Source organism: Microbacterium sp. UBA1097 (assembly GCF_002313585.1).
Lineage (GTDB): Bacteria > Actinomycetota > Actinomycetes > Actinomycetales > Microbacteriaceae > Microbacterium.
Genome location: NZ_DCBW01000016.1, coordinates 60,156 through 115,907, shown reverse-complemented (window position 1 = coordinate 115,907; position 55,752 = coordinate 60,156). Strand labels below are relative to the sequence as shown.

Annotated in this window: 46 protein-coding genes and 1 pseudogene; 27 read left to right on the top strand and 20 right to left on the bottom strand. The window is 67.0% G+C overall.

The genetic code is table 11. The annotated features are described in order from the left end of the window. Window positions 1-308, bottom strand: a 308-nt coding sequence (locus B4F19_RS04660) for an SAF domain-containing protein (RefSeq protein ID WP_292733058.1), incomplete at its 3' end; no start/stop codon positions are given. Window positions 309-406: 98 nt separating this feature from the next. Here B4F19_RS04660 and B4F19_RS04655 point away from each other — a divergent pair. After that, the gene (locus B4F19_RS04655; RefSeq protein WP_228177597.1) at window positions 407-688 is read left to right on the top strand and encodes a helix-turn-helix domain-containing protein; all 282 of its coding nucleotides are present in this window, start codon (window positions 407-409) and stop codon (window positions 686-688) included. 19 nt (window positions 689-707) lie between these two features. On the opposite strand, the gene B4F19_RS04650 is transcribed toward B4F19_RS04655, so the two are convergent. Continuing rightward, window positions 708-1,295 carry a hypothetical protein gene (locus B4F19_RS04650; RefSeq protein WP_228177596.1) on the bottom strand — a complete coding sequence of 196 codons (588 nt, stop codon included), beginning with the start codon at window positions 1,293-1,295 and terminating at the stop codon, window positions 708-710. A gap of 128 nt (window positions 1,296-1,423) precedes the next feature. On the opposite strand from B4F19_RS04650, the gene B4F19_RS04645 reads away from it, so the two are divergent. Next, a complete protein-coding gene (locus B4F19_RS04645; protein WP_228177595.1) occupies window positions 1,424-1,864 on the top strand; it encodes an Rv3235 family protein in 441 nt (146 codons plus the stop codon). A gap of 24 nt (window positions 1,865-1,888) precedes the next feature. On the opposite strand, the gene B4F19_RS04640 is transcribed toward B4F19_RS04645, so the two are convergent. Further along, window positions 1,889-3,115: a pyridoxal phosphate-dependent aminotransferase gene (locus B4F19_RS04640; protein WP_228177594.1), complete on the bottom strand. Its 1,227-nt coding sequence runs from the start codon at window positions 3,113-3,115 to the stop codon at window positions 1,889-1,891. Window positions 3,116-3,185: 70 nt separating this feature from the next. Further along, window positions 3,186-6,002 carry a preprotein translocase subunit SecA gene (gene secA, locus B4F19_RS04635; protein ID WP_292730195.1) on the bottom strand — a complete coding sequence of 939 codons (2,817 nt, stop codon included), beginning with the start codon at window positions 6,000-6,002 and terminating at the stop codon, window positions 3,186-3,188. A 305-nt stretch (window positions 6,003-6,307) separates the two neighbouring features. Between secA and B4F19_RS04630 the strand changes: the two genes are divergently transcribed. The 4 genes from B4F19_RS04630 to B4F19_RS04615 are packed head-to-tail and all read left to right on the top strand — an operon-like array spanning window position 6,308 to window position 10,568. Next, a complete protein-coding gene (locus B4F19_RS04630) occupies window positions 6,308-7,237 on the top strand; it encodes an efflux RND transporter periplasmic adaptor subunit (protein ID WP_292730198.1) in 930 nt (309 codons plus the stop codon). After that, complete coding sequence (locus B4F19_RS04625; RefSeq protein ID WP_292733056.1) at window positions 7,234-7,962, top strand: ABC transporter ATP-binding protein; 729 nt, start codon at window positions 7,234-7,236, stop codon at window positions 7,960-7,962. Before B4F19_RS04630 ends, B4F19_RS04625 begins: the two co-directional genes overlap by 4 nt. Beyond that, window positions 7,959-9,170: an ABC transporter permease gene (locus B4F19_RS04620; RefSeq protein ID WP_292730204.1), complete on the top strand. Its 1,212-nt coding sequence runs from the start codon at window positions 7,959-7,961 to the stop codon at window positions 9,168-9,170. Before B4F19_RS04625 ends, B4F19_RS04620 begins: the two co-directional genes overlap by 4 nt. A 42-nt stretch (window positions 9,171-9,212) precedes the next feature. After that, window positions 9,213-10,568: a hypothetical protein gene (locus B4F19_RS04615; protein WP_228177589.1), complete on the top strand. Its 1,356-nt coding sequence runs from the start codon at window positions 9,213-9,215 to the stop codon at window positions 10,566-10,568. A 68-nt stretch (window positions 10,569-10,636) separates the two neighbouring features. On the opposite strand, the gene hpf is transcribed toward B4F19_RS04615, so the two are convergent. From hpf to mtrA, 5 genes are all read right to left on the bottom strand, one after another. Next, on the bottom strand, window positions 10,637-11,293 hold the full coding sequence (gene hpf, locus B4F19_RS04610; protein WP_292733054.1) for a ribosome hibernation-promoting factor, HPF/YfiA family: 657 nt from the start codon (window positions 11,291-11,293) through the stop codon (window positions 10,637-10,639). Between the two features lie 186 nt (window positions 11,294-11,479). Continuing rightward, complete coding sequence (locus tag B4F19_RS04605) at window positions 11,480-12,199, bottom strand: ComF family protein (RefSeq protein ID WP_292733052.1); 720 nt, start codon at window positions 12,197-12,199, stop codon at window positions 11,480-11,482. 96 nt (window positions 12,200-12,295) lie between these two features. Beyond that, window positions 12,296-13,984 carry an LpqB family beta-propeller domain-containing protein gene (locus B4F19_RS04600; RefSeq protein WP_292733050.1) on the bottom strand — a complete coding sequence of 563 codons (1,689 nt, stop codon included), beginning with the start codon at window positions 13,982-13,984 and terminating at the stop codon, window positions 12,296-12,298. Then, a complete protein-coding gene (gene mtrB / locus B4F19_RS04595; protein WP_292733048.1) occupies window positions 13,981-15,672 on the bottom strand; it encodes an MtrAB system histidine kinase MtrB in 1,692 nt (563 codons plus the stop codon). The genes B4F19_RS04600 and mtrB overlap by 4 nt, the downstream gene beginning before the upstream one ends. Before the next feature lie 48 nt (window positions 15,673-15,720). After that, window positions 15,721-16,401, bottom strand: a complete 681-nt coding sequence (mtrA, locus tag B4F19_RS04590; protein WP_292729878.1) for an MtrAB system response regulator MtrA — start codon at window positions 16,399-16,401, stop codon at window positions 15,721-15,723. A gap of 230 nt (window positions 16,402-16,631) precedes the next feature. On the opposite strand from mtrA, the gene B4F19_RS04585 reads away from it, so the two are divergent. From B4F19_RS04585 to aqpZ, 6 genes are all read left to right on the top strand, one after another. After that, complete coding sequence (locus B4F19_RS04585; protein ID WP_292733046.1) at window positions 16,632-17,867, top strand: hypothetical protein; 1,236 nt, start codon at window positions 16,632-16,634, stop codon at window positions 17,865-17,867. Further along, window positions 17,849-18,517, top strand: a complete 669-nt coding sequence (locus tag B4F19_RS04580; protein ID WP_292733044.1) for a DUF4129 domain-containing protein — start codon at window positions 17,849-17,851, stop codon at window positions 18,515-18,517. Before B4F19_RS04585 ends, B4F19_RS04580 begins: the two co-directional genes overlap by 19 nt. Then, window positions 18,514-19,728, top strand: coding sequence for a DUF4350 domain-containing protein (locus B4F19_RS04575; protein ID WP_292733042.1), 1,215 nt, complete (start codon window positions 18,514-18,516; stop codon window positions 19,726-19,728). The genes B4F19_RS04580 and B4F19_RS04575 overlap by 4 nt, the downstream gene beginning before the upstream one ends. Beyond that, entirely contained in the window at window positions 19,725-20,723 is a 999-nt protein-coding gene (locus tag B4F19_RS04570; protein ID WP_228177580.1) for an AAA family ATPase, read from the top strand. Before B4F19_RS04575 ends, B4F19_RS04570 begins: the two co-directional genes overlap by 4 nt. Before the next feature lie 7 nt (window positions 20,724-20,730). Continuing rightward, a complete protein-coding gene (locus B4F19_RS04565; protein ID WP_292733040.1) occupies window positions 20,731-22,020 on the top strand; it encodes a DUF58 domain-containing protein in 1,290 nt (429 codons plus the stop codon). A 128-nt stretch (window positions 22,021-22,148) separates the two neighbouring features. Continuing rightward, window positions 22,149-22,934: an aquaporin Z gene (aqpZ, locus tag B4F19_RS04560; protein ID WP_292733038.1), complete on the top strand. Its 786-nt coding sequence runs from the start codon at window positions 22,149-22,151 to the stop codon at window positions 22,932-22,934. 211 nt (window positions 22,935-23,145) lie between these two features. On the opposite strand, the gene katG is transcribed toward aqpZ, so the two are convergent. Genes katG through B4F19_RS04545 form a run of 3 tightly spaced genes read right to left on the bottom strand, consistent with a single transcriptional unit; the run spans window position 23,146 to window position 26,992 of the window. Beyond that, the gene (gene katG / locus B4F19_RS04555) at window positions 23,146-25,446 is read right to left on the bottom strand and encodes a catalase/peroxidase HPI (protein ID WP_292733036.1); all 2,301 of its coding nucleotides are present in this window, start codon (window positions 25,444-25,446) and stop codon (window positions 23,146-23,148) included. Continuing rightward, on the bottom strand, window positions 25,443-25,934 hold the full coding sequence (locus tag B4F19_RS04550; protein WP_292733138.1) for a Fur family transcriptional regulator: 492 nt from the start codon (window positions 25,932-25,934) through the stop codon (window positions 25,443-25,445). The genes katG and B4F19_RS04550 overlap by 4 nt, the downstream gene beginning before the upstream one ends. Before the next feature lie 59 nt (window positions 25,935-25,993). Next, window positions 25,994-26,992, bottom strand: a complete 999-nt coding sequence (locus tag B4F19_RS04545) for a stage II sporulation protein M (RefSeq protein WP_228177576.1) — start codon at window positions 26,990-26,992, stop codon at window positions 25,994-25,996. A 16-nt stretch (window positions 26,993-27,008) separates the two neighbouring features. On the opposite strand from B4F19_RS04545, the gene B4F19_RS04540 reads away from it, so the two are divergent. Next, window positions 27,009-27,857, top strand: coding sequence for an RDD family protein (locus B4F19_RS04540; RefSeq protein ID WP_292733034.1), 849 nt, complete (start codon window positions 27,009-27,011; stop codon window positions 27,855-27,857). On the opposite strand, the gene ahcY is transcribed toward B4F19_RS04540, so the two are convergent. Both ahcY and B4F19_RS04530 read right to left on the bottom strand, forming a co-directional pair. Further along, a complete protein-coding gene (gene ahcY, locus B4F19_RS04535; protein ID WP_292733032.1) occupies window positions 27,851-29,311 on the bottom strand; it encodes an adenosylhomocysteinase in 1,461 nt (486 codons plus the stop codon). The genes B4F19_RS04540 and ahcY overlap by 7 nt on opposite strands. Window positions 29,312-29,355: 44 nt before the next feature. Beyond that, window positions 29,356-29,562 (bottom strand): DUF3499 family protein, encoded by a 207-nt coding sequence (locus tag B4F19_RS04530; protein WP_292711755.1) that lies wholly within the window; start codon window positions 29,560-29,562, stop codon window positions 29,356-29,358. 117 nt (window positions 29,563-29,679) lie between these two features. On the opposite strand from B4F19_RS04530, the gene B4F19_RS04525 reads away from it, so the two are divergent. Then, window positions 29,680-30,120, top strand: coding sequence for a metallopeptidase family protein (locus B4F19_RS04525; RefSeq protein ID WP_228177573.1), 441 nt, complete (start codon window positions 29,680-29,682; stop codon window positions 30,118-30,120). Between the two features lie 7 nt (window positions 30,121-30,127). Here the strand turns inward: B4F19_RS04525 and B4F19_RS04520 are convergent, their stop codons facing one another. The 4 genes from B4F19_RS04520 to manA form a co-directional block, all read right to left on the bottom strand. Beyond that, window positions 30,128-31,501, bottom strand: coding sequence for a DUF5719 family protein (locus B4F19_RS04520; RefSeq protein ID WP_228177572.1), 1,374 nt, complete (start codon window positions 31,499-31,501; stop codon window positions 30,128-30,130). Then, entirely contained in the window at window positions 31,498-34,494 is a 2,997-nt protein-coding gene (locus B4F19_RS04515; protein WP_292733030.1) for a glycosyl transferase, read from the bottom strand. The genes B4F19_RS04520 and B4F19_RS04515 overlap by 4 nt, the downstream gene beginning before the upstream one ends. Before the next feature lie 98 nt (window positions 34,495-34,592). Beyond that, window positions 34,593-34,916 (bottom strand): WhiB family transcriptional regulator, encoded by a 324-nt coding sequence (locus B4F19_RS04510; RefSeq protein ID WP_228177570.1) that lies wholly within the window; start codon window positions 34,914-34,916, stop codon window positions 34,593-34,595. A gap of 151 nt (window positions 34,917-35,067) precedes the next feature. Beyond that, window positions 35,068-36,225, bottom strand: coding sequence for a mannose-6-phosphate isomerase, class I (manA, locus tag B4F19_RS04505; RefSeq protein ID WP_292726537.1), 1,158 nt, complete (start codon window positions 36,223-36,225; stop codon window positions 35,068-35,070). Between the two features lie 85 nt (window positions 36,226-36,310). On the opposite strand from manA, the gene B4F19_RS04500 reads away from it, so the two are divergent. The 4 genes from B4F19_RS04500 to B4F19_RS04485 all read left to right on the top strand — a co-directional run bounded on the left by B4F19_RS04500 (window position 36,311) and on the right by B4F19_RS04485 (window position 42,099). Then, window positions 36,311-37,702, top strand: a complete 1,392-nt coding sequence (locus B4F19_RS04500) for an O-antigen ligase family protein (protein ID WP_292726539.1) — start codon at window positions 36,311-36,313, stop codon at window positions 37,700-37,702. A gap of 87 nt (window positions 37,703-37,789) precedes the next feature. Continuing rightward, window positions 37,790-39,199 (top strand): O-antigen ligase family protein, encoded by a 1,410-nt coding sequence (locus B4F19_RS04495; protein ID WP_292733028.1) that lies wholly within the window; start codon window positions 37,790-37,792, stop codon window positions 39,197-39,199. Window positions 39,200-39,214: 15 nt separating this feature from the next. Next, window positions 39,215-41,125, top strand: a complete 1,911-nt coding sequence (locus B4F19_RS04490; protein ID WP_292733026.1) for a glycosyltransferase — start codon at window positions 39,215-39,217, stop codon at window positions 41,123-41,125. Further along, window positions 41,122-42,099, top strand: coding sequence for a glycosyltransferase (locus B4F19_RS04485; RefSeq protein ID WP_292733025.1), 978 nt, complete (start codon window positions 41,122-41,124; stop codon window positions 42,097-42,099). Before B4F19_RS04490 ends, B4F19_RS04485 begins: the two co-directional genes overlap by 4 nt. 6 nt (window positions 42,100-42,105) lie before the next feature. Here B4F19_RS04485 and glf read toward each other — a convergent pair whose 3' ends face one another. Then, a complete protein-coding gene (gene glf / locus B4F19_RS04480; protein WP_292733023.1) occupies window positions 42,106-43,242 on the bottom strand; it encodes a UDP-galactopyranose mutase in 1,137 nt (378 codons plus the stop codon). A gap of 168 nt (window positions 43,243-43,410) precedes the next feature. Between glf and B4F19_RS04475 the strand changes: the two genes are divergently transcribed. The 8 genes from B4F19_RS04475 to B4F19_RS04440 are packed head-to-tail and all read left to right on the top strand — an operon-like array spanning window position 43,411 to window position 52,895. Then, window positions 43,411-45,333, top strand: a complete 1,923-nt coding sequence (locus B4F19_RS04475) for a DUF6541 family protein (RefSeq protein ID WP_292733021.1) — start codon at window positions 43,411-43,413, stop codon at window positions 45,331-45,333. A gap of 2 nt (window positions 45,334-45,335) precedes the next feature. Beyond that, window positions 45,336-46,526, top strand: a complete 1,191-nt coding sequence (locus B4F19_RS04470) for a glycosyltransferase family 4 protein (protein ID WP_292733019.1) — start codon at window positions 45,336-45,338, stop codon at window positions 46,524-46,526. Then, complete coding sequence (locus B4F19_RS04465) at window positions 46,523-47,728, top strand: glycosyltransferase family 2 protein (protein ID WP_292733018.1); 1,206 nt, start codon at window positions 46,523-46,525, stop codon at window positions 47,726-47,728. The genes B4F19_RS04470 and B4F19_RS04465 overlap by 4 nt, the downstream gene beginning before the upstream one ends. 5 nt (window positions 47,729-47,733) lie before the next feature. After that, window positions 47,734-48,864 carry a glycosyltransferase family 4 protein gene (locus B4F19_RS04460; RefSeq protein ID WP_292733016.1) on the top strand — a complete coding sequence of 377 codons (1,131 nt, stop codon included), beginning with the start codon at window positions 47,734-47,736 and terminating at the stop codon, window positions 48,862-48,864. Window positions 48,865-48,875: 11 nt separating this feature from the next. Further along, window positions 48,876-50,102 carry a lipopolysaccharide biosynthesis protein gene (locus tag B4F19_RS04455; protein ID WP_292733014.1) on the top strand — a complete coding sequence of 409 codons (1,227 nt, stop codon included), beginning with the start codon at window positions 48,876-48,878 and terminating at the stop codon, window positions 50,100-50,102. A 10-nt stretch (window positions 50,103-50,112) separates the two neighbouring features. Next, a complete protein-coding gene (locus B4F19_RS04450; RefSeq protein ID WP_292733012.1) occupies window positions 50,113-51,006 on the top strand; it encodes a glycosyltransferase in 894 nt (297 codons plus the stop codon). Between the two features lie 38 nt (window positions 51,007-51,044). Beyond that, complete coding sequence (locus B4F19_RS04445; RefSeq protein WP_292733010.1) at window positions 51,045-51,926, top strand: glycosyltransferase family 2 protein; 882 nt, start codon at window positions 51,045-51,047, stop codon at window positions 51,924-51,926. Between the two features lie 30 nt (window positions 51,927-51,956). Continuing rightward, on the top strand, window positions 51,957-52,895 hold the full coding sequence (locus tag B4F19_RS04440; RefSeq protein WP_292733008.1) for a UDP-glucuronic acid decarboxylase family protein: 939 nt from the start codon (window positions 51,957-51,959) through the stop codon (window positions 52,893-52,895). 37 nt (window positions 52,896-52,932) lie between these two features. On the opposite strand, the gene B4F19_RS04435 is transcribed toward B4F19_RS04440, so the two are convergent. Beyond that, window positions 52,933-53,871, bottom strand: a complete 939-nt coding sequence (locus tag B4F19_RS04435; protein ID WP_292733006.1) for a glycosyltransferase — start codon at window positions 53,869-53,871, stop codon at window positions 52,933-52,935. A gap of 394 nt (window positions 53,872-54,265) precedes the next feature. Between B4F19_RS04435 and B4F19_RS04430 the strand changes: the two are divergent. Next, a pseudogene (locus B4F19_RS04430) lies at window positions 54,266-55,752 on the top strand (LGFP repeat-containing protein); the annotation flags it as partial.

Here is a 55,752-nt window from a genome sequence, read left to right as displayed (position 1 = left end):
GCGTCGGCGGGCACGAGTTCGCCAGCCGAGACTGTGCGCGCTGCAACGAGCCCTTCCCCGAGGTCGTCAGCCCTGAGGTAAGCGTTCGACGCGACTCCCAGAGCGACATCCACGACGGCAAGGTCCGCTGCAGCTACCGGCTCGCCGGGAACTATCGCTCGGACGGCTACGTAGACGGGTTCGGTCTGGCGCGCCGACGACACGATGAACCACACACCACCGACGGAAGCCAGAACCAGAACGACGCCGACCAGGAACCGCAGGTCTGCCCACGCGGGGCGCCGGGAGGTATGAGAGCGGGAGGACATGCGAACCATGGTCGCCGAGACTCGTGAATCGCTGCCGCGCTTATCCACAGCGGGCGCCGCTGCGCCGCCCTGTCAGAACCCGGCGTCATAATGGGGACATGCCCCAGCCTCCCGCCGCCGACGCGCGCCTGTTGACGCCATCGCAGGTCGCCGAAGTGCTCGCGATCGAGGTCGAGGACGTGATGGCCCTGGTCCTGGCCGGGCAGCTCCGCGGGATGCGTGTCGGCGAAAGCGGGCAGTGGCGCATCGACGAGATGAGTGTCGAGTCCTACCTCGACGACCAGGTCGAACAGACCCGACGCATGGCGCTGTGGCACCAGTCGCAGACCGCGAGCTTCCCGGAACTGTGGGGCACCGGGGCCATTCGCAACCCAGACTGATCCGGGAGGCTTCCGCGGGTCAGAGCCCCGCGTCTCCGGCCGCCACGACCAGCTGCGCGAGGGCGCCGAACGGAACCATCCGAAATCCGGTCACCGCCGACGGATGCCGCGGAACGTCGAGGTCGTGAATGGCAAGGTCGAAGTGATCCGCGCCGGCTCGATCGACGGTTCCGGTCAGCGCGTCGTCCGCGACCAGTTCGACAAGAACGGGAACCCGCCGGCGTGCGAGGTCGCGCAGCACGAAACCGAGATCCATCCGCTCGCGGAGGGCTTGCCCCACACGTCCCGAAGCGCTGTGCAGAAGGTCGGCGTGCGCCATCCGTAGCCCCGTGAGCCCACCGAGCGGAACGATGCTGACGGAGGACGGTCCTCGGTCGACCGCCAACCAATCAGCACCCACGGCAACGATTCGCCCTTCGACGCCGGCGCCGCCGCTCAACTGCACCCGCACCTGGGCCTGAGCGTCTCGCAGCACGAGCAGCCGGTCCCTCAGCGACACGCGCGACAGGCGCACCCGCTCGGACTCGGAGGCGAGGGCCGCACGCTCGGCTTCCCACTCGGCTGACGCCTGAGCTTCGAGGTCATCGAACAGCCGGTCCCATCGCACGGGGCGAGCGTACGTCGTAGATGAGGAGTCGATGAGAAACTGTCCACAGCGGGATCCCGGCCCCCACCGAGCCCCCTGCCGTGTGCTCTACTTCTCGACATCCTGTTACCGGTCGAGAGTGAGATCTCATGGCGACGACGCAATCGAGCTTCGCACGCGCTTACCGCGCGGCAGACGAAGCGGCCGAGCTGAACCAGTACTTCGCGCCACAGCGCACGAGCACCGCCGACCTCCCCGATCCCGAGACCTTCCTGCGCAACATCTCTCGTGGGGTCCTGGAGATCTTCGCGGGTGTCCGCGAGGTTGACCAACTCGCCAGGTGGCTGACCGAGGATGCGTATCGGAAGCTCGTCACCCGGGCCAACCTCGCCGCCCGCGCACGAAGCGCCCGCGGCATCCCAGCGAAGCGTCCCGTGCATCAGATCGTTTCCGTACGCCACTCCTCCCCCGCCGACGGCATCGTCGAGGGCGTGGTCATCGTCCGCGGTCCGGCGCGCACCCGTGCTGTGGCCCTGCGGTTGGAGGGCATGGACGGTCGGTGGCGCACCACCTCTCTCGCCCTGCTCTGACAACGCCGCGGACGGCGCGCCGCCTTACTGCCGGTACGACGACAGGAAGTTGCCGAGCCGCTCGATAGCCTCAGTCAGCACTCGGGATTCAGGAAGCGTCACGATCCTCACGTGGTCCGGGGTCGGCCAGTTGAATCCCGTCCCCTGCACGAGCAGCACCTTCTCGGCGACAAGGAAGTCGTACACGAGCTTCGCATCATCCCGGATGTCGTACACGTTCGGATCGAAGCGCGGGAAGGCGTACAGCGCGCCCTCCGGCTTGACGCAGCTCACCCCGGGGATCGACTCCAGCGCCTCCCAGGCGGCATCCCGCTGCTCATGCAACCGCCCCGTGGGAGCGATCAGCGCGTCGATCGACTGGACTCCCGACAGCGCAGCCTGCACGGCGTACTGCGCCGGAACATTGGGACACAGCCGCGTCGAGGCCAGCAGGGTGATTCCCTCCAGGAAGCCGGCTGCGTGATCCTTCGGCCCCGTGATCGCGAGCCACCCCGAGCGATAGCCGGCGACTCGATAGGTCTTCGAGAGCCCGTTGAAGGTCAGCACCAGCAGATCCGGCGCAACGGCGGCCATCGGGATGTGTCTCGCATCGTCGAAGAGGATGCGGTCGTAGATCTCGTCAGCAAGGACCAGAAGCGAGTGTTCGCGGGCGATGTCGGCGATCTGATCGAGGACTTCGCGGGTGTAGACGGCACCGGTCGGGTTGTTGGGGTTGATGACGACGATCGCTTTGGTGCGCTCGGTGATCTTCGAGCGGATGTCTTCGATGTCGGGCTGCCAACCGTTCTGCTCGTCGCACAGGTAGTGAACGGGCGTCCCACCCCCCAGGCTCGTCATCGCCGTCCACAGCGGGTAGTCGGGTGCGGGGATCAACACCTCGTCGCCCTCGTCCAGGAGGGCCTGCATCGTCATCGTGATGAGCTCGGAGACCCCGTTACCGAGGTACACGTCATCGGGGTCGAGCGCCGGGAATCCGGGAACCTGCTCGTATCGGTAGACGACGGCGAGCCGAGCAGACTTGATGCCGCGGCTGTCGCTGTACCCGTGGGCTTCGGGTACCGCCTCGATCATGTCCCGCACGATCTGGAACGGAGCCTCGAAGCCGAAAGCTGCCGGGTTCCCCGTGTTCAGCTTGAGGATCCGGTGTCCCTCGGCCTCCAGACGATCGGCCTCGACGAGGGCCTGCCCCCGGATCTCGTAGAGGACGTGCTTGAGTTTGCTCGACTGGTCGAGCGGCCGGGGGTGGGTCATCCGTTCAGGATAATGCCGCACCCACCGGGCCACCTGACCGCGCGTGGATCGCGGGTCTCGCGTTCTGCGCTTACTTCTTCTTGTCGGCAGCGCGCCGCTGGGCGCGGTTCAGCGGCTGCTGGGCAGCCGGCGCCGGCGCTTCACCGTCGGTGCGCTGGCCGAACGCGCCGCGCACAGCGGGGGGCGTCGGCGCGACGGGCGCTGCGGGCGCGGATGCCGCGGCCTGGCGGGCCCGGCTGGTGGCCGCCTGCTGCACCTGGCCGCGTTCGTTTCGCACCTCGACTTCACCGGCGTCATTGGCCGCGGAGTACTGCAGACGCTGTCCCTCCACGGGCGCGATCGACAGACCCTTGGCCTCGACCTCGGCGGCGTTCTCTCCGTCCGCGCGGCGGACCTCGACCTCGAGGTTGTAGAGGTACCCGACTGACTCTTCCTTGATCTGGCCCATCATCTGCTGGAACATCTGATAGCCCTCGCGCTGGTACTCGATGAGCGGATCACGCTGCGCCATCGCGCGCAGGCCGATGCCGTCCTTCAGGTAATCCATCTCGTAGAGGTGGTCTCGCCAGCGGCGGTCGACGACCTGAAGCACGACCCGCCGCTCAAGCTCGCGCATGGCAGCTTCGCCGAGGCTTTCTTCGCGCTTCTGGTAGGCGATGCGTGCATCCGAAATGATCTCGCGCTTCAGTACCTCGGGGGTGACCTTGCCCTTGCTTCCGGACTCGGCGACGACCTCGTCGATTGTGAGAGAGACCGGATATAGCGTCTTGAGTTCGGTCCACAGCGCGTCGAAGTCCCAGCTCTCGGTGTGACCGGTACCCGTGTGATCGTCGATCAGCGTGCTGATGGCGTCCTCGATGAAGTGCTGGACGCGGTCGGCGATGTCATCCCCCTCGAGGATGTGGCGGCGATCCGAGTAGATCGCTTCGCGCTGCCGGTTCAGGACATCGTCGTACTTCAGCACGTTCTTGCGCAGCTCGGCGTTACGCGCCTCCACCTGCGATTGCGCGCTCTTGATCGCCCGCGAAACCATGCCCGATTCGATGGCGACGTCGTCGGGGAAGTTGGTGCGCGAGAGGATTGCCTCGGCAGCCCCTGACTGGAACAGGCGCATGAGGTCATCGGTCAGCGACAGGTAGAACCGGCTCTCTCCCGGGTCGCCCTGACGTCCCGACCGACCCCGCAGCTGGTTGTCGATGCGGCGCGACTCGTGCCGCTCCGTACCGAGCACGTATAGACCGCCGGCTGCCACAACCTTCTCGGCCTCTTCGGAAACGTGGTCGCGGGTGGACTGGTAGACGGCATCCCACTCGGCCTCGTACTCGTCCGGTGTCTCCACCGGGTCGAGCCCCTTGGCCTTCATCTCCTGAACCGCGAGGAACTCGGCGTTCCCGCCCAGCATGATGTCGGTTCCGCGCCCGGCCATGTTCGTCGCAACCGTGACTGCGCCCAGTCGCCCGGCGCGCGCCACGATCTCGGCCTCGCGAGCGTGGTTCTTCGCGTTGAGAACCTCGTGTTTGATGCCCTTCTTCGCGAGCAGACGCGACAGGTATTCGCTCTTTTCCACCGAGACGGTGCCGACGAGCACCGGCTGCCCCGACTCGTGGCGCTTCGCGATGTCTTCGACGACCTGAGCGAACTTCGCAGGCTCGTTCTTGTAGACGAGGTCGGACTGATCCTTGCGGATCATCGGCTTGTTCGTCGGGATCGCGACGACTCCCAGCTGGTAGGTCGACATGAACTCGGCAGCCTCGGTCTCGGCGGTGCCGGTCATGCCCGAGAGCTTGTCGTAGAGGCGGAAGTAGTTCTGCAACGTCACTGTCGCGAGAGTCTGGTTCTCGGCCTTGACCGGGACACCTTCCTTCGCCTCGATCGCTTGGTGGATGCCTTCGTTGTAGCGGCGGCCCACCAGGATTCGGCCCGTGTGCTCGTCGACGATCATCACCTCGTCGTTCATGACGACGTAGTCGGTGTCGCGCTTGAACAGGGCGAGCGCCTTGATCGAGTTGTTCAGGAACGAGATCAGCGGAGTGTTGACTGACTCGTAGAGGTTGTCGATCCCGAGATAGTCTTCGACCTTCTCGATACCCGGCTCGAGCACGCCGATCGTGCGCTTCTTCTCGTCGACCTCGTAGTCGATTCCCGGCTCGAGAGTGCGAGCGATCTTCGCGAACTCGGCGAACCACCGGTTCGCTTCTCCCGCGGAGGGGCCCGAGATGATCAGGGGTGTGCGGGCCTCATCGATGAGGATCGAGTCAACCTCGTCGACGATCGCGAAGAAGTGTCCGCGCTGGACGAGGTCCTCCCGGCGCCACGCCATGTTGTCGCGAAGGTAGTCGAAACCGAACTCGTTGTTCGTGCCGTAGGTGATGTCTGCGAGGTACTGCTCCCGGCGCACCTCGGGGGTCTGTCCCGACACGATCGTGCCGGTCGTCATCCCCAGCGCCCGGTACACACGCCCCATGAGGTCGGCCTGATAGCTCGCGAGGAAGTCGTTGACGGTAATCACGTGCACGCCCTTGCCCGCGATCGCGTTCAAGTACGCCGGAAGTGTCGCCACCAGCGTCTTGCCCTCACCGGTCTTCATCTCCGCGATGTTGCCGAGGTGCAGGGCAGCGCCGCCCATCAGCTGCACGTCGTAGTGCCGCTGACCGATCGTCCGCTTGGCGGCCTCCCGCACGGCGGCGAAGGCCTCGGGCATCAGCTTGTCGAGCGTCTCGCCAGCCTCGTAGCGGGTGCGAAACTCCGCGGTCTCGTCCCGCAGCTCGTCGTCAGTCAGCTGCGAGTACTCGTCCTCGAGGGCGTTGACCGCCTTCGCAACCTGCTGCAAGCGCCGCAGGAGCCGACCTTCACCGGCACGCAGGAGTTTCTCGAGAGGATTGGCCACGGAAAGCTCTCCATCTGTCAACGGCGGCACCCGGGGTGCCGACCCGGCGCGAACCGCGCGCGGACATACCGACTCATGTTACCGGGCCGTGACCTTGGCGTGCGCTGGGTCCGCTCCCAGCGGAAGCGTCCCCGCTTTCCCGCCCCAGCAAACGCGCACCCTGAGTCTCTCGGGGAAGACCCTGAAATGTCATCGACAGTGTTGGCCGTGCCCGCAGGCGCGGGATAGGTTGCACGCGGGGGATCACACGAAGCCATCCGCGCTCATCGGGGGAACGCTTCGTCGCGAATGGAAGGAGTATGTCTATGGCTGTGTGGCGTCGGTGGGTATTTCCCATCCTTTTCGTTATCGTGTTCGGGGCTCTCGCCGCCGCACTCGTGAAGATGGCGTTCTTCCCCGATACGGCGACGGCCTCGGCAGATCCGGGTGGGCAGATCACCGAGCCGGTTGTGCCCGTCGTCCGCCAGAGCGTGATCGACGAACTGACCCTCGAAGGAACGATCGCGCGCGACGACGCCGTGACGGTGCGTTCCGAGGTCGACGGAGCCGTCAGCGAGGTCAAGGTTGCACCGGGACAGTCGGTCGCAGCCGGTCAGGTCTTGATGACGATCAAGCAGTCCTATCCCGCCAAGACGATCGATGTGCTGGCCCCGGAGGCCGGCGAGGTGACCGCCGTGGCCGTGGTGAAAGGACAGCCGACGAGCATCGGAGGCGAAATCGCGACGCTCAGCCCCACCCGGTATCACGTGCAGAGCACCATCGAGCCGGTGCAGCTGTATCGACTGCTGAATGCCCCGACCGAGGGCGAAGTCACAATCCAGGGCGGCCCCGCGCCCTTCTCATGCACGGGCCTATCGGTGCAGGTGTCCGAAGACGGCACGACCAGCATCACGTGCGCCGTCCCGACCGACCAGACAGTGTTCGCAGGCCTTCGGACCGAGCTGTCCATCCGGGTAGCGACTGTCGATGATGCCCTGGTGGTTCCGGTCACTGCAGTGCGCGGTGGAGCAGGCACCGGGCTGGTGTGGGTGGATGCCGGCACCGGCGCCCCCCTCGAAGAGCGGGAAGTCGGACTCGGAGTCAGCGACGGCACCGTCGTGGAGGTCGTCTCCGGACTGACCGACGGCGAGCAGGTGCGGCAGTTCGTCCCCGGCCTCGCGGCCCCGAACGAACCGGTCTGCTACGACGACGGGATGGGTGGTCAGTTCTGCGAGGACCCGGGGTGGAGCTGGTGAGCCTTGTCAGGCTCGAGGGTGTGACCAAGCAGGTCACACTCCCCGACGAGTCGACGCTCGACATCCTGCGCGGTGTCGACCTTGCGGTGTCGGCAGGAGACCACGTCGCGATCGTCGGCCGCAGCGGCTCGGGCAAGTCCACGCTGCTGAACATCCTGGGCCTCCTCGATCTGCCGACCTCGGGAACCGCAGAGTTTCGAGGCACGCCGGTCGCCGGCATCCGGCGTGGGCGCCTCGACCGGATGCGGGGGCGCGACGTCGGCTTCGTCTTTCAGCAGTTCCACCTGCTTGCCGGGCGCACGGCGCTCGAGAACGTCGAGATGCCCCTCGGGTACGCGAGTGGCAAGCAGTTCTGGCGCCGCCGGGAGCTTGCCCGCGCGATGCTCGACCGTGTGGGCTTGGCCCACCGGTTGGACACGCCGCCCGAGAGACTGTCGGGCGGCGAGCAACAGCGCGTCGCCATCGCGCGAGCCCTCGTGCGCCGCCCGGCGCTTATCCTCGCCGACGAACCGACGGGGGCTCTGGATGTCGAAACCGGCGCCGCAGTGATGGCGTTACTCGACAACATTGCCACCGAGAGCGCCGCTGCCCTGGTGACGATCACTCACGATCTTCATGTGGCGGCTCGTGCGCGGCGGCATCTGCGACTGGCCGATGGTGTGCTCTCCCCCGTGGACCTTGACCGGGCGTTCGCTGACACCGCGCTCGGGGCGGTCTCGGCATGAGCGGGTTCATCGGCGCGCTCCTGGAGGCGTGGGCGGAACTTCGCCATCACAAGCTGCGGGTCCTGCTGAGCTTGATCGGTATCGCCGTCTCGGTTGCCGCCCTCACCGCGGTCGTCGCACTCGGCGAGTATCAGCGTCAGGCGGCAGCCGAGCAATCCGACCGCTACGGCGGGCGCGTCGCCACGATATCGGTGTCGGCATCGGCCACCGACGGAGCGCCCATGGACTGGGACAGCTTCGACGAGGACGTCTCGGGCGCCGCCGCCCGCTTCGAGCTGTCCTACGTCTCGCGACTTGCGGCATCCGTGACCCTGCAGGTACAGACGCCGGAGTGGGTCAGGCCCGTCACAACGATGCTGGTGGATCCCGCGTACCCCGTCATCCATCGATCGACAGTTGCCGAAGGCCGCTGGTTCGTGCCCGGTGACGAGGGGCTGCTGGCGCCGCCGGTCGTCATCAGCTACCCCCTGTGGACGGCTTTGGGAGCACCGCCGTTGGCAACGCATCCGACGATGGAGGTGATCGGCGGCGCGGGAGGCACCTTCCCCATCATTGGCGTCACGCCCCGTGAGGGCGACTGGGACTCGAATAAGCAGATCTGGATGCTGTACGACGGATACCGGGATCGTGTGGACTCGCTGCCCGCCGAGACCGGGGTCACGTGGGAGCTCTGGGTTCCCGAAGAGATCGTGCCGACGGTCGGTGCGTTGCTGGCATCGGATGTCCGCGCCGCGGCCGGGGAGGCGGTGCAGGTATCGGTCTCGCGCACCGACTGGGGATCGCGTCCCGATGCGCAGGCGTCCGCGGCGATGTTCGAGCTCGTGACCGGTTCGATAGCCGTGCTGATCCTGGTGCTCGGCGGGTTGGGGCTGGTCAACATACAGCTGGTGGCCATGCGCCAGCGCATCCGCGAGATCGGCGTGCGCCGCAGCTTCGGGGCAACCGCGGGCCGGATCTTCACGGCGGTCCTCCTCGAGAGCGTCGTTGCAACCGCCGTTGCCGGTGTCGTCGGAATCGTGCTGGCCGTCGCCGTCATGCGCACGCCGATGGTGCTGACCATGTTCGGCGCCCTGCAGGATGTGCCGCCCTTCCCCGTGCGGGCGGCGATAACAGGGCTGATCGCATCTGTCGTCATCGGCGCGCTGGCGGGATTCCTTCCCGCACTGGTGGCGGTGCGCTCACGCGTCATAGACACCCTGCGCGTCTGACCACTCAGCCCGAACACGGCTGCGCGATTCTAGGATCGAGGCATGGCCGGCTTTTGGGGACGACGCAAGCGTGAACAGGCCGAGACGGCGCAACAGGATGCCGACCTCGCTCGCCGCGCGCAGAGCTCGCTCGTTGCGGCAGACGAACACATCCGACTCGCCGTCGACGAGGTCTCGTTCGCCGAAGCCGAACTCGGACCGAACGCGGTCGGCGACCTGCGCGCCGCGCTCGACTCGGTGCGAACCCACATGCAGGAGGCCTTCCACCTGCACCAGCTCAACCACGACGAGATACCCGATACCGCCGACGAACTCCGCACTCGAAACACCCGCATCGTCCAGCTGTGCGAGTGGGCAGAAGATCTCCTCGAAGATCGGATGGCGGCTCTTGCCGAACCGATCGAGCGGGCACGTCGGGCGCCCGAGATCATCGCCCGGGTCCGCGCTGACGCTGCCCGCGTCCGGGAACGCATTCCGCACGCACGTGAGACCGTGGCACGGCTTGCCACGAGGTACGCGCCGAGCGCGCTGGAGGGTGTCGCCGCGAACCCCGCCGAAGCCGAACAGCTCCTGAGCTTCGCTGAGCACAGCGCGGGAGTCGCCGAGCGTCGACGGGAAGCCGGACAACGGGAGCAGGCGAACCTCGCGATGGAAGCTGCCACCGAGGCTGCCCGACGCGCCGAAACCCTGGTGGACGCAGTCGAGACCTTCGAAGTCGAAGCCCTCCGAGCCGAGGCGACACTCGGCGCTATCGTCGAGGACTCGCGCGGGGATCTGATCGCTGCGCGCACCGCGCCGCAGGTCCCCGCGGTCATCGAGGCGATGTCGGCCCTGCAGGCGGCGCTCGCCGCCCTCCCTGCCGCGGGCGTGAACACCGACCCCTTCGAGCACCTGACTCGGATGCGGGAAGCCAACGCAGCGCTGGACGCGGCAGTCGCTGCGGCGCTAGAACGAGCTGCCCGCCCGATCCCGGAGCTCGGTCATGTGCGAAACGCGATCGATGACGCCGACCGCCAGCTCGCGGTGGCCCGAGATGTCATCGCGGGCCACCGCGGCTGGATCGGTGCCGACGCGCGCACGCGCCTTGCCGAAGCCGAGCGCGTCCGGGCGGACCTGGACCGCGTCGTCGGAGGCGCTGCCGCGACCGTCCCCACCATCCCCGAGGACGATCGCGATCAAGCCATGGAGTTCGCCCGCCGCTCCGCCCAGCTGGCAGGCGATGCGCTGCGGTATGCCCAGCGCGACATCGACGCATCCCGTCCCTCGGCCGGTCCGCATCCGCAGTGGGGCGGCCCGATGGAGGGCTTCGGGCGCCGGACCGGCGGCGGTTCGGACCTCGTGGGCGGAATCCTCGGGGGCCTTGTCATCGGCAGCATCCTGGACGGGATCTTCGACTGAGAGACGGATGCCGCAAGCTCTACGGCTCGCGGCATCCGTCTCCGATCTTGCGGCAGTGCCGCGGGCACTCAGCTCACGAGGGCCGCCGGGCTTGCCTCGGTGGTGAGGGAGATCACACCGTAGTCCCAGCCTTTGCGGCGGTACACCACGCTCGGGTGATCGGTTGCGGCGTTGATGAACAAGAAGAAGTCGTGTCCAACCAGTTCCATCCGGTCGACAGCCTCCTCGACCGTCATCCACTCCGCCTCGAATTCCTTCGTGCGGATGACGACTGGCGTGTATGCCTCGTCGTCCTCACCGTCGACGATCGGCACCTCGCCGGTCGCGACGCGCCGGAGGACATCTGCCGATGCGGGCTGGATGTCGATCCCGTCGAGCTCGCCGCGTTCCTTGTCGAACATCGCCTTGCGGGGGTGGTTTCGGGCATCGACCCTCTTGTCTTTGGCGCGTCGCAACTGCTCGCACAGCTTGTCGACAGCCATATCGAGCGCTGTGAACTTGTCGGCATCGGTCGCCTCAGCCCGCACCAGCGGACCTTTGCCGGTGAGCGTGAGCTCGACAGTGTGGTCTTCGACCCGGCCCGTGCGGTAAGTGCGATGAGTGACCTTGACATCGATGCGCTGCGCACGGGGTGCGAGGTGTTCGATCCGGACGAGTTTCTCTTCGACGACCGAGCGGAAGCGATCGGTGATACCGACTCCCACGCCGACGATGTTCGTGTCCATCTTGACCTCCTTGTTTCCGGTCCGCCCGGTTCCAAGGGCGGACCATCAGTCGCCTTGTTACCCCCACGTTAGACCCTGGCCATCTGCCTGTCACGCACGATTTCCGCCGTGTCAGTATCCTCCGCCATAACCCCGGTAGACTGACTTTTGCCCGGTCCTCGGCGGCTCGGCGCGAGCCGATGAAGTCTATTGTTCGCGTGGTGAGCGCCCCTGGCCGGACGACCATCGCAGCGGCGTGGACGCGACGGTCACCGCCCCGAGAACCGCGACTCCCGCCTCGCGCAGCGCCTCGGCTGCCGCTCGAAGCGTCGCGCCGGTCGTGACAACGTCGTCGATCAACAGCACGGGGCGACCGGGCACGAATCGCACGGCGAACATGCCCTCGGTATTGCTTTCCCGCGCCGCCCGGCCAAGCGCCCGTTGATCCACGCCGGCACCGACACTGCGCAGGACCGGAACGCACCGCATGCCGGCCTGCCTGGCAATGAGGTCGACGACACGGTATCCGCGACGACGGAACGCAGCAGCTGACGAGGGGATCACGACAGGAATCACAGTTCCCGTCGCGAGTGCGGCAACCAGCCCGCCGGGCACGAGATCGGCCCGCTCGAGCGTCGTGCGCAGGGCAGCCCCCAGAGGGCGGACGAGTCGGGTCCTCCCCTCGGTCTTGAGAGAGCGCATCACCCCGACCACCGGACCGTCGTACGCGACGGCGCTGAACACGGTGAGCTCACCCACCATCCGGCACCGCGTGGTGCTGCGGCGCAACTCCAGTTCACACGAGTCGCACAGCGAGGAGTCTGGCCGACCGCATCCGGCGCAGTCGACGGGAATCAGCCACGAGAGCGCCTGCGAGGCGGCATCGCGTGTCCACTCGACTCCGCGATGGATACGAGAGGTGGTCACGACTCCACCGTGCACGGGCACTGAGGCCTCACGAGCTCGCGTTCGGGTCACTGGGGATAGCGGTCTCCCGCGCCCGGCTCGGGAGAAAGGTTCGAGTCACTGCTGCGGGGTGCCCTGCTGCACCGCCAGGAGCGAGATGCCCTCGGTGGTCTGCAGCCAGTTCGCTCCCCGCCGCACGTACAGTCCCCCGTCATCGGATCTCAGCCGGATACTCGAGGTCGCCGTCGCCACCGTTGTGATCGACGCGCCGGCCGGCCCAGCGATCGTCGAGGACGTACCTCCGACTACCTGCTCGACGATCTCGGTCTCAGTTCCCGATCGCGTGACCACCGCGACAGTGACATCGTCGGTCCACACCATCGACACCGCCTCTCCGGCGATCGTCCCGGCAACGATCGGCTCGCCGAGCCGCGCCGGTACCCCCCGGTTATCGCTCTCATCGCGAATGACGCCCGACAGCCATAGCTCGGTTCGGTCCCCGATGCGCACGACGCCCGCCATGCGGGCGCCGTCGCGCGAGATCGACATCGCTTGCACGTCTGTGGCGCCCGCCGCAGCCCAGGACTGGGAGAGCAGGGGTGATTCTATGCCTGGACCGAAAGCGGTGAGTGCTGCCGGCGATCGCGCCGGAATACTCCACACATAGCCTCGGGCATCAATCACCGGATCGCGCAAGCCGCTGCGGGTGTCGAGCACGACGACGTCATCGGTAACGTCAGCACGGGCAACCGAACCATCGGCCGAACGCACTGCCGCACTCTCCTGATCCGGTCCGACCTGCACCGCCACCGGGTTGCTTCGCACGACGGCACCCGAGAGTCCCCCGATCGGCGTCAACTCACTGCCCGGCAAGAAACCGAAGCCCTCGTCGGTCAACACGAGCGGGCCCCCGGTAACTGCGGTCGATCGGGTCTGGACCGGCGTTGCAGCGATGGGAACGCCATCAACCGTCAGTTCCACCTCGGTGATCCCGGCGGTAGCGAGGCTCGCTTCCAGCTGGGTAGCCATGCGGTCGATCGTGAGCTGCTGGAGCGCGAGAGCCTCGGCGGACAGCTCGACCTGCGCCGTACCGGCACTCTGCGGCACAGACGAATAGACCGAGGTCACGTCGTCAGTGAAGGCTGTCGACACAGCCCCGGCGAGCCAGTCGCTCGGCTGCTCATCGACCAACGCAGTGGTGATACGCACGGCGGCGGACGTCGTCGGGAACCATCTCTCGTCGGGAACGAGATAGGTCCACGAGGTATCGAAGTACATCACGGAGTAACGATGGAACACTGTCCCGAACACGCTTTCGTCCAGGACGATCCCGTCGGGAGCCTTGGAGATCCGCCATTGGCCTGCGACCTGTATCAGCTCGAACGCGAGTGTCGCGGTGCCGCCCAGAGCCGGCTCGTAGCGGCCCGTCGCATCGACGCTGGCGACGGGAGCGAGGATGACTTTCACGGTGTCGTCGACCGCTGGTTGCGCAACGATTTCGCCGGTGGGCACGACCGCCACACCCGCTGAGGGGTCCCATGAGGACTGGATCGCGGGCGCAAGGAAGGAGCGGGCGGTTGCCCAGTCAGCGCTCGAGCCGGACCCTGCGAGGAGGAAACCCTCGACGATCTCCTCCTGGGTGGCGCCCGGCTGCGGTCCGTCCGGGAAGAAGCGCACCTCGGGTCCGGTGCGTACCTCGTCGACGGGCCGGCCGGCCGTGACAGGACCGCTGACAGGAAGTCCTGCACAGGCGGAGAGCACCAGGATGCCGAGTATCGCCAGCACGGTGCCGATGAGCCGCCTCATGATCCGCCCCCCGCCGCCGGGTCGCCGCTCGGAATCGTCGAGATCGGCTGGGTGTGTTCGAAAGCGTCGACCGTGTTCTCGTCACCGGGATCGAGCGGAATCGGCGAGTCCAACGGAAGCGCCGCGGGCCCCGTCCGGTGCGCGCCGCGTGGAAGAGTGAGCACGAAGTGGGCACCGCGTCCGGGTTCCGACCACACTGCTAGGTCTCCCCCGTGCAGCTTCGCGTCACCGAGCGAGATCGCAAGGCCCAGTCCCGTGCCGCCGAGGGTTCGCTTGCGGGACGGATCAGCGCGCCAGAACCGATCGAACACGCGTGCGGCATCCTCGGCGGCGATGCCCATTCCGAAGTCTCTCACCCCAACGGCGACGGCCTGCTGATTACTGTCCACGGTGACCACGACGGGCTTACCCTCCCCGTGTTCGATCGCGTTGCCGATCAGATTCCGCAGGATCCTGCGCACGCGCCGGGCGTCCATGTCCACGGGCGAGTAACCGCCGGGGGCGACCAAGCGTAGATCAGTGTTGTGTTGGTGAGCGATCTGCTCCATTGACGCGATGACGTCCTCCGCGACGTGGGCAAGGCTCGTCGGCTCCAGTTCAAGCTGCACGGATCCCGCGTCGTACCGACTGATCTCCAAGAGGTCACTCAGAAGCACTTCGAAGCGCTCGACCTGAGCGGCAAGCAACTCGGCGGCGCGCGCTGTCGCCGGATCGAAATCATCCCGACGGTCGTTCAGCATGTCGGCGGCCAGCCGAATAGTGGTCAGCGGGGTTCGCAGCTCGTGCGAGACATCGGAGACGAATCGTTGCTGCACCAGCGACAGATCGGCAAGCTCCTTGATTTGCGTCTCGATGCTGTCCGCCATGGCGTTGAAGGACTCGCCCAGCGTCGCGAGCTCGTCTTCGCCACGCACCGGCAGCCGGACCCCCAGCTCCCCCGCCGCGAGCTTTGCGCTGGTCTGTGCAGCTTCACCGATGGGAGTGGTTACCGAGCGGAGCACGAACCAGGCGATGCCCCCGATGAGCAGGACCAGGGCAACCCCTACGACCCACAGTGTGGCCTGCACGAACCGCAGGGTCTGATCAGCTCCCTCAAGGCCATACGCGTAGTAGACCTCGAAGTCGCCGACCTGCGGGAAGATCAGCTGCTGCCCCACGACGATGCCCGGGGTGCCTGCGGCGTCGAGGGCGACAGACTGCCACCATTGCTGATTGGCGTCGGCTCGCACCTTCTCACGCAGGCCCTCGGAAATGATCGCCGTGTCGAACTCGCCGACGCGGTATGCCTGCGCAGCAGGATCAGAGGCCCCGATCCGGAACGTCGCGATCATGTCGGTCGACGATTGCTGCTGCAGGGCAGTGCGCAACCCGAGCCACACGCGCTGGATCTGTGCCGGGTCCCCCTGCGTGTCGGCTCCGTCGAGCACTGTCTGCGCGGATGCCGTTGCACGAAGCGCCTGCTCGGTGACTTCGTCGCGCCGGGACGCGAAAAGATCATCCTGAATAGCCAGGGCCGTCCAGGTCACGGCGATCAGGATGGCGAAAGCTGTCAGCACGATCGTCACCGAGAGTGTGCGAAACCGCAGCGAGCGTCGCCACAGGTGCACGAGGTTGTCGGGCCACGCCCTCCAGTTGCGCCGCCAGATCAGCGGACGAAACGACGGCTCGGCGGCCCCTCGGGAGCCCACTGTCTCACCTCACGCGACCGCTGCACGCGGCCCGATCGTCGACAACGCTCACTCCACAGCACCGGCCCGGTAGCCCACACCGCGCACTGTCGTCACGATGCGCGGGTTGTCGGGGTCAAGTTCCACCTTGGCGCGCAGCCGCTGCACGTGCACATTGACCAGGCGCGTGTCGGCCTTGTAGTGGTAGCCCCAGACCTGCTCGAGGAGCATCTCCCGCGAGAACACCTGCTGCGGCTTGGAGGCAAGCGCGACCAGGAGCTCGAACTCCAGGGGCGTGAGCGAGATCACGTCATCACCGCGTCGTACTTCGTGGCCCGCGACATCGATCGTCAGATTCCCGATCCGCAGCGTCTCCTGCGACGGCTGCCCGCCGGGGCGCAGTCTGGTCCGGATGCGGGCCACGAGCTCTTTCGGGTTGAACGGCTTGACGATGTAATCGTCAGCACCGGATTCGAGCCCGCGGACGACATCCGCGGTGTCGGTGCGTGCCGTCAGCATGATGATCGGGATGCCCGACTCGGCACGAATAGCCGTGCAGATCTCGATGCCGTCGCGACCGGGAAGCATGAGATCGAGCAGGATGAGGTCGGGGCGTTCCGCGCGCCAGGTGTCCACAGCGGCGTTTCCGTCGGCGCAGAAAACCGTGTCGAACCCTTCCGTGCGCAGCACGATCCCGATCATCTCCGCCAGTGCGGTGTCGTCGTCGACAACCAGGATGCGTGAGTTCATCGCGCCTTCGTTCCTTGCGTCCAGCCTGCGCACTGGCGGCAGGCGGCCGCGTGTGCTTCCCCCGAGAGTAGTCGACTCCACCTGTGCGCACGCCGTTGATTCGCGCGCGCGTCGGTGCCGGCTCGGGCGGCGGGTGGCACGCCCGACGCGATGGTAACTGGCATGAGCGGGTCTGCGTCCCGTGTGACACGATGGAAACTCGCGTCGATTCCAGCCTGTAGGAGGAACCCGTGACCGCGTACCCGTCTTGGACGCCTGCGCCGCGGCCCGGGATCATCCCGCTGCAGCCGCTGACGTTCGGCACGATTCTGGGTCGTTCGTTTTCGGCGCTGCGGCACAACCCCAAGGTGCTGCTGGGGTTCGCGATGGTCGTGCAGACCGTCGCATACCTTGTCGTAACCATTGCGATCTCGGGAATCGCGTTCGCAAGCTTCTCACGGCTGGACACGGTGCCGGCGGGCACCGACGAGTGGGATGCCGTCTTGACGGGATCGATAACGCTCACCGCGCTGTCGGGCCTGGTGCTCGGTCTTCTCGCTGGTGCGGTTGGTGTTCTCGTTCAGGCCGTGGTGATCTCCGACGTTCTGCACGCTGCGGTGGCCGAAAAGATGACGCTGCGGATGCTGTGGCAGCGTGTGCGGCCCGTGGCCTGGCGACTGATCGGCTACACGATCCTTCTCTCGCTCGCGATCGGCGTGATCGTGATCATCGTCGGTGGTCTGATCGCCGTGCTCGCTGTCGCCGTTCCCGCCGCCGCGGTCATCCTCGGAATCCTGGTGATCCTCGCTGCCATCCCCCTCAGCCTCTGGCTCGCCGTGAAGCTTCTGCTCGTTCCGGCGGTCCTGATCGTCGAGCACACGTCGCTGGGGGCGGCGCTCGGTCGCTCATGGCGGCTCTCACGGGGCCGGTTCTGGGTGATCCTGGGAATCCTGGTGCTCGTATCGCTCGTTTTCGGTGCCGTCGCACAGGTCGTCAGCATCCCGTTCTCGTTCCTCGCCTCCGCGCTGACAACGGTGATCGCCCCCACTGGTGATGAGAGCGCAGCGGCGATCATCGGCATTGTCGCAACCCTCGGTCTCACGCAGATCGTGACGCTTCTCATCCAGTCGGTCGCGGTCATCGTGCAATCCACCGCCGCGGGACTCGTGTACATCGACTGCCGGATGCGGCACGAGGGCCTGGACCTCGACCTCCTCGAGTACGTAGATCGCAGAGACGCGGGAGACACCGACCTCCCCGACCCGTACGTCGTTCACGTTGGGCGCGCCGCTCAACCGCGCTGGCCCACCGCGTACGGGCAACCTGCCCCGTTCGCCCCTCCGCCGGGCTACACGATCGTTCCCCCGCCCGCCGCGGAACAGACATCCGCGTCGCCCGCAGCCGTCCCGCCGGCCCCAGACCAATCGCCGCCGGCCCCGACCGCCGGACCCGATGACGATCAGACGACATGGGCGATGCCTCGGTGATCTCAGAGATCCCGCTCATTCCGGATGGCGAGCAAGCTCGAGACTGGGCTGTGCAGGAGCTCGCGGATCCGGTCTATCAGGCGGCGCAGCCGACCTGGTTCGACCGAGCCGCACAGGCGGCCCGGGATGCCCTCGCCTCCCTGTTCTCACCCGACGTCGCGCCGGAGTGGGCGGCGATTCTCGCCCTTGTCGTCGCCATCATCGCCATCGCTGTCATCGTCATCGCGATTCTCGTGTGGGGGGTACCTCGGCGCACGTCCTCGCGAAGAGCCCGCACCGGCGAACTGTTCGGAGACATCGACTATCGAACCGCCGAGGGGCTGCGGACGGCAGCCGAGGCTGCCCGGAACCGTCGAGACTGGGACGCGGCTATCGTGCTGCGCTTCCGGGCAGCAGCCCGCGGCCTGGACGAACGGGGACTGATCGAGCTCACTCCCGGAACGACTGCACGGCAGTTCGCGGTGCGCGCCGATGCTCTGGCAGCGCCGGTGAGCGCGGGAGCCAGGGAAGCGGCCACCGTCTTCGAGGACGTGCGCTACCTTCAGCGGCCCGGGACCGAGACAGGATACGTCGTGGTGGCCGCGGCCGACAGCGCGCTGGCCAGGCTCGAATCCGCGCAGGGCGCACCCGCCGAGGTTCACGGGTCATGAGCCTCGATGTCCGCGAGCGGCGTGTTGCTGGCGCCGACCTCTCGACCTCCAGCGCCCGCCGCGGCTCGATACTCGGATGGATAGCGATCATCGTCGGGCTCATCGCGGTCGGAATCGTCGGTGCGAGCATCGTCGGTGGCGGCGAATGGAGCCAGCGCGAGTCGCTCGATCCTGAGTCCGCGGCCCCGACGGGCACCCGGGCGCTGGCACGCATCCTGGCCGAGCAGGGCGTGGAGGTGCGGGTAGTCCGCTCGCACGAGCAGGCTGCCGCAGAACTGCGTGACGGCGCGGCGACACTGGTGCTCCCCGATGCACCTGCGCTCTCCGACGACGCGATCTCCGCCCTTGCCGCGCCAGCGGCAGACGTCGTCCTCATCGACCCGCGCTCGCGGACGCTCCGCCTGATAGCCGATGGGGCGAACGCGGTGGGCGTCGCCGACGATGCGCTCGTGCAGCCGCAGTGCTCGGTACCGGAGGCGCAACGGGCTGGAGCGATCCGTCCGCGAACGGTCTTCCTCGCTACGGATGCCGCCCAGTGCTATCCGGCAGCCGGAGGCTTCGCCCTGCTGGTGCGCGAAGCCGTCCGCTCCGATGTCCCGGGCACCCAGCGGGTGTCGGCAGTCGACGGGGCTGCGCTCTTCACGAACGAACACCTCCCCGAGGACGGCAATGCCGCCCTCGCGCTGGGTCTGATGGGAAGAAACGCCACGCTCGTCTGGTACGTTCCGTCCGTCGCCGACACCGACCTGGACCCGGCCAGCCCGTCCCTCGGCGAACTCACTCCCCCGTGGGTCAGCCCCGTGATCGTCCTCATGCTGGTGGCCGCCGTCGCGGCGGCGCTCTGGCGCGGCATCCGTTTCGGACCGCTTGTCGGCGAACGGCTGCCGGTGACGGTGCGCGGCGAAGAGACCACGCGGGGGCGGGCGCACCTCTACGCACGATCCGGCGACACTGCGCACGCCGCCTCCCTGCTGCGCCACGGCGCGCGCGTGCGGATCGCGCGGCTGCTCGGTCTGTCGGGCTCGTCGTCGGCAGCAGAAGTCGCCGACGCACTGGCCAGCGTGTCGGTGTCGCCGCGGGAGGAAGCGCGAACCATCCTGGACGGCGCACCCCCGACGTCGCGGCGCGACCTTGACGAGCTTCACGACCGATTGCGCCGACTCGAAGCCGCAGCACGGTCGGCACTTCACCCTGAAAGGAACAACCGATGACGACCTCCGACCCGGCACCGACCACGGCCGACGCCCCTACCGCCGACGATTCCGCCCGAGCCGCCGTCGGTCGCGTACGTGACGAAATCGGCAAGGCGGTCGTCGGGCAGGATGCCGCGATCACGGGCCTCCTGATCGCGCTGCTTGCCCGCGGACATGTCCTGGTCGAGGGCGTACCCGGTGTCGCCAAGACGCTGCTGGTACGGGCCTTCAGCCGCGCGCTCGGGCTTGAGACCAAGCGCGTGCAGTTCACTCCCGATCTCATGCCCGGCGATGTGTCTGGCTCGCTCATCTACGACGCCCGCTCGGGCGAATTCGAGTTTCGCGAGGGGCCGGTCTTCACCCACATCCTGCTGGCCGACGAGATCAACCGCACGCCGCCGAAGACCCAGGCGGCCCTGCTGGAGGCGATGGAAGAGCGTCAGGTATCGACCGACGGCGTGACCCGCCCGCTGCCCGATCCCTTCCTTGTCGCTGCCACCCAGAACCCGATCGAGCACGAGGGCACCTACACCCTCCCCGAAGCTCAGCTCGACCGGTTCCTCCTGAAGCTCATCGTCGACATGCCCGCGCGCGACGCGGAGGTCACGGTGCTGCGCCGACACGCCGACGGTTTCTCGCCGCGCGATCTCGACGAGGCCGGCGTGCAGACCGTCGTCACCGCCGCCGACCTCCGGGCGGCCCAGGCTGCGGTCCGGAACGTGACAGCCGCGGACGACGTCCTGGGCTACATTGTCGACCTCGCGCAGGCGACGAGGCAGAGCCCCTCCGTGCAGCTGGGTGCGAGCCCGCGCGCCGCAACCGCGCTGCTGGCGACGGCGAAAGCGTGGGCGTGGCTCGGGGGGTCACCGGCCATCACCCCCGACCACGTGCAGACGATGCTGCTGCCCACGTGGCGGCACCGTCTGCGACTTCGTCCGGATGCCGAGCTCGAAGGCGTCTCGGTCGAGGCACTGCTTCAGAGCATCCTGCAGCAAACACGCGTCCCGCTGTGAGCGCCGTATGTATGTGACCGGTCGGTACCCCCTGCTCGTGGGGGCCGGCGTTGTTCCCGTGATCCTCGGCTCGGTCGGCGGAATCCCCGCCTGGGCTGGGGCGGCCGCCTGGCTCGGACTCTGCCTCCTCCTGCTGGGTCTCGATGTGCTTGCCGCCCCCAATCCGCGTCGGGTGAACATCACGCGCGCTGGGCCGACAAAGGTGCTGCGCGACCAGCCGTCGCAGGTGACGGCAGCGGTCGTCAATACAGGTACGCGAACCCTCCGGATCCGCGTCCGAGACGCCTGGCAGCCGACGGCTGGCGCTACTACCGGAACGGCGGTGATACGGATTGACCCGGGCGCTTCGGGTCGCGTGGTCACCTCGCTGCTGCCTCGCCGGCGCGGAGAGCTGCGCAGCGCCGGATTCGCGGTTCGGTCGGCTGGGCCTCTCGGGCTCGCGGGTCGGAGCGCACTCATCGCGGTTCCTGGAAGCATCCGTGTTCTGCCGCCGTTCACCTCGCGGCGTCACCTCCCTTCACGCCTTGCGCGGCTGCGCGAACTCGACGGCAACACCAGCGTCCAGGTCCGGGGGCAGGGCACCGAGTTCGACTCCCTGCGCGAGTACGTGCGCGGCGACGATGTGCGCTCGATCGACTGGCGCGCCACGGCCCGGGCCAGCGCCACGATGCTGCGCACGTGGCGCCCCGAGCGCGACCGCCACATCGTCATCATCATCGATACCGGTCGCACCGCGGCGACACGCGTCGACGACGGTGTGCGACTTGATGCCGCGATGGAGGCAGCCCTCCTCCTCTCAGCGCTCGCTGCGCAAGCGGGCGATCACATCCACCTGTTGATGTTCGACCGAGCAGTGCGTGCCCGGGTGACCGGCCGCGACGGCGCAGCGCTGCTGCCGGCCCTCGTCGACGCCATGGTCGCCGTGGATGCCGGGCTCATCGACACCGACTGGGACGCCGCCTTTGCGCAGGCCCGGCTCCTGACCACCCGACCCTCGATGGTCGTCGTACTCACGGCGCACGACGATCCGGAGGCCTCGCGCGGCTTCCTCGGCGCTCTCCCCCTCATTCCCAGCCACACGCACGTTCTGGTCGCCGCGGCCCAGCCGGAGCAAACCGAGGCGTCACAATCCGATGCGTTCGAGGCCGCAGCCCGGGAGCGGGCCCGGTGGGACGCCGACCGAATGGTGACGGCGCTCTCCCGAGCGGGCGTCGATGCCCTGTCGGCCTCCGCCGAGGAACTGCCACCGCGCGTTGCCGACCGTTACCTCGCGCTCAAGGCGCTCGGCCGGCTCTGAACGGCGAACCGCGGCCCGACCGCGGGGTCACAGGTGAAAACCGGGGTGATTTCGCACGCGCGGGGCATGTCGTTTGCCTGTGATTCGCCTGAGAGCGCTAGGTTTCGGCCGAATGAAAGGAGCCAGAGATGGCTGAAACCACTTCCACCCCCGGCACAGCAACGAAGCTGATCGCCGAGGCACTGGGTACGTTCCTGCTCGTGTTCGGGTCGATCGGCACCGCCCTGTTCGCCGCGAACTTCGGCGCGAGCGAGAACGGCACCTCGCTCGGCGTCGGCTTCCTCGGAGTCTCCCTCGCATTCGGACTAACCCTGATGGCCGGTATTTACACCTGGGGTCCGATCTCGGGCGGCCACTTCAACCCGGCCGTCACGTTCGGGCTCGCCGCAGCCGGACGCTTCGCGTGGAAGGACGTTCCCGGCTACCTCATCGCTCAGGTCATCGGCGGCGCCGTCGGCACGACACTCATCGTGCTCATCGGGCTGTTCGGACCCGACGGGTGGCTCAGCGCCGCACAGGATGGCGGCTTCGCGAGCAACGGCTACGGCACAGCATCCCCCGGTGGGTTCGGCCTCGGCGCTGCCATCGTCGCCGAAATCCTCCTCACCGCGATCTTCCTGCTCGTGATCCTCGGCGTCACGCATCCCCAGCGCAACGCCGAGAAGTTCGCGGGACTCGTCATCGGTTTCACGCTCACGATGATCCACCTCGTCTCGATCCCGATCGACAACACCTCCGTCAACCCCGCCCGCTCGATCGCGACTGCCATCTACGGCGGCGGCGAGGCACTCGCCCAGCTGTGGGTGTTCATCGTGTTCCCCCTGGTCGGAGGCCTCCTGGCCGGTTTCGCCCACCGCGCGCTGTTCGAGCGCAAGCCGCTCCCGCCGATTCAGGCGGAAGCCCGCGTCAACTGAGGTCCCGGCCCAGCGCGGCTGCCGAATCACGCGCGTGCGGCAGCTTCGTGCATCCGCTGCGCATTGATACGCCGCACATGCACACATCCGCAGCACACGCGGTGTCACCGGCGGCGGCGGAAGCCCGCGTCAACTGACCGCACCGCAGAATACCGAAGCGGCCCGCCTCCGAGGAGACGGGCCGCTTCGGTATGGATGCTGAGACCGAGGCTCAGACCAGGTCGAACCGATCGAGCTCGGTGACCTTGCCCCACGCCTTCACGAAGTCGCGGACGAACTGCTCGTTCGCGTCGTCGCTCGCGTAGACCTCGGCGATCGCGCGAAGCTCCGAGTTCGAACCGAACAGCAGGTCGACGCGGGTCCCGCGACCGACGAGCTCGCCCGAACCATCCTTGGTGCCCTCGAACGCGTGGCTGCCCGGGTCCAGCGGACGCCAGGTCGTGCCGAGGTCGAGAAGGTTCACGAAGAAGTCGTTCGTGAGCACTCCCGGACGCTCGGTCCACACCCCGTACGCCGAGCCGTCGTAGTTCCCGGCGATGACGCGAAGACCACCGACGAGTACGGTCATTTCCGGTGCGGTGAGGGTCAGGAGGTTGGCCTTGTCGACGAGCAGGTGCTCCTCGGGCAGCCCGGATGCCGCAGCCACGGGGCCGAGGTAGTTCCGGAAGCCATCGGCGGCCGGCTCCAGGTACTGCATCGACTCGACATCCGTCTGCTCCTGCGACGCGTCGGTACGTCCGGGGTGGAAGGTCACGACAGCATCCACACCGGCATCCTTTGCGGCCTTCTCGACACCGGCGTTGCCCGCGAGCACGATGAGATCGGCAAGCGAGACCTTCTTGCCGCCCGGCGCCGAGGCGTCGAAGTCAGCCTTGATGCCCTCGAGTACGCCGAGGACCTTTGCGACCTGGGCGGGGTTGTTGACCTCGAAGTCCTTCTGCGGAGCAAGGCGCAGGCGAGCGCCGTTGACGCCACCGCGCTTGTCGCTGCCGCGGAAGGTGGATGCCGCCGCCCACGTGGTCTGCACCAGCTCGGCGACAGTGAGACCCGACTCGAGGATGCGCTGCTTGAGCGCCGCGGCGTCAGCCTCGTCGATCAGCGGGTGGTCGACCGGGGGCACCGGGTCCTGCCAAACGAGCTCCTCGGCGGGAACTTCGGGTCCCAGGTAACGAGCCTTGGGCCCCATGTCGCGGTGGGTCAGCTTGAACCACGCGCGCGCGAAGGCGTCAGCGAAGGCTGCGGGGTCTTCGAGGAACCGGCGCGAGATCTTCTCGTAGTCGGGGTCGAAGCGTAGTGCGAGGTCGCTGGTGAGCATCCGGGGCTCACGGCGCTTGGACGGGTCGTGGGCGAGGGGCACCATGTCGGCGCCGCCGCCGTTGACCGGCCGCCACTGGTTGGCGCCTGCGGGGCTCTTCATAAGCTCCCACTCGTAGCCGAACAGGATGTGGAAGAACTCGTTGTCCCAGCGCGTCGGGTGGTAGGTCCAGGTGACCTCGAGTCCGCTCGTGATCTGGTCGTCGCCCTTGCCTGAGCCGAAGTTGTTCTTCCACCCCAGGCCCTGCATCTCGGGCCCGGCGGCCTCGGGGTTGTTCTCGAGGTACGAATCGGATGCCGCGCCGTGCGTCTTTCCGAAGGTGTGACCACCGGCGATCAGCGCGACCGTTTCTTCGTCGTTCATCGCCATCCGCTTGAAGGTCTCCCGGATGTCGATCGCCGATGCCAGCGGGTCGGGGTTGCCGTTCGGGCCTTCGGGGTTGACGTAGATGAGACCCATCTGCACGGCAGCGAGCGGTCGCTCGAGGTTACGCTCACCCGTGTAGCGCTCGTCGCCGAGCCAGGTGGTCTCGGGGCCCCAGTAGACGTCGTCATCCGGCTCCCACGCGTCGACGCGTCCGCCGGCGAACCCGAAGGTCTCGAATCCCATGTTCTCGAGCGCGACGTTGCCGGCGAGGATCATGAGATCGGCCCACGACAGCGAGCGCCCGTACTTCTTCTTGACCGGCCACAGGATGCGGCGAGCCTTGTCGAGGCCGACGTTGTCGGGCCAGCTGTTCAGCGGAGCGAACCGCTGCTGCCCGGTGCCGCCGCCACCGCGACCGTCCATCACGCGGTAGGTCCCCGCGCTGTGCCAGGCCATGCGGATCATGAGCGGTCCGTAGTTGCCGAAGTCGGCTGGCCACCAGTCCTGCGAGACGGTGATGGTCTCTTCGATGTCCTTCTTCACGGCGTCAAGATCGAGGGCCTCGAACGCGGCCTTGTAGTCGAAGTCACCGCCGTAGGGGTTCGCCTCAACGGGGTTCTTCGCGAGGATCTTGAGGTTCAGCTTGTTCGGCCACCACACCTGGTTGGCCGAACCGTTCGTCGGGTGGGGCTGCGCGTGGATGACGGGGCAGGCGCCGTCGCCCGTGGCCTCGGCGACTTCCGCCTCGTCGGTGTCGGTGACGGTGACCGACTGATCGATGTCATTGGGCTGTTCCCCCAGGGGGGTGACTGCCGGGTCGTTTTCGCTCATGATCGTCCTTCCATGACGGTCGGGTTTTCGGTGGGTGATGAGGGGTCGACGTCTGAGGCGGAGCAGGACGCACACCTGCCCCAGAAAGTGATCTCGGCCTGCGAGAGCGTGAAGCCGTGCATCTGCGAGGGATGCAGGCACGGTGCTTCACCGGTGACGCAGTCGACGTCCTCGACGCGCCCGCACGAGGTGCACACCAGGTGGTGATGGTTATCGTCGATGCGCACTTCGAACCGCATGGGCTGGCCAGCCGGCTGGATGCGGCGAACGAGGCCGGCACCGGCGAAGTCACCGAGCGCGTTGTAGACAGATTGGAGCGTGGTGCCGGGGGCGCGGCGGTCGACATCCGCGAAGATCGCGTCGGCACTCGCGTGCGGGTGCTCGCGAAGAGCGTCGAGCACCGCGAGCCGCGCGCTGGTGACTCGGAGCCCCGCTGCGCGGATCGCGGATTCGGCCGACTCAGCATCGGCAGCCCCCGCGTCATCCATCACGCCCTCGACGCTATCGCATTTTTGATCAGTTCAAAAGGAGCGCGCGGCGACGGCGATCATCCGCCAGTCCACAGCCGAGCAGTGCCGGCGTGGAACTCCGTGAGGTCCCCCGTCTCACCGGCACGCACCGCTCGCCGTCCGACGACGAGCATGTAGACCAGAAACGCCGCGAGCGCCGCGGTTCCGATTCCGATCTTGAGGGCCCACGGCCACGCCTGCGCCGTCACGAATCCCTCGATGACCCCCGCCACGGCGAGCGCGAACACGAGTCCGATCGCAACTGTCGCCAGGGCCCGCCCCTGCGACGCGAGCGCTTCCCCCCGGGTGCGCGGGCCAGGCGCCACCCACGACCAGAACAGGTGAAGCCCTGCCGCGACGGCGACGAAGACGCAGGTGAGCTCCAGTTGGCCGTGCGGAAGGATAAAGAGGAAAAACGTGTCGATGCGGTCGAAGGCTGCGAGCACGGCGGCTGCTGTCCCGACCGCGACGGCATTTTGTACCAGCACCATGACCGGCCAGATCCCGGTGATCCCGAACAGCACGCTCTGGGCTGCGATCCACGCGTTGTTTGTCCATACCGTGCCCGCGAACACGGCAGCAGGGTTCTCGCTGTAGTAGCCCTCGAACTCGACCTCCGCGTAATACTCGAGTTGCACCTGCGAGCCCAGCGAAGCGATCAGCGCCGGATCGCGGGAGATCCAGGTCGCGACCACCGCGGCGACCACCACGAACAGTCCTGCGACGGCGAGGGTGGTCCATCGCAGCCGGTAGAGCGCTGCCGGCAGCTGCCACACGAAGAAGCGCGGTACCTGCCGCAGCGGGTTCTCACCGCGCCCCGTCAGCCGCCGCCGTGCGCGGGCAAGCAGCAACGACACGTAGTCGCCTTCGGCAGTGCGCCCGGCGGTGGTCTTGATGTCGGCGAGATCCGCGGACGCGGCCCGATACCGGGTGACCAGTTCATCGATCTCGGCCCCCGAGAGCCTGCGGGAGCGGGCGAGCTGGTCCAGCCGCGCCCACTCGGCGCGTCGCGCGTCAGTCAGGGCATCGAGATCCATTTGCTTTACTGTACCCATGCCCCCCGAGCACCTGACGACGGTCGAGATCCGGCAGGACGAAGTGCTCACCGGCGAGGCTGTCGCGCTCGACATCCAGCCGTTGAGCTTCTTCCAGCGGGCCCTCGGGTGCCTGATCGACGTGATAGCCGCTGTGGTGCTTCTCATTGCGCTGGCCGTTGTCGCGAACTGGCTGCTGGGCGGCGCCTTTCTGGATGCCGCAGCGGCGCCCATCCTCGGAATCACGACAGTGGTCGTCGTTCTCGTGCTCGTTCCGGCGCTCGTCGAAACGCTCACTGGCGGGTCAAGCCTCGGGCGATGGGCGGTGGGCGGCCGCATCGTCCGCGTCGATGGCGGCGCGGCGGGTTTCCGTCACGCGTTCATCCGCGCTTTCATCGGGGTCCTGGAGATCTGGCTGACCGCGGGAGCGGTGGCGGCGATCGTCGGCGCGTTCACACCACGAACGCAGCGCCTGGGCGATCTGGTCGCCGGCACGTACTGCGAGCGATCGCGTGCCCCGAAGCTCCAGCCGCGCCCCGCCGAGTTGCCTCCGACTCTCGCGAGTTGGGCAGCCGTTGCTGACGTCGGGCGCATGCCCGATCGGTTGGCGCGGCGGGTTTCGCAGTTCGCCCACCAGGCCGCCTACCTCGACCCGGCCGCGCGGGCACGGGTCGCCGCCGCCCTGGCGACAGAGGTCACCCCCTACGTCTCGCCCGTCCCGCCTGTGGACCCCGAGACAATGCTGCGCGGTGTGGTCGCCCTGCGGCGGGCGCGCGAAGGGCGAGCTCTTGCTCTGCAGAACGAGCGCCTCGCGACCCTGACCGCCGGGGATGCCGACACGACGACAATCCGGACGGTGCGTCAGTAGCGGTAGTGCTCGAGCTTGTACGGTCCCTCGACCGGAACGCCGATGTAGGCCGCCTGGTCGCCGGAGAGCTGCGTCAGCTGTACGCCGAGCGCGGGAAGGTGCAGGCGCGCGACCTTCTCGTCGAGCGCCTTCGGGAGGGTTGCAACGCCGAGCGGGTAGTTCTCGCGCTTGGTCCACAGCTCGATCTGCGCGAGAACCTGGTTGGTGAACGAGGCACTCATGACAAAAGAGGGGTGCCCCGTCGCGTTCCCGAGGTTCATGAGGCGTCCTTCGCTGAGCACCAGGACGCTTCGGCCGGTGGGAAGTCTCCACTCGTGAACCTGGGGCTTGATCTCGACGCGTTCGGTACCAGCGAGGCTTTCCAACCCCGCCATGTCGATCTCGTTGTCGAAGTGTCCGACGTTGGCGACGATCGCGAGGTGCTTCATTGCGAGCAGGTGGTCCACGGTGACGACGTTGCGGTTACCCGTTCCCGTGATGAGGATGTCGACCTGACCGATGACATCCTCGAGCCGGGCGACCTGGAACCCGTCCATGGCGGCCTGGAGCGCGCAGATCGGGTCGATCTCGCTCACGATGACGCGAGCGCCCTGGCCGCGCAGGGCCTCAGCGGCTCCCTTGCCGACATCCCCGTACCCGGCGACGAACGCGACCTTCCCTCCGATGAGCGCATCGGTTGCGCGGTTGAGACCATCGGGCAGGGAGTGGCGGATGCCGTACTTGTTGTCGAACTTGGACTTGGTGACCGAGTCGTTCACGTTGATCGCGGGGAAGAGCAACTCGCCGTCGCGTGCCAGCTCGTAGAGCCGGTGGACGCCTGTTGTGGTCTCTTCGGTCACGCCGACGAGCTCTTGGCTCATCCGCGTGAAGCGCTCGGGGTCCCGCGCAAGGGAGCGCCGCAGCACGTCGAGGACCACCCGATACTCCGCGGAGTCGCCCGGAGCGGCATCCGGCACGGCCCCCGCCTTCTCGAACGCGACGCCCTTGTGGACGAGGAGGGTGGCGTCGCCGCCGTCGTCGAGGATGAGGTTCGGGCCGTCGAAGCCCTCGGCCGACCAGTCGAAGATGCGGTCGGTGCAGTCCCAGTACTCGGCGAGCGTCTCACCCTTCCACGCGAACACCGGAACACCCTGCGGCGCGTCGACGGTTCCGGTCGGGCCGACCACGACGGCAGCCGCGGCTTCGTTCTGGGTGGAGAAGATGTTGCAGCTGGCCCACCGCACTTGAGCGCCGAGAGCAACGAGAGTCTCGATCAGAACCGCGGTCTGCACCGTCATATGCAGAGAGCCGGCGATCCGCGCACCGCGCAGCGGCTGCCGGGGACCGAACTCCTCGCGCAGAGCCATCAGGCCCGGCATCTCGTTCTCGGCGAGGCGGATCTGGTGGCGTCCGGCATCGGCGAGCGCGAGGTCAGCGACGGTGTAATCGAGCGCGGCGATCGTAGAAGTCGACATGAGCGGTATTCTCCCACGCCGCCGGCCGCCGGAGCTGCGCCGCGTCAGGCCCGCAGGGTTTCGTGGCGCACAACCACCCAGCCTCGCGGCATGGCGAGCCGCTCGGTGTGGATGCTGCACAGATCGTGCGCATGGACCACCGCCTCGGGGCCCAGCGGGCCGAGAACCGCCATCTGGTCGCCGTAATCGTAGGTGAGCGTGGCGACGGCCTCCCGTGCGCACGCGATCTTGGAGCACAACCGTTCACGCATCACCGTCACGGTACCCGCGAGCCAGTGCTGACGACCCCCGCCACGCGGGACAGATGACAGCCTGGTGACGATCGGGCGCAGCGTCGATGCATCGCGGGGGCGATCTAGGATGGGCGCATGGCCTGGCGACGCTCCCGCTCAGCCCCGGCGAGATCCCGGCGCCCGGCGCGTCATGGGCGCCACGGGCGCGTAGGACGGAGCCCCGTCGTTCGTCCGCCGCTCCCACCCCTGGATACCCGCATCGACCGGTTCGATCTCACCGTCGGCACCGCGGCGGAGTTCCTTCGCTCGGCGTGGGAGGAGCTTCGCGACGTCAGCTTCGAAATCGGCGACATGCCCCCCGCAACGGATGCCGACGGCATCCCCCGGTGGGCGGTACTGACCGACCAAAAGCGCATCATCCTGTACCGGGTGCCGCTGGAGCGCCTGTCGCACCTGCACCGCAACGATGATCTGCATCGCCGGATGATGATCGAGGGGGCAGTGTTCCGAGCTGCGGCGCAGTACCTCGGCAAGGATCCGTGGGATCTCGGCCCCGACCGCTTCCGCTACTTCTGAGGATTGCTCAGGGGTAGACGACGATCGGTTCCTGGCCCACGGTGGAGGGGAACACCGGGAAGGCGCCGAGAGCACCGGCACCGACGTAGCCGACGCTCGCGCGCACGGGTCCCCCGCTGGTGAGCTCGTAGGATGCCGCGGCCCGCAGCGGCACCTGGACGCTCGCTCCCGCGGGCACGGTCACCGGGACGGGGTCAGACCCGGGTTCCGCAAGCTCGACAGCCACATCCGCGGCGCCGAGGTTGGCGATGGTCAGGACCGGCCCGGGCCCGCTCGGTACGGCGATCACGGCGGCTGACTCGATATCCGGGGACGGCTGGTACCACGCGAAGTCAGATGCCGCACCGAAGCCGGTCGTCTGCCACACCGCTGCCGCGACCGGCGTCGAGGCAACCACATCCACCGTGTACGACCCCACCGGCAGGCTGGGCATCTCGACGGCGGCCGGGATGCCAGCGCGCAGCTGGACGTTCACCGGATCGATGGCAGGGACTGCAGCACCGACAGCTCGCACCGAGATCGTCGCCTCGGTGTCGGCATCGGGCGAAAGGACCCGCACGATGGTCCCGGCAAGCCCCGTGCCGGTGCCGAGAGCTCCCTCGGTGACCGTGACCCCGACGACAGTTTGGCGCGTTGCGAGCTCGCCGAGCGCTCCGGCTTGATCGACCCCGCCCGGCTCGAGGACCCGCGTGATACTCGACTGCAGGGACGCCGCGACCGGCGCGCCGGTGGCTTGCACGTGCACGACGGGGCTCTCTTCACCGAGGGCGAGGCCTGCGAGCGGGATGATGCGTTGCGCGCCGGGTCGCACGACGATGTCTCCGCCACCGGGCGGGACCTCGGCTCCGCCCGCTCCATAGACAGTGAGGGTGACAGTCGCAGCAACCTCGCCCGGGTTCGAGAGCACGATAAGGTCGGCGGCGCCTGTCGTGCCGGCTCCGGCCACGAGCCACGAGTCCAGCAGCGGCAGGCGGCACGACGCCGCGCTGTATCCCGCGAGGTCGGGGTCGGCGACTGTCGCGGATCCGGCGGCGGCGAAGGGCTCCGAGCCCGGTGCTGATCGAAGCACGAGGGGTGAGGTGCCCGTGGCATCCGAGACCAACTCGCTGCGATCAAGGGCGTTCTCGCCCGCCGTCGTGACCGCTTGGGGCGCTGCAACACTGATCGAGCCAGCGGCTTCGGAGTCTCGCGCTGACGCGAGGAGGTCGCCGGCGCACACGAGGGTCTGCCCGGCCGACGGTGGCGAGACAGCCACTGACGCCGGTTCCGGCGCGATCGTGGGGACCTCGATCTGCGGCACCAGCGCAACCGCGGCAATGGCGCCAGCTCCCGCGAGAACACCGAAGACGGGTCGGAGCCAGCGTGAGGCCGTGACTGTCATGTTGCCTCCTCACCCGTCGGCTCGCTCGGCAGGGCCTGGGCCTCCTGCGCGCCATCTTCGAGGCGTCGGGCCTTTCCGGCATCCGCTGCTCGCTCGGCGGCAGTCAGGCCCACGATGCGCGGATGTTGCCGGGCGCGGGCGCGGCTCCTCCCCGTCGGTGCCGCGAGCAGCAGGGCGATCACGATGACGGCGATCTGGAGGATCTCGAGTGCGATCCCCCCCGCCGGGCTCGCGGCGCTTGGCCGGGCGCCGATGTCGGAGGTGACACGCCACAGATCGCCCCGTTCGGTGGCCCCGACGGGATCGAGATCATCGCGCTGATCGAGTGCGGTGGCGGACTCGCGCCGGAGCACGTCGGCTGCCGGCGCGTCGGCGCCAGGAGCGAGCAGCACGAAGGCGATCCCCTGGTCGCCCAGCGCAGCAACGGCGTCTGGCGAGGTCGAGCTCACGAGGGCGGCGGCAGTCGCAGCGAGCTGAGCTGACGCGTCATCCACGGCAGTCCGGGTCTCGAGCACAGTGCTATGTGCCCCGATGGTCTCGCTGCCACCCCAGACCACGCGTGCGGCGAGGCTGCCGTCGGCTTCAGCCGTCAGCACGATCGTCCCCGTCGCGGTGTCGCCACCGCTGTCGGCTTCGACATACGCCGGTAGCGTGCTGGTCGGACCATTCGTGAGTGCCGTGGCGCCCCGCGCCGACGCGGTCAGCGCCGGAGCTGCCAGGATCACCAGAGCCACGATGCAGACCACCGCAGCGGATGCCGAGACGGCTCCGGCTCGCCGGCGGAACCGAGCCATCTCGGCCCGACCGAGTTGATCGAGTGTCAGGGTTGCGCCGCCCACGATGCCCCACCAGGCAAGGCTCAGCCCCGCGCCCGGCCACAGTCCGAGAGCGTTCGCGCCGTCGAAGCGCACCGCGATGTGGGTTGCAGCGACGGCTGTTGCGACGCCGAGCACGATCAGGGCGAGATGAGCGAGACCGACCGGCCATCGTGGCGTCGCAGCAGCGGATGCCGCAAGCAGCGCGATCGGCACCAGCAGGACCGCCGGCACCCACAGCGGCACGGTGGAGAAGAGCTCTGCCCACCCCGCACCGCTTGAGGCGGGAAACCCGAGAGACACCCACAGACGAGTGCCTGCGCTGGTCGCCTCGGCCAGTGAGCGGATCGGAGCGCCGGGGTCGGCGAGCAGACCCCACGGCGTTCCCGCATGCACCTGCGTCCATGCCACGGGGCCGAACAGCACGATTGTGGGAACGGGAATCCACAGCATCCGTGCGACACTCGCCCCGGAACGGCGCACGGCCGCCGCGATGAGCCCGGCGATCAGGACCACGGCCAGCGCGGGAGCGAGCGAGGGAGCCGCGGCGATCACCCCAGCTGCCAGTAGCGAGGCCGTTGCTGCCGGGACCCATGATCGGTGTGAGACGGACCCAGCGAAAACCAGCCAGGGCAGCAGCAGATGCACGATCACACCGGTCGGGACGCCCTGAGTGAGGGCGACCAGGAACGTCGGCGCCAGCGCCCAGCCCACACCGGCAGTGATGCGCAGGACCGGGCGGTCGGTGATCCGCGTCGCCGCGAACCACCCGCCGAGGGCAGCCAAGGGCAGCGCAGCCAACCACAGCAGCACGAGAGCCCGACTCGGCGCGAACGGCCAGAGGGAGCCGATCACCGCGACGACCGCCGAGAACGGGTCGGCGGGTCCCGACACGTTCCACCCCATCGGTCGAAGTCCGTAGGCCGCGTCAGCCCAGAGCCCGGCGACGGTGTCGCGCAGCGGCTGAAGCGCACCGCCACCGAGCGCTGGCCACGCCAGCAAGGCGGGGAACGCGGCGAGTGACACGACGGCCATAGCAAGTATGAGCCACGCGCCGCCCCCACCGAAGAAGTGAAGCTCCGCGCGGGGAAGAGAATCCGGCGCGGGCTCCGCGGGTTCGACCGCTCGCTCTCGGGCGAGCGCCGTCGAGACTCGAAGAGGGGCGATCCGCGACCAGGGCACGGTGCGGTGACGACGCAGGTGGCGCCTGCCCCGCGCGACCGCAGCAAGGCGCACCATCGCCAGAATCGTGGCTGTCCACTCCCCTGCGATCCGGCCCGGATCCTTCATCACCAGCTGTGCGATCGTGCGGCCGAGGGCAACAAACGGCAGCGACAACCAGATCGGAACGAGCAAGAGGGTGTGGGCAGAGGTCAGACGCCGGTGCAACTGGGCAGCGCGGCGCCGAGCGATGATCATGCGCCGCCGGCGGCCGGTGTCGGCGAATGGGAGTCCCGCCGCACCATCACCCGAAACGGCGACGCGAGTCGTCGGGACCAGCGCAACCCGCCCTCCCATGAGGCGTGCGGCCACAGCGAGGTCAAGGCCTTCGTCCGCGTCGCGGAGGGCCGGGTCGATCCCGCGCAGCGCACGGAAGACGGACGCACGCACCAGCACGGCACGGATGTCTGAACCGAGCACATCAGTGATGCCATCGCGCTGACCCTGATCGAGGTCGCCGGCTGCCAGCTCCACGGAAGAGCCGGCGCGGGTCATGCTCACGCCGAGCGACACGATCCGTTCGGGACGGTCATCACGCACCAGCTTCGGCGCAACGAACGCGAGCGTCGGCGAGAGCTCGAGCTGCCCGGCGAGGCGGGCCAGCGCCTCGGGTTCCGGAGCGGTGTCTTGCGCGAGTAACCACAGCAGGTCGGCATCCATACCCGTGCCGCTTCGAGGATCCGGCTCGAGGGCCGCACTGGCCACCGCTGCCGCGAACCGCGTCCGCCGCCCGAGACGGATGACGCGCACGCCCCGCCCATCGGCGGTGGGATCGGGAAGGTTTCCTGGCTCGAGGGCGTCCTCAACTGCCGGGTCGGTTCCGCACACCACCAAGGTCACGGCATCCGGACGGCGAGAGCCCGCCGCCACGGACGCGAAGGTGCGACGAAGGTGGTACGCCGCGGACGTGCGACCGTCGGGACGCACGACGACGATCGCGTGAACAGTGCCGGGCATGACGCCGTCAGCCTATGGTTGCGTCCCCCGACGCAGGCGCCTTGGGCCCGGCGTTTCCGGCTGAGGGCTCACGCGAGCGCTGAAACCCCCGCAGCCAGTCAGCTTGCCCGGCGCTTGAGCTTACGACGTTCACGCTCGCTCAGACCGCCCCAGATCCCGAATCGCTCGTCGTTCTGGAGCGCGTATTCCAGGCATTCGCCGCGGACATCGCACGAGCTGCAGATGCGCTTCGCGTCTCGCGTCGAGCCGCCCTTCTCGGGGAAGAACGCCTCGGGATCGGTCTGCGCGCACAGCGCGTCGGTCTGCCAGGCGAGAGCGTTCTCGTCTTCCGGGTCGACACGACGTACGCCTGGCACGCCAAGATGTACCGGGTCGACGAACCAGTTGTCCGGCACACCCGAGCGGTACTGCGAAGCCGACATGTCGTTCTCCCCACCTCAAGAACTCCCCCACGCGGTCAGCGTGTTGCAGTAATTACACCGGTGTAGTTCGCTGCGGTCAAGTCGCAGATCGTAAACCCTCAATCGCCGCCTTAACCTTCTTGGCGGAATTCGCGGCGTGTCGCGGGCGGAACTACTGTCCAGGTTCGGCGATGAATGCCTCGCCGGATCCCGAGATCGAGACCGATCCCTCGTTCGGGGTGATGAGGGCCGCCGACCCGGGGCGGAGTGTGAGGCGGTCTTGGGTATCCGCACCCGTGATCTCGACCTCACCGGAGGTCGCGACGGCGATCGCGATGCCGTTCATGCGAACCTCGACAGCTGCGCTCGGATCCGCCGTCACCTGCGTCAGAACGAAATCGGGGACGCCTCCTGTGAACGTGCGGGCAGTGCCCGCGGCGGGATCGAGCACGGGCGCGGGTCCCGGTCGCGGGTCGAGGATCGCCGTGAGTTCGGCCACATCGATGTGCTTCGGCGTCAGTCCCCCGCGCAGCACGTTGTCGCTGGCTGCCATGATCTCCACGCCCAGCCCTTCGATGTACGCGTGCAGGACACCCGCCGGGACGAACACGCCCTGACCGCGGCGCAGGATGACAAGGTTCAGAAGCATGGCAACGACGATGCCGGGGTCGCCCGGATAGTGGCTCTGCAGGTGGCGCACCAGCTCCAGCTCATCCCCGAACTCGTCGGATGCCGCATCCGTCGCCGCGGCGATGATCTCACTCACCTGCGCACCTGCTGCCGGCGAGAGAATCCAGATCAGTGCTGCCGCGAGCGCGTCTGCGTCATCCGGGTGGGAGTCGAGAACGGCCCGCAGCGGTGCTGTCGCTTCCCCGACGGCGTCGAGGAGCCGCCGCGTGGCGGCGAGCTCGCGCAAGCCGGCCAGCGCGAGGAACCTGTCGCTGAGGGCCACGATGATCTCGGGCTTGTGGTTGGCGTCTCGATAGGTCCGCGTCGCAGCGTCGCGAGGGGTCCCTGCGGCTTCCTCGCGCGCGAACCCTTCCTCGGCCTGCGCCTTCGACGGGTGGGCCTGAATCGACAGCGGCGAACCAGCCGCGAGGATCTTCAGCAGGTACGGCAGGCGCTCCGGAGTACCCTCGGGCGCGTCCGCGGAGGCGAGCCATTCACCGAGAGTCCGACCGTCCGGCACACGGGCTGGGTGGCCGGGATGGTCCCCGAACCACACTTCAGCCTCGGGCGCACCGGTCGGAGTCCGCCCCTCCAGCTCGGCGATCAGAGTGGTGGACCCCCAGGCGTAGTCGCGGGGCGTGTTCGTGAGCGGAACCAGCACGCGACCAGCGTACCGACGCGAGCGCCAGCATCCTGGCCAGTGGCCCCCGCATCGGGCAGACGCTGAGCGCTACCCTGAGAGCACCATGGCCAGCTTCAGCCGTCATCCAGCTTCGGCGCCGCCGGTCGCTCCAGAGCGGGAGCGCACCCGGCATCTTCTGCTGCGCGGATGGATGGTCTTCAGCCTCTTCTTCGCGTTCACCGCTCCGGGCTGGGTGCTCGGATTCGGCGTGCCCCTCACGGCGATCGTCGGCGGCGTGATCGTCGCCGGTTCGGCGATCATGGTCGCGGTCATCCGCCCACCGTTCCAATGGCGACGGCTCCCCTGGATTGCGGGAACGTTGATCCTGTGGGCCGGGCTGTCCATCGCGTGGTCGGGCTGGCGCGAGACATCCGCGCTCACGTGGCTGCTGCTGGTTGCCACGACCTTCCAGGGAGTCGCCATCGCGAGCGTGCTCACCTGGCGCGAGATCGTTCGCGCGATCGGGGCCGCCCTCGGATGGGTGATCGGTCTCTCTCTTGTCGCCGAGGTGCTGGTGGCGTGGCTCGTCGGCGGCACCCTGTACGCGGGGTTCGAGACGGATGCCGCGGCCGGCGGCGCCGAGTGGATCAGCGGCGGTATCTTCGCCGGCGCGCGCATCGACGGCGTCATCGGGAACCCGAACCTCCTCGGCATGATCGCTCTGCTCGCGGTCATCGTGTTCGCGATCGAATTCGCCGCGCGAGAGTCGCGCCGGATCATGCTCGGCGTGTGGATCGGACTCTCTGCCCTGACGCTCGTGCTCGCGGCATCCGTGACCGCGTGGATCGCCGCCGCCGGGGTCGCGCTCGTGCTGGCGACCGTGCTGCTGATGCGGACCGCTCGAAAGCCCGGCGAGCGCACGCGCTACTACGTCGGCTATGCCGTCATCGGCGCTGCTGGCGCGCTCGCACTCTGGGGGTGGCGGGTTCCCGTGTTCACCGCGCTCGACCGCACGGCTGACCTTCTCGACCGCGAAACGATCTGGACCGCTGTCCTCGAACGCGCGGGCGATCACCTCGCCTTCGGCGGCGGCTTCGCCACGCCCTGGCTGCCGTGGGATCCCGCGTTCCAGGACTGGATCGTGCTCGACGGCAGGCAGGTCACGCAGGCGCACAGCGTGTGGGTCGACATCCTGTTTCAACTCGGCGTCGTCGGCGTCTTCCTGCTCGGTTTCGCCTACCTGGCGTTCGTGTGGCGTTCGTGGTTCTTCGCCGTCGACCGGCCGCGCTGGGATCTGCGGGCCGACCGGCCGTATTCGGCGCTGACCCTGCTGCCGACGCTCACCGCCGCGGTACTCCTCGTCCAGGGTCTTGCCGAAACCGCGCCCCTCATGGGCTGGGGGTGGATGCTCATGATCCTGCTCGGGTCCAAGATCAAGCAGTCCCCGCACATCGGCGAGGGGCCTGCCGAACAGCGCCTCGCGATCGAACGCGGGGAGCTGCTGCGGGCCAACTGACTTCGGCCGCGGATGGCTCTGCATTCGGGGCGAAGGCTCGGGAGTCTGTGACCGATCTGTGATGTCGGCGAGCTAGCGTGGGCAGCGATGACGGCTTTCGGCGCCTCTACGGCCACTCTTCCTGTCGTCGCCCCCTCCACCACGATTCCGCTGCGCCGCGCCCCGCACTTGTGGGCCGGCGTGGTCTTCTTCATCGCCTTCACGGCACCCGGATGGGCGGCGGCGTTCGGCGCACCCGCAGCCGCTGGCGCAGGCGTCATCGCGTGCGCGGGGGTAGCTGTTCTCGCCGCACGCATGATCCGTGCCCCGCAGTGGCGGGCCCTGCCGTGGACCGCTCTCGCCTTCACGGGATGGGCAGCCGCCAGCATTGCCTGGTCGCGGTGGCCCGAGACCACCGCCTTGACCTGGACGCTGCTCGGAGCAACGACGCTCGTCGCTATCGCGCTTGCAGCGATGCTGGCCTGGCGCCAGCTCGTCTCGGCACTCGCCTGGGCGTTGGCCGCCGTTATGGCGCTATCGGTGCTCTTCGAGGCGTGGGCCGCGCTCATCGTCGGCGGCCCCGTCGGGATCGAGTTCGTCGCGGTGGACGCGAACACCGAACGCAGCGATATTTGGACGAACGCCCAACTGTTCACGGGCGGCCGCCTCGACGGAATCGTGGGCAACGCCAACCTGCTTGCCATGCTGGCTCTGCTCGCGGTGGTCGTGCTCAGCATCCACCTGGCTATCGAAAGACGCCACCGGGGCCTGTTCGGGGTCACGCTGGCCGTCTCGGCGTACCTGTTGGTCCGCACCGAATCGGCAACCGCGTTCATCGCGACAATCGCGCTGGCGGTCGCGCTTGTCATTCTGCTGGCCGCACGCATGGCGCGCACGGCAGCGGGCCGACTGCGCGTTTACCTCGCGGCGGCGACCGTCGGGGCCTTCGCTGCTGGCCTCGCATGGGTGCTGCGGCGCAGCATCCTGTCGTTCCTCGGCCGCGACGGAGACCTCACCGACCGCACCGAAATCTGGGATCTCGTGTTTTCCCGCGGGGCGGCTCAGCCGGTCGTCGGCAACGGCTTCGCTACCCCGTGGATCCCCTGGGATCCGGCGTTTTCGGACTGGATCGTCATGCCTCGGGGCCTGCATATTATCCAGGCCCATAGCGTGTGGGTCGACGTGTGGTTTCAGCTCGGCGTGGTCGGCGTGGTAGTACTTGCCGCCCTCTATGCGCTCTTCGTATGGCGCACGTGGGTGTTCGCGGTGCGCCACCACCGCTGGCAGCGCCGTGACGACCGCGTTACCGCCACGGTTTCGCTCCTCCCCGTCGCGGTCGGGGTGATCGTCGTCATCCAGGGAATTACCGAGTCCAGCCCGCTCCTGCTGTGGGGGTGGATGCTGACAGTGCTGTTCCTGGCGAAGCTGCAGCCGCGGGATCGCGCGCGCCGCACGGAAAGCCTCAAGGACGGGAAGGTAGGCTACGGTCTCGGCCTCGATCAGCCACCCTTCGTCTGACCGGAGACTTGCTTGGTGACCCACGTCCTCCAGAACGTCGTCTTCCCCCTCGAACGCGACCCCGACCTTCTGCCTCTCTACGCCGACCCCGAAATCTGGTCTGTGATCGACGAGCAGCCCGTGCGGGTATCGAGCCGGGCCCACCTGGGCAACATCCTCGACCGTCGGCGTGCCCGCATCGTCGCCGGGCGCCGCGTGTCGCTGGGAACCTACTTCAACGCCTTCCCCGCCTCCTACTGGCAGCACTGGACGGTGGTTCGCAACATCCGCCTCACTGTTCGGACCAGCGGTCCTGCGACGGTTCTGGTCTATCGGTCCAACGGAAATGGAGTCCGACAGCGACTCGACACTCGCGAAGTCACGGGCGACTCGGAAGCGCACTTCGATCTGACGCTTGATCGCTACAGCGACGGCGGCTGGATCTGGTTCGACATCGTGGCCGACGAGAGCGCAGCAGTGTTCGAGGGCGCAGAGTGGACCACCGAGCAGGAACCCGTCCGCACGGGTAAGGCCAGCCTCGGCATCACGACCTTCAACAAGCCCGACTACTGCGTGCAGACGCTCGCGAGCCTGGCTGACAGCCCTGATGTTCTCGAGCTCGTCGACCGGATCTTCGTCATCGACCAGGGCACCGACCTCGTCGCCGACCGACCGGAGCACCCCGAGCTCAGCGAACGGCTCGGGGAGACCCTACAGATCATCCGTCAGCCGAACCTCGGTGGATCGGGTGGATTCTCTCGGGCGATGATGGAGACTTTCGACCGCCCAGAGAGCGACTTCGTGCAGCTCCTCGACGACGACGTTCTCATCGAACCCGAATCTCTTCGTCGGTCGATCGTGTTCGGCCAGTACGCCACCCGCCCGACGATCGTCGGTGCGCACATGTTCGACCTGTTGGATCGCCCGAAGCTGCACGCCTGGGCGGAGGTCGTCGATGAGGTCCCGTTCATGTGGCGAACCCTCTACCAGGAGGAGTTCCCCCACGATTTCAGCGCGAGCAACCTGCGCCAGACGAAGATCCTGCACCAGAGATTGGATTCGGACTACAACGGTTGGTGGATGTGCCTGATCCCGATGGAGACAGTCCGCGAGGTTGGCCTCGCCCTGCCGGCGTTCATCAAGTGGGATGACGCCGAGTACTGCCTCCGCGCTGGCGAGGCAGGGTTCCCCACGGTTTCAGTACCCGGCATCGCCCTGTGGCATGTGTCGTGGGTCGGTAAAGACGACACCATCGATTGGCAGGCCTATTTCCACGCCCGCAACCGCATCGTCGCAGGACTCCTTCACTCCCGTGCTCCGGAGGGAGGCACGCTCCTTCGGCACAGCCGAAGGATGGATCTCAAGCACCTGATGATGATGCAGTACTACCCGGTCGCGCTTCGCCACCAGGCACTGCGCGACATTCTGAGCGGGCCTGCGCACATGTGGCAGAACCTCGCCACTGCCATGCCTGCCGCGCGAGAACTCGCGGCCGAGTTCCCCGAGACGGTCGTGCACCGCGACGACAGCACGAAGCTCCGCGCCCGCAAGGGTCGCGTCGTCTTCAAGCAGTCCCGACGGCACGAGTTCGATAGCCCGACCGGTGTGCGTCTGCGATGGTTCACGCTCAAGACCCTCGTCTCTCACTGGATTCACCGGCCCGATGCAGCAAACCTCGCACAGCCCGAAGTGGAGTTCGGCAAGCTCGACGCGCACTGGTGGCGCGTTCCCGTCTATGACAGCGCCCTCGTGAGTTCCGCCGATGGCCGCGGCAAGAACATCTACACCCGCGACCGCGACCAGTATCGACGCAAGCTCCGCGAGTCTCTGCGGCTGCACCGCCAACTCCGACGACGGTGGCCGAAACTGGCTGAGCAGTACCGCAGAGAGCTGACTCGGCTCACATCGCCCGAGGCGTGGCGCGCCGCATTCGAGGAGGAGCGATGACGCCGACGCCCGCGGCATTCGATCCGCTTACCGCCACCATCGTCGCTGTGACGTTCAACCGTTCCGGATTGCTCGCTCGGCTGCTGACCAGCATCAGCGAGATGGATCCGAAGCCCGGTCGCGTCGTGGTCATCGACAACGCATCGTCCGACGACACCACCGAGGTCGTGGAATCCTTCCGCGACCGTCTTGGCACCGAACTGGTCTATCGCCGACTCGAAACCAATACCGGGGGGTCCGGAGGATTCAGCGCTGGGATGCAGACGGCTTATGAACTGGGGTCCGAGTGGATCTGGCTCATGGATGACGACGTCGAAGTCATCCCCGACGGACTGGCGAAGATGGGCCGGTGGTCGGAGCGTTTCCGCTCGATCCAGGGTCGCCGCTACGACTTCGACGGCAGCGAGTTCTATTGGCAGTACCGCATCGCCGAGCGAATGGGGATCCCGATCCCATTTGCGCCCGCTGAATTCGACGGCTCGGGGTACAAGGAGATGAACTCCGGGTGCTTCGAAGGAATGTTCATCCACCGCGACATCGTCCGTCAGATCGGGTTGCCAGACCCGAGGTTCTTCATCTATTGGGACGATCAGGTATATGGCTGGCTGGCATCTCGGGTCACGACATCGGTCATCGTGAACGAGTTCGTGCTGCGTCGCACCCGCGAGATCAAGCAGTGGGATATGGGCGTGCGCCACATGAACGCCTCGAGCGACTCCTACCGGTACTACATCATGCGCAACCGCGCCCTTATCAAGCAGTACTACCGAGCGAACGACTTCTACCGCCCGCTTCCGTTCGCTGTCGGCACGGCACTGACATTCGCGAAGGAGCTGATCCGACTGGTCGTCGTCGAACGCACGGTTCGCGGCACCAGCCACCTGTTCCGTGGACTGCGCGACGGCCGGGAGATTAGTCGAGACCGGGGGTGGATGCCGATGCCCGCGCTGGAACGGCAGACGACGACACCCTGAGTCCGCTCAGGCGAGCGTGTTGTTCCACATCGTCAGGGCCGAGCCGATGGCCATGTGCATGTCGAGGTACTGGTATGTCCCGAGGCGTCCGCCGAAGTGGACCCCCGCCTCGCCCTTCTGCAGTTCCCGATAGGACAACAGTCCCGACCGATCCTCGGGGGTGTTGACCGGGTAGTAGGGCTCGTCGTCTCGGGTGGCGAACCGCGAGTACTCCCGCATGATGACGGTTCGGTCGGTGGGGTGGCGATCGGCGCGCTCGGGGTGGAAGTGCTTGAACTCGTGGATGCGCGTGTACGGGACGTCCGCGTCGGCGTAGTTCATGACCGGGGTGCCCTGGAAATCGGCTACGCCGAGGACCTCTTCCTCGAAGTCGAGGGTTCGCCACGACAGCTCACCAGCCGCGAAGTCGAAGTACCGGTCGATGGGGCCGGTGTACACGATGGGGACCTGCCCGACGGTGGCCGACTTGTTCAGAGGCTGTGTCTCATCGAAGAAGTCGGTGTCGAGTTTCACCTCGATGTTCGGGTGGTCGGCCATCCGCTCGAGCCAGGAGGTGTAGCCGTCCACCGGGAGACCCTCCCAGGTGTCGTTGAAGTAGCGGTTGTCGTACGTGTAGCGCACCGGCAGGCGGCTGATGACCTCGGCGGGCAGCTCGGTCGGATCGGTTTGCCACTGCTTTGCGGTGTAGTCGCGGATGAATGCCTCGTACAGCGGCCTCCCGATCAGGCCGATGGCGCGCTCTTCGAGGTTACGGGCCGCCTTCGGGTCGAACTCCCCCGCCTGTTCGGTGATCAGCGCCCGCGCTTCGGCTGGAGAGTAGGCGGCTCCGAAGAACTGGTTGATCGTGCCCAGGTTGATCGGCAGGGGATAGACGACTCCGCCGTGGTTCGTGTACACACGGTGCACGTAGGGCGTGAATGCCGTGAATCGGTTGACGTACTCCCACACTGTCGCGTTCGAGGTGTGGAAAAGGTGGGCGCCGTACCGGTGGACTTCGATCCCGGTGGATGCTTCGGCCTCGCTGTAAGCGTTGCCGCCGATATGCGGTCGGCGGTCGATCACCGTCACGCGACGGCCGGCGCTCGCGGCGCGCTCAGCGATCGTGAGACCGAAGAAGCCCGAGCCGACAACGAGAAGGTCCATGGTGGATCAGACTTTCGATCGGGGAGCCGCGCATCGGCGGCTCGGTGCGCGGTCAACCCCGGCAGTCTACCGGCGCCGTGCTCCTGGGCTCCTCAGCGGCTGCGCAGGGAGTGAACTGACGCATCTACTACCATGATGCGTTGACCGAACGAAGGGGCGATCAGGCACATGATCGAGAGCTGGTCGGCTGCGATCGCGCCGTTCACGGTGGCGGTACTCGCGCTGATCCTCCCCGGGGCGGTCATTGTCGCCGCCGGCTGGGGAATCCGAAACGCCAAGACGCTACTGCTCGTACCAGCGACCTCGGCGGCCGTCATCGCCGCGGCTGCCGTACTCGCTCCTCTGGTGGGCATGCGATGGTCGTTTCTCCCCGTTCTCGCGCTCACGATCCTCATTGGCGCTGTCGCGTTCGGTCTGCGTCGACTTGCCCGAGGGCTCGCAAGCCCCGCCGACACGCCACACCTCGTGTGGTGGACTGTCGGCGCACTGGCAACGGCGTTCGTCGTCATCTCTGCACAGCTGGTGTGGGCGTTCGCGGACCCCGACAACATCGCTCAGCGATTCGACAACATCGTTCATCTCAACAGCGTTCGGTACGCCGTCGAAACCGCCAACGCGTCGGCGTTCAACATCGGCGCCACGTCCGACATCGCGTTCTATCCGAATGCCTGGCACGCCCTCGCGTCCCTGGTGTCCGTGACCACCAGCGCGACGGTGCCCGTCGCGGTGAACGTCGCAAACATCGCCGTATCGGCGCTTCTTTGGCCCGCATCCGTGACCGGGCTCGCCCTCACCCTTGCCGGGGAACGCGCGGCGGTGGCCGTCTCTGCAGCGGTCTTGTCCACGGGGTTCGGCGCCTTCCCGGCGCTGTTCTTCAACTGGGGTGTGCTCTACCCCAATGCAACCGGGTACGCGGTCGCTCCCGCGGTCATCGCCGTCGCAATACGGCTCGGCCGAAGTCCCCGCCCGCTGCTCCTGCGCGACGTGGCATTGCTCCTGCTCCTTGCCGGCGGCGCGTTCCTCGCCCATCCGAACGCGCTGCTGGTCGCATACGCGCTGTCCACTCCCCTGGTGCTGATCCAGCTGCTGCAGCACGCCCTGCACGTGCGCACGCTTCGCGCATCCGTGCGCTCTGGTGTCGGCGCCGCCGCATTGCTCGCATTCGGGCTGATCCTGTGGATCGCCGGCCGGACGTCCGCGGAGCATTCCGGCTGGGACCGATGGCAATCCGCCGCCCAGGCGTTCGGCGAGGGACTTCTCGCGGCGCCGAGAGGTTTCGCGCCGGCCTTCGTCGCCGCGGTTCTTCTGGGTGCCGCGGTGGTCGCGATCGTTCGGCGCCCGTCATTGTTCGTCGTCGCCGTACCGTTCGCTGTCACCGTGTTCCTCTTCGTCATTGCATCGGGCACGCCCCGCGAGTTCTTCCTCCGGGAAGCTCTGACCAATCCCTGGTACAACGACGCCAATCGCCTGGCCGCCATGCTCCCCATGGGAATGATCCCGCTCGCGGCACTCGGGGGCGCATATCTTGCCGATCGCCTCGGCGACCTGATGCGTTCGTGGTCCTGGAGCCGGAGCGCGCGAGGCGCAGCGATCGTCGCGGTCCTCGTCGTCTTCACCCTGTCGGTGGCTGCTGCCGGCAATGTACGCGGTGCGCTTTCGCAGGTCAGGGAGGCCTACTCCTCGACTCCGGATTCTCTCCTGCTGAGCCCGGACGAGCGCGCACTGCTCGAGCGCCTCGGCGACGAGGTCCCCGAGGATGCCTTGATCGCGGGCAGCCCTCGCACGGGTGCCTCCCTCGCTCTGGCCATCGCGGGGCGGGACGTTACAGAGATGCACGTGTTCGGCACGCGGAGCGACGACGAGTTGTACCTCGACGCCCACCTTCGCGACATCGACGAAGACCCGCGCGTGTGTGGCAGCATCCGCGCGCTGGGGGTCGACTATGTCCTCGATTTCGGCGATCGCGACATTCTCGACAGCGCCGAAGGCGCGCAGGCGTACGCCGGGATCCAGAATCTGGCTCCCGGCGAGCACCTCGAACTGGTCGACTCGCAGGGCGACGCGCGACTGTTCCAGGTCGTGGGTTGTTGAGCATGACACGACGCGATATCGCCATAGTCTTCGACTGTCTCTACCCCCTCACCAAGGGCGGCGGCGAGCGCCAATACGACGCGTTCGCCCGCGACCTCATCACGCGCGGCGAGCACGTCGAGTACCTCACCGCGCGCCAATGGGAGGGTCCGGCACCAGAGGCTCCGTACCGCATCGAGGCGATCACCGGTCGGCTTCGTCTTTACGACGACGCGGGCGTGCGACGCAGCGGCGCGGCACTGCGATTTGCCACAGGCGTGTTCGGGGCGCTCCGGCGCCGACGGCGCAGCACGCGCGCGGTCATCGTCAGCGGCCTGCCCGTGCTCAACGTCTTCGCGGCGCGGCTTGCCCTCATCGGCTCACGAACACCTCTGATCGTGGACTATCTCGAAGTATGGGGGCGGGCGCAGTGGATCGCCTACTCCGGCGTGGTCATGGGCACGATCGCTTGGCTGCTGCAGCGCGTCGCCATCGCGATGACACCAATTGCGACCTGTCACTCGCAACTGAGCGCAAATCGCCTCCGTGGCGAAGACTTCCGCGGCACACTGCTTGTCAGCCCCGGCCTCATCGACGGCACCACAGCGAGTAGTCCGCCCAGGCATGCGACACAGCCCCCGTTCGTGCTCTACGCGGGCCGTCACATCGCCGACAAACGCGTCGAGTCTCTCCCCGCGGCGGTTGCGGCAGCCCGAACGGCGGTTCCCGACCTCGAACTCGTGATCCTCGGCGAGGGAGCCACGACGGAACAGGTCCGCGCAGAGGTAGGCCGCGTCGGTGGCAGCGCATGGACGCGGATGCCCGGCTTTATCGAGCAGGAAGAACTCACCGATCTCATGGCAACAGCCGCGTGTTTGACAAACCCGTCCCGCCGCGAAGGCTACGGCCTGGTCGTCGTCGAGGCGGCAGCCCACGGTACGCCCGTCGTGCTTGTCGCCGACGAGGGAAACGCAGCGACAGAACTCGTGGATGACGGCGTCAACGGCTACGTCGCCGCATCCGACGCTGCCGACGATCTGGCAGCAGCGATCGTCGCGTGCGTACGCGACGGCGATCGGCTGCGAGACTCGACCTACCAGTGGTACCAGGATGCGGTACAGACCCGCACGATCTCCCGGACGATGGATGCCATCGTGGCGGCGATCGACGGACACCCCGCCCCCAGCCACCCGAACGAAGGACACCTCCCGTGACCGCGACGAACGACGCAGCCGAACTCGAGCTGACGATCCTCATGCCGTGCCTCAACGAGGCCGAGACGCTCGAGGTCTGCATACGCAAGGCGCAGGGCTTTCTCGAGGGGTCGGGCATCGCCGGCGAGGTGCTCATCTCTGACAACGGCAGCACAGACGGCTCCCAAGAGATTGCGCGGCGCCTGGGCGCGCGCGTGTCCCACGCCCCTCGGCGGGGATACGGTGCGGCGCTCATCAACGGCATCGAGAACGCCCGCGGTCGATACATCATCATGGGCGACGCTGACGACAGCTACGATTTCGAGAACCTGCAGCCGTTCGTCGATCGGCTCCGGGACGGCGCCGACCTCGTGATGGGCAACCGATTCCGTGGCGGAATAGCTCCCGGGGCGATGCCCCCGTTGCACAAATACCTGGGCAATCCGGTGCTCTCGGGAATCGGCCAGCTCTTCTTCCGCCCGAACATCGGCGACTTCCACTGCGGGCTGCGCGGGTTCAACCGTGACAGCATCCGGGATCTCGATCTTCAGACGACCGGGATGGAATTCGCCTCCGAGATGGTCGTCAAGTCGACCCTCGCGCGCCCCAAGTACCGCATCGAAGAAGTGCCCACAACGTTGAAGAAGGACGGCCGCTCTCGCCCGCCCCACCTGCGGAGTTGGCACGACGGATGGCGACACCTGCGGTTCCTGCTGATCTTCGCGCCGCGGTGGCTGTTCGTCTACCCCGGGCTGGTGGCGTTCTTCCTCGGAGCGATCGCCGTGGGCGTGCTCTCATTCGGCGGTGTCCGCATTGGCGGCATCGGGTTCGATGTCACGACGATGGTCTACGCCAGCGCCCTGTGCGTCATCGGATACCAGTCGCTCCTGTTCTTCTGGCTCACCAAGCTCTACGCGACCCAGGAGGCCTTCCTCCCGACGAGTGCGCAGTTTCGGGGAGTGGTCGCCCGATGGACGGCGGAGCGGGGGCTGCTTGTCGGTGTGGCGCTCTTCGTGCTGGGCGTGGGGATAGGTATCGCGCAGGTCATCCGTTGGGGCAGCCTCGACTTCGGGCCGCAGGACGCTGCTGAGGTCGTGCGGATCGCCATCCCCAGCGCCCTGGGCATGATCCTCGGTTTCCAGACGATCATGATGAGCTTCTTCTCGGGCGTCCTGACGACTCCACGACGCGAGCAACGTCCGGATGCCGTGATCGAGAGCTGAACGGCGTGCGAATCCTCGTCGATCTGCTCGGCTTCACCGGCCTGAGGGGAGGGACCGAAACCTACGCGCGCGAACTGCTGCCTCGACTTCCGAGGCTTCTGCCGGGGATCGAGTTCGCCGCGCTCACCGGTCGCGCGGGAACCGAACACGTGCGCGAATTCTTCCCTGGACGTGTTCATACGCTCGGGTGGGTCGGCGCTGGCCCGGCGAGCTGGGCAGCAGGCGCGATCGTCGCTACCGATACCTTTGCAAGGCGCAACGGCGCTGACCTGGTCTGGGCGCCGGCGAACTTCGGGCCGATCGTCCACGGTGTCCCGCGGGTTGTCACCGTGCACGATGCGATCTATGACGAAGTGCCCGGCAGTCGCCGGGAACGCGCGCAGCGCGCGGCGACGTCATGGCTGATGACCCGCTCAGCGCGCACCGCTGACCTCGTTCTCACGGTCTCTCATGCGGCTGCGGCCAGCATCCACAACCTATTGGGCGTCCCCGACGATCGCATTCGCATCGCCCATAACGGCAGCGAGGCACCCCGCCCCGTCGCTGACCCCTGGGCAGCGATCGCCGATCTGCGTATTCCTCGGGACCGGTCGGTCCTCTTGAGCACAGGCAGTCGCCTTCCACATAAGAATTTGGAAGGTCTCCTGGACGCCCTGAGTCGTATCCACCCCAAGGATCGGCCAGTTTCAGTCATCGCAGGAAGCAAGCTCCCTGACCCCTTGGCTCCGGAGGTGACTCGGCGAGGACTTGACGATGACGTGATCCTTCCCGGCTGGGTGACACGCGACCAGCTCGAAGCCCTTTACCAGGTGGCGGCCGTGTACGTCTGCCCGTCGAGAGCAGAAGGATTCGGGTTACCTGTGCTGGACGCGTTGCGTCGAGGCGTCCCCGTCATCGCGAGCGACATTCCCGTGCTTCGAGAGGTAGGCGGCGGCGTCGCGAGCTACGTACCAGTCGGCGAGCCCCGCTCGCTTGCCGATGCGATCCAGCGCACTCTCGGCACTCCATGGGATACGGACAATCGCGAGGCAGCGCTCACGTGGGCCGCAAGATTCACCTGGGAGAGCGCCGCTCAGGCCACTGCGCAGGCCTTGGCTGATGCACTCGACCGGTCCCGGCGCGGATCGAGACGATGAGCAGCCTCAGCATGCGCAGGCGCCTCTTCGGATTTATGCTCCCGCCGGCGCTGTCAGCGATATCACCGCTGGTGGTGCTGCCTCTCGTCTCGAGAACGGCTGGCCCTGGCGGATGGGCCAGCGCCATCGCCGGCGAGGCTGTCGGGACATTCATCGCCATCGTCGTCGGCTACGGATGGGCAGCGATCGGACCGGCACTCGTATCGGTTGCGCTCGACGACGCTCATCGGGCTCGTTTGTACCGCGAATCGATCGCCGTCCGCCTCCTCATCGCAACGGTAGCGATTCCCGCGCTCGCGATCATCTGCTGGTTTATCGCTTCACCTGGCGCGGAATGGCTCACCGTCCTGATGGGCACCCAAGGCGCTGTGATCGCGTTGTCGTTCACCTGGTACTGCGCGGGCGTCGGTGACCCACGCACCATCATCTTCTACGACGCACTCCCGCGCCTCATCGTGACCATCGCCGCTTCCGTAGTCATCGCCGCGACGGGATTCGTCGAGGTCTACCCCATCGCCGGGATCCTCGTAACCCTTGTGGGAACGGCGGTGTTCACGTGGCGACTACTGCGAAAGGAGCCGGGATCCTGGCCCTCGCTCCGCGAGATTCCGAGTCTCTTGCGGAGCGGCTTCCCGGTGGCCCTGAACGACGCGACGCAGAGCGCGTACTCGAGCGTTCCCGCCCCCCTCGTGAATGTCACTGCTGCACCCGAGGCGGCCGCGGGGTTCGCGTCCGCCGACAAGATGTTCAAGCTCGGCAGCATCCTCCCCTTCACCCTCGCCAGTGCGCTCCAGAGTTGGGTGGGTGAAGTCAGTGGGCGCGAGCGCGCTCGTCGCGTCCGCATTGCCCTCGCCGCACACGGAGGGTTCGGACTCGTGGGTGGCGTCGCGCTCGCTGTTCTCGGACACTGGGCCAGCCTCATCCTCTTCGGGGAGGCGGCAGCAGCCGGCTACGCGATCCTCGCGACCATGGGGCTGGTGTTCGCCTTCCTCTCGCTGCGCACGTCGATGATGCGCCACGTACTTTTTCCCGCGGGCCAAACGCGGGTGGTCGTTCGCGCCTCACTCATCGCGAGCGCAGTCGGCATACCTGTGATGATCGCACTGGCCATCACGATCGGCCCCATCGGCGCGGCGATCGGCTACGCCGTCACCGAAGGATTGTCCACCCTGCTGCTCTGGGCTCCGTGCGCAGCGGCCGTCAGGGCATGGCATGAGACCCCGCCTGTAGGAAAGTGAGATCGCACAGATGACGAAGCCAAGCGATGGCTCTTCGCCCGCACCCCGCCCCGCTATCGGTGCGGTCGTTCTCACATGGCGCGACCGCGCGCAGACGCGTGAATGTGTTGACCGGCTGCTCCGCAGCCCTCACGTCGCCCGAATCGTGGTCGTCGACAACGAAGCGGACGGGCGCATCGCTTCCTTTTTCAGCGCCGATCCGCGGCTGTCCTTCCATGAGCTGGCGTCGAACACGGGATTCGCGGTGGGCGTGAACACCGGTATGCGAGATCTCCTCGAAGACTCTGCGATCGAGAGACTGCTGGTGATCAACAATGACGCAACCCTCGACCCCGATGACCTCGCGAAGTTGAGCGATGCACTCGATCGAGACTCATCGCTCGGAATCGTCGGGCCGCGTATCGTCACTCCCGAAGGCAGATTCTTCTCGGCAGGCGGAGTGCTCAACCGTTGGACCTGGAGTATCCGACAGCCGCGGTCGGGAGAGCGGCCGGATTTCCTGACATGGGCGTGCGTGCTCCTCAGAAGAGAGACGATCTCGAGAGCCGGAATGCTCGACGAGCGCTTTTTCATGTATTGGGAGGACGTTGAGTACGGGTTTCGACTGGCCGACGCCGAGGTCGGGTTCGCCGAAGTTGCGGAGGCACGCTTGGTTCACGCCGTGTCGTCGTCTCACGCGCGTGCAGGCTCGCGGGTTCTGGCCTACGCGAGCCAGGCGTTCCGGCACTTTCTCACCCTCCGTGGTGGTCGGACCACGGCGTTCGGCCTTGCTCGCCTCGCCACCAAGGCCGCCGTCACAGCACTATCGGGTGACGTGCGAGGCGCGAGGTACGTGCTCGCGGGATGGCGCTTGGGTAGACACGCACCGGACCCGGCGTACCTTGCGTTCGAGCAACTCCCGTGACGGACACACAGCACGGACCCCCAGGCAGAATGGAGATCGTGAATCTTGGGCTCATCGTCACCACGCTCGGGCGTATCGACGCCCTCCGCGCCCTGCTCGCTTCTCTCGATGGGCAGTTGACACCGAACGACCAGGTCGTTTTCGTCGCGCAGGGTAACCACGAAGCAGTGGCGATACTGGCAGACGAATACGCCAGGCGCGGCCTACCTGTCACTGTTACGACGTCCGAACGCGGGGCGTCGCGCGGACGTAACGCCGGCGTCGCGGCGCTTCCGCCGGGCGAGTTCGTGGTGACATTTCCCAACGACAACACGAGCTATCCACGCGGGACGATTACGTCGCTCCGCGGAGTGGTCTCCGCCCCGGGCTTCCTGGTGGGCGGGTTCACGTCATGGGACGAGCGAGGGCCCAAGACGACTCTTCCCGACCCGGGCACCCGACTCGACATCTTCAACGTGTGGAGCGTCATCGAGATGGGCATCCTCATGAAGAGGTCACTCTTCGATGAGGTCGGCGGCTTCGACGAGAGCATCGGACCGGGCGCCGACACCCCGTGGCAGGTCGCGGAAGGTACCGACCTGCTGCTGCGGGTGATGCAGACCCGCCCTGCCGTCGTCGACTCCTTCGTTTGGGTCGACCGCGCCGTCCACGTGGACGGCATCTCGACAGCCTTCGGCCTCACCGACACCGAACGTCGCCGAAAGCTGCGGGCATACGGCAGAGGAACAGGTCGGGCGGTGAGCGTGCATGGGTACCCGCTCTGGTGGCGCGCCGCCTTCGTCGGAGCCGGACTGCTCTACGGCATCCGCAATCCGAGGCCGGTGCGAGTCAGCGACGGGTGGCCCATGTTCGCCGGACGCCTCGAAGGCGCGCTGGGCCGCACGTTTGGGCAGCGGAGGATGGTCTCGACCACCCGCTGACGCGCAGGGCACCGATGCTAGGCTGTGGCGGTGTCATCGAGAGTTCTGATCACCGGTGGCGCAGGCTTCATCGGATCCCATCTCAGCGAGCGTCTGCTCGACGAGGGACACGAGGTCATCTGCGTCGACAACTTCTTCACGGGCAGTCGCCGCAACGTCGAACACCTCTTCCCCAATCCTCGGTTCGAGGTCATTCGTCATGACGTGACCTTCCCGCTGTACCTCGAAGTCGACCAGATCTACAACCTGGCTTGCCCCGCCTCGCCCGTGCACTATCAGCACGATCCCGTGCAGACGACCAAGACCAGCGTGATGGGCGCCATCAACATGCTGGGGCTGGCCAAGCGGCTACGCGTACCGATCCTCCAGGCCTCGACCTCGGAGGTCTACGGGGACCCGGCCGTGCATCCGCAGGTCGAGGAGTACTGGGGCAACGTCAATCCCATTGGCCCGCGTTCCTGCTACGACGAGGGTAAGCGAGCGGCCGAGACGCTGTTCTTCGACTACCGCCGTCAGCACGACCTCGACATCAAGGTCATTCGCATCTTCAACACCTACGGGCCTCGCATGCACCCCAACGACGGCCGTGTGGTCTCGAACTTCATCGTGCAGGCGTTGCGTGGCGAGCCCATCACGATTTACGGCGACGGCTCGCAGACGCGGTCGTTCTGCTTCGTGGACGACCTCGTCGACGGCATGGTGCGCCTCATGAACACGGGACACGACGTGACGGGCCCGATCAACGTCGGCAACCCGGGCGAGTTCACCATGCTCGAGCTCGCGCAGACCGTACTCGAGATCACCGGCAGTTCTTCCGGCATCGAACACCGCCCGCTGCCCCAGGACGACCCGAAGCAGCGGCAGCCCGACATCACCCTTGCTCGCCGCGAGCTCGGCTGGGAACCCACCGTGGAATTGCGTCGCGGCCTCACCCAGACAGTCGACTACTTTCGCGGTGTCGTCGCCTGACGCGTTGTTTCACGCCCGCGTCTAGCTACGTGTGAGCTCACCGAGGGTCCCGGGTACGCACCAACCTCCATGAGATCAGCAGACCCGTAAGCATCTTGAGACCTACGCGAGTGGCTCTCGAATTCGACACATTGCCGCCCTTCGATTCACCCTCTCGCGCGTGAAAAGTGATGGGCGCCTCTACCAGCTTGAAGCCATTCTTGAGTGTGACATCGAGAAAGTGAGCGTTGAACTCAAGATTGACGCTCGGGTCGTAGTCTGCGAGATGGTCTCTAAGGAAGGCGGAGCGGCAGAGCTTGTAGGTCGTGCCGAGGTCAGTGACTGTGCCTCTGCCAAGGTGCTTGAACTCAAGAAACTTTCCACCGATGAAGTTGCCCCAGAACATGAATGTGGTGAGTTGCGTGACCTTCTCGCGCAGTTGTTCCACGATACGCGTACCGTTTACGACATCACCGTGCGGAATATATGCAAGGAGCTTCTCCAGATCGGAGGCTCGAAAGGTCATGTCGCCTTCGCACAGTGCGACGAGCTCCGTGTCGGTGTAGCTCGCCCCTTCGCTCAGCGCTCGGTATACGCAACGACCATATCCTGGCTTTTCCTCAACGACGACGGTCGCACCCGCATTCGCTGCAGCACGGGCCGTGCCGTCGGCGCTGTTGTTGTCGACGACCACCACCCGCTTCGTGAGAGGGTTCGCGAGGAAGTCCGAAACGGCGTTAGCGATACTCGCCTCATCGTTGTATGCCGTGAGCACTACCGTGACCGCAGAGCGATCTACAGTGTCGCGCGATAGCTCATGCCCCTGGCGGCGCCGACGATAGAAGAGAAGAAAATCCGCGAGGATGAGAACGGTACCGAGAGTGAGGGGCGCGCCGGACATCCACACAACGTCACGGAAGAAACCGTCGGCAACCGGAAAAGCGAGCCTGATTGGCACGTTGATCAACGAAGCTACCGTGAAGACGAACAGTCCCACAGCCGCAAGTACCGCACCCCAGAGGGCAAGAGGAGCTACACGCGTTCCCGCCGAAACGACTCGCGAGTTGGGCGCGATAGACACGGACTAGCCTCTGTCCCTAGAGACGGCGCCTCCCGGGTGGAACGCCGCTCTGCACGGAGTGCCCTGGCCTCGCCGAACCATCCGATGCCAGCTCGAACCACGGTGAGCAAGAGTATTAGGCGTCGCGCGAATCACGGACCAAGTCTAGGTGCGACATCTCGGTCCCCGAACCATTCGCTCCAGAAGACCGAGACGTCCGAGCGGCGAAGGAGAGGAACGAGAACAAGCCTCGATGTCCGGCGACCCGAGCAGCATAAAACACGCAGCCGCCGACGACGTCCGCTGGGGCCACGTCGGGGACAATAGGACGATGGCGCGCGTAGTGAGATCCAGCCCGACGCTTCTCCGATGGAGGATAAGCCGCGCATGGGCTCTTATTGCCGCGCCGCTGCTGGTTGGGGCGGCACTCGTCACGGGTGCCAGTGCGTCTAGTGGCGCAGAGGCGAACGGCAGCGTCCGCATGTCAAGCGATATTGGTCCGACGTCAGCGATTGCGAAGACGGCCGATCTCAGCCAGTTCAAACCGGGAAACATCATCAGCGACGCGGTCTTCTTCAACGCGGGCACGATGTCCGAGGCGCAGATTCAGTCGTTCCTCGAGAGCAAGGTGGCTACATGTAGATCGGGCTACACGTGCTTGAAGGACTACTATGTGCAAACCCGTTCGATCGCTTCAGATGCAATGTGCGGCGCCTACGCCGGAGGTGAAGTCGAACGCGCTTCTCGGGTGATCTATAAGGTCGCGCAAGCCTGCGGGATCAATCCGCAGGTGATCCTGGTGATGCTCCAGAAGGAGCAGGGACTGGTTACTTCGACTGCGCCAAGTTCGTGGGCTTACCAGGCCGCTATGGGCCAAGGATGCCCAGATACCGCGGCATGCGACGTCCGCTACTACGGCCTCTTCAACCAAGTGCACGGTGGCGCGTGGCAGCTCAAGCGCTACGCCAACCCGCCGGGTACAAGTAACTTCTTCACGTGGTATTCGCCTGGACGCACCTGGAACGTGCTCTACCACCCGAATGCCTCATGTGGCCGAGGCCCAGTCTTCATCGAGAACCAGGCGACGGCCAATCTTTACTACTACACGCCTTACCAGCCGAATCAAGCTGCTCTCTCGGCCGGGTACGGCCTCGGTGACGCCTGCTCGAGCTATGGCAATCGGAACTTCTTCAACTACTTCACGGACTGGTTCGGCTCGACTCAAGGTTTTGGTGTACCAGCAGAGTTTGCGGACGTATATGCCGCCAACCGAGCCTGGCTGGGTCACCCGCGTTCCGCAGTCAGCTGCTCCTCGGAAGGCTGTGTGCAGTCCTTCGAGGGAGGGATGATCGCACGGGGACCGTCAGGCGTCTTTGCTGTGACAAATGCGTATACGACCACATGGGGAAACTATGGGCGAGAGTTCGGCCCCCTGGGGTTCCCGGCATCTGCCCGGTCGTGCGCGGACATGCAGGACGCGTGTCGCCAGGAGTTCGCAGGGGGCTGGCTCGTCTCTAACGATCGGATCGGTGTGCGCCTGGTCGCCACGGATGTCCGAACAGTCTGGGGCTACTGGGGCAGGGAGTACGGTCCGCTCGGCCTGCCTCTCACCGATGCGCAGTGCAGCTCCTCCAGGTTCTGCATACAGGTCTTCGAAGGGGGGTGGGTCGTGTCGCACGACGATATCGGGATTCGTGTCGTGCCAAATTCGAGCGTGACGACATGGTCCAACTGGGGACGCGAGCTCAACATTCTCGGAATGCCGACCTCTGACCCCACACCCACGAATTGGGACAACTACACGCAACAATTCCAAGG

Bases quoted from the DNA above. Each gene is read 5' to 3' on its own strand.
- B4F19_RS04645 (WP_228177595.1), top strand. From the start codon at position 1,424: ATGGCGACGACGCAATCGAGCTTCGCACGCGCTTACCGCGCGGCAGAC.
- B4F19_RS04600 (WP_292733050.1), bottom strand. From the start codon at position 13,984: ATGAGGCGGCTCATCGGCACCGTGCTGGCGATACTCGGCATCCTGGTG.
- B4F19_RS04510 (WP_228177570.1), bottom strand. From the start codon at position 34,916: ATGTCGGCTTCGCAGTACCGCTCGGGTGTGCCGGACAACTGGTTCGTC.
- B4F19_RS04655 (WP_228177597.1), top strand. From the start codon at position 407: ATGCCCCAGCCTCCCGCCGCCGACGCGCGCCTGTTGACGCCATCGCAG.
- B4F19_RS04575 (WP_292733042.1), top strand. From the start codon at position 18,514: ATGAGCCTCGATGTCCGCGAGCGGCGTGTTGCTGGCGCCGACCTCTCG.
- B4F19_RS04470 (WP_292733019.1), top strand. From the start codon at position 45,336: ATGACACGACGCGATATCGCCATAGTCTTCGACTGTCTCTACCCCCTC.
- B4F19_RS04530 (WP_292711755.1), bottom strand. From the start codon at position 29,562: ATGCGTGAACGGTTGTGCTCCAAGATCGCGTGCGCACGGGAGGCCGTC.
- B4F19_RS04620 (WP_292730204.1), top strand. From the start codon at position 7,959: ATGAGCGGGTTCATCGGCGCGCTCCTGGAGGCGTGGGCGGAACTTCGC.
- B4F19_RS04495 (WP_292733028.1), top strand. From the start codon at position 37,790: ATGACGGCTTTCGGCGCCTCTACGGCCACTCTTCCTGTCGTCGCCCCC.
- B4F19_RS04475 (WP_292733021.1), top strand. From the start codon at position 43,411: ATGATCGAGAGCTGGTCGGCTGCGATCGCGCCGTTCACGGTGGCGGTA.
- B4F19_RS04565 (WP_292733040.1), top strand. From the start codon at position 20,731: ATGTATGTGACCGGTCGGTACCCCCTGCTCGTGGGGGCCGGCGTTGTT.
- glf (WP_292733023.1), bottom strand. From the start codon at position 43,242: ATGGACCTTCTCGTTGTCGGCTCGGGCTTCTTCGGTCTCACGATCGCT.
- B4F19_RS04485 (WP_292733025.1), top strand. From the start codon at position 41,122: ATGACGCCGACGCCCGCGGCATTCGATCCGCTTACCGCCACCATCGTC.
- B4F19_RS04545 (WP_228177576.1), bottom strand. From the start codon at position 26,992: ATGGATCTCGATGCCCTGACTGACGCGCGACGCGCCGAGTGGGCGCGG.
- B4F19_RS04520 (WP_228177572.1), bottom strand. From the start codon at position 31,501: ATGACAGTCACGGCCTCACGCTGGCTCCGACCCGTCTTCGGTGTTCTC.
- ahcY (WP_292733032.1), bottom strand. From the start codon at position 29,311: ATGTCGACTTCTACGATCGCCGCGCTCGATTACACCGTCGCTGACCTC.
- B4F19_RS04540 (WP_292733034.1), top strand. From the start codon at position 27,009: ATGCCCCCCGAGCACCTGACGACGGTCGAGATCCGGCAGGACGAAGTG.
- B4F19_RS04570 (WP_228177580.1), top strand. From the start codon at position 19,725: ATGACGACCTCCGACCCGGCACCGACCACGGCCGACGCCCCTACCGCC.
- mtrA (WP_292729878.1), bottom strand. From the start codon at position 16,401: ATGAACTCACGCATCCTGGTTGTCGACGACGACACCGCACTGGCGGAG.
- B4F19_RS04615 (WP_228177589.1), top strand. From the start codon at position 9,213: ATGGCCGGCTTTTGGGGACGACGCAAGCGTGAACAGGCCGAGACGGCG.
- B4F19_RS04550 (WP_292733138.1), bottom strand. From the start codon at position 25,934: ATGGATGACGCGGGGGCTGCCGATGCTGAGTCGGCCGAATCCGCGATC.
- B4F19_RS04630 (WP_292730198.1), top strand. From the start codon at position 6,308: ATGGCTGTGTGGCGTCGGTGGGTATTTCCCATCCTTTTCGTTATCGTG.
- B4F19_RS04450 (WP_292733012.1), top strand. From the start codon at position 50,113: ATGACGAAGCCAAGCGATGGCTCTTCGCCCGCACCCCGCCCCGCTATC.
- B4F19_RS04455 (WP_292733014.1), top strand. From the start codon at position 48,876: ATGCGCAGGCGCCTCTTCGGATTTATGCTCCCGCCGGCGCTGTCAGCG.
- aqpZ (WP_292733038.1), top strand. From the start codon at position 22,149: ATGGCTGAAACCACTTCCACCCCCGGCACAGCAACGAAGCTGATCGCC.
- B4F19_RS04515 (WP_292733030.1), bottom strand. From the start codon at position 34,494: ATGCCCGGCACTGTTCACGCGATCGTCGTCGTGCGTCCCGACGGTCGC.
- katG (WP_292733036.1), bottom strand. From the start codon at position 25,446: ATGAGCGAAAACGACCCGGCAGTCACCCCCCTGGGGGAACAGCCCAAT.
- hpf (WP_292733054.1), bottom strand. From the start codon at position 11,293: ATGGACACGAACATCGTCGGCGTGGGAGTCGGTATCACCGATCGCTTC.
- B4F19_RS04580 (WP_292733044.1), top strand. From the start codon at position 17,849: ATGGGCGATGCCTCGGTGATCTCAGAGATCCCGCTCATTCCGGATGGC.
- B4F19_RS04500 (WP_292726539.1), top strand. From the start codon at position 36,311: ATGGCCAGCTTCAGCCGTCATCCAGCTTCGGCGCCGCCGGTCGCTCCA.
- B4F19_RS04640 (WP_228177594.1), bottom strand. From the start codon at position 3,115: ATGACCCACCCCCGGCCGCTCGACCAGTCGAGCAAACTCAAGCACGTC.
- B4F19_RS04525 (WP_228177573.1), top strand. From the start codon at position 29,680: ATGGCCTGGCGACGCTCCCGCTCAGCCCCGGCGAGATCCCGGCGCCCG.